A 57,671-nucleotide genomic window follows, 5' to 3' on the forward strand; every position below is an offset into this window, starting at 1 on the left:
TCATGGCGTGGGAGCTTCCGTGGTGAATGCACTGTCTGAGTGGCTGGTTGTTACCATCAAAAGAGATGGCTTTATATATGAACAGCGTTTTGCTAATGGCGGAAAACCAATCACTACTCTTGAAAGAGTTGGCAAAACGAATCAGAGCGGGACGAAAATCCACTTCAAACCAGATCCTTCCATTTTTTCTGTAACTTCTTATAATTACGAAACATTGTCAGAGAGACTTCGTGAGTCTGCCTTTCTATTAAAAGGCATGCAGATTGAGCTGATTGATGAACGCCAGGGACAGCATGAAATATTCCATTATGAAAATGGAATAGAGGCGTTTGTTACTTATTTAAATGAAGAAAAGGATACACTTCATGGAGTGGTCAGTTTTGAAGGGCAGCAAAATGGGATTGAAGTGGATATGGCCTTTCAATTTAATGATGGCTATTCAGAGAATATTCTCAGCTTTGTCAATAATGTGCGGACAAAAGACGGCGGCACTCATGAAGTAGGCGCCAAAACAGCGATGACCCGTTCCTTTAATGACTATGCCAGAAAAGCCGGTCTCCTAAAGGATAAAGATAAGAATCTGGAAGGAACCGATATCCGTGAAGGTCTTTCGGCTATTATTTCAGTAAGAGTTCCGGAAGAACTGCTGCAATTTGAAGGGCAGACGAAGAGCAAGCTTGGAACAAGCGAAGCAAGATCCGCAGTTGATTCCATTGTATCGGAGCATTTAGCTTATTTTTTTGAGGAAGATCCGACAACAAGCACATTGCTTATAAAAAAAGCAATAAAGGCGTTTCAGGCCCGAGAAGCAGCAAGGAAAGCACGGGAAGACGCGCGAAGCGGTAAGAAACGCAAGAAATCAGATACGATCCTGTCAGGAAAACTGACTCCTGCACAATCGAAAAATCCTGATAAAAATGAAATATACCTGGTAGAAGGAGATTCTGCCGGAGGTTCGGCCAAACAGGGAAGGGACAGACGCTTCCAGGCTGTTCTTCCTTTACGGGGAAAAGTTATAAACACAGAAAAAGCTAAGCTGCAGGATATATTCAAAAATGAAGAAATCAACACAATTATCCATGCAATCGGCGCCGGCGTGGGACCGGAATTTAATATTGAAGATACAAACTATGACAAGGTCATCATTATGACGGATGCTGATACGGATGGAGCGCATATCCAAGTCCTCCTGCTCACTTTCTTTTACCGTTATATGAAGCCGCTTATTGAAGCAGGAAAAGTATATATAGCCCTGCCGCCGCTTTATAAAGTCAGCAAAGGCAGCGGAAAGAAAGAGGTCATTGAATATGCCTGGAGCGATGATGAACTGGGGGAAGCAACACAAAAGATTGGCCGGGGATATATTCTTCAGCGCTATAAAGGTCTCGGTGAAATGAACGCAGACCAGCTGTGGGAAACAACGATGAATCCCGAAACAAGAACCTTAATCCGTGTTAAAATCGATGACGCTGCACGTGCAGAGAGAAGGGTTACAACATTGATGGGTGATAAGGTGGAGCCAAGGCGTAAATGGATTGAAACGAATGTAGCTTTTGGCCTGGAAGAAGAATCGAATATTTTAGATAATGAAAATATGTCGATTACAGAGGAGGCCGATGAATAATGACACCAGAAGAAACTTTTCGCGATTTGCCATTAGAAGAGGTCATAGGTGACCGTTTTGGCCGTTACAGTAAATATATTATCCAAGACAGGGCAATCCCGGATGCCAGGGATGGATTAAAACCGGTACAGCGGCGGATTTTATATGCCATGTATGAAGACGGGAATGTGTCTGATAAGCCATTTCGAAAATCCGCAAAAACGGTTGGGAATGTAATTGGCAATTTCCATCCGCATGGGGATACTTCTGTTTATGATGCGATGGTAAGGATGAGCCAAGAATGGAAAGTCCGCAATCCGATGATTCAGATGCACGGGAATAACGGAAGTGTCGATGGCGATCCGCCGGCAGCGATGAGGTACACGGAAGCGAGGCTTTCTTCCATTGCTTCCGAACTGCTAAGAGATATCGATAAGCGGACGGTTGATTTTGTCCCGAATTTTGATGATACATCAGAGGAGCCTGTTGTTTTGCCTGCAATGTTTCCAAATCTGCTCGTGAATGGCTCAACGGGAATTTCAGCAGGCTATGCAACGGATATCCCCCCTCACCAGCTTGGTGAGGTCATTGATGCTGCCATTATAAGGATTGATAATCCGCAGGCAACTGTATCAGAATTAATGACGGCCATTAAAGGCCCTGATTTTCCGACCGGAGGAATTATTCAAGGAATTGAAGGGATCAAGAAAGCTTACGAGACCGGGAAAGGCAAAATTATTATCCGCGGCAAAGTAGATATCGAACCAATCCGCGGGGGAAGAGAGCAAATCGTTATCACGGAAATTCCATATGAGGTGAATAAAGCGAATCTAGTCAAAAAAATGGATGAGCTGCGTTTGGACCGTAAAGTGGAAGGAATTTCAGAAGTCAGAGACGAGACTGACCGGACTGGCATGAGGATTGTTGTGGAATTGAAAAAAGAAGCAGATTCTTCCGGTGTTCTTCACTATTTATACAAGAATACAGATTTGCAGATCACGTACAATTTCAATATGGTTGCCATCTATAAAAAAAGACCGACCACGATGTCTCTTCCTCAATTGCTTGATGCCTATATTGGCCATCGCAAGGAAGTGATTATGAATCGCTCCCGCTATGACCTGCAGAAGGCTAAGGACCGGGCCCATATTGTTGAAGGGCTTATGAAAGCATTATCGATTTTGGATAAGGTTATATCTGTAATCAGAGCTTCGAAAGATAAACGGGACGCAAAAAATAATTTGATTGCTGAGTTCCAGTTTACCGAACCGCAGGCAGAAGCTATTGTTTCCCTGCAGCTCTACCGTTTAACGAATACAGATATAACAGCCTTGGAAAAAGAAGCAACGGAGCTCAGTCAAAGAATCGAAGAACTGACGAAAATTCTTCAAAATGAAAAAGTCCTGCTTCAGGTCATTAAGAAAGAGCTTAGAATGATCAAGAAGGGATTTAATGATACTAGACGTTCCAAAATTGAAGAGCAGATAGAAGAAATTAAAATCAATCTTGAAGTTCTTATTGCCAGTGAAGATGTAATGGTCACCGTAACAGAGGAAGGCTATGTAAAAAGAACGTCTCTCCGTTCTTATGGAGCATCAGGCGGAAATGATTTTGGAATGAAGGATTCTGACAGGCTGTTAGAATGCCTGGAAATGAACACAACGGATGTTCTCCTGCTCTTTACGAATAAAGGGAATTATTTATATTGTCCGGTACATCAGCTACCGGATATTCGCTGGAAGGAAACTGGACAGCATATTGCAAATATCATCCCGATCGATCGTGAAGAACAAATCATAAAAGCCATACCGGTAAAAGACTTCAATCCTGCTGATTTCTTGGTTTTTGTTACCCGTAACGGGATGGTCAAAAAAACAGAACTTCAATCTTATAAAGCTTCTCGGCATTCTAAACCTTTAGTTGCTATCAATCTTAAAGGCGATGATGAACTGGTTGATGTCCACCATACCGACGGAGGACAATCTCTTTTCATTGTGACCAACCAAGGGTATTCATTATGGTTTGATGAGGAAGAAATCAGTAAAATAGGTGTCAGGGCAGCAGGAGTGAAAGGTGTAAATTTAAAAGAAGATGATTTTGTTATTGGCGGCAAAATTTTATCAGAGGGTTCTGCTCTTTCTGTTTTAATTGTCACTCAGCGTGGGGCAGTGAAAAAAATGAAGATAAGTGAGTTTGACAAATCAAGCCGTGCCAAGCGGGGAGTCGTTATTCTTCGAGAATTAAAAGCGCACCCGCACAGAGTGGTTGAATTTGAGACGGTTGACAAAACAGATCTCATAACGGTTCTTTCGGAAAGCGGCCATGAAGAAACGATCAGGGTATCTGATTTAAAATATCACGACAGATATAATAATGGTTCATTTATTATGGATGAATCAGAGAGCGGAAAAGTGAAGCAGGCATGGAAAACTATGATGCCAGGCGAAGAATCACACTGATTCAACTCCTTTTGTATGAAGTTCCTATTGAAACAGTGCCTATATTATTTTTCAAAAGAGTATCGAGAAATCTCGATACTCTTTTGCTATTTCTTCGAAGAAATTCAGGCTGTTCAATCTCGAAATAGTACAGACAAAAAAATTTCGTATCTATATATTTCAAAAAAAACCTCGCCAGAATACAAAAATTTATTCTTAAACAAAGTCACTAAGATAAAAAAGTCATCAAGATTTTAAATAAATATTTTCCAAAACTGAGGGAGATACTACAAACTAAACAATCCTATGAAAAGGTGAGGAGTTATATGGATCATTTACAAATTGCCAGGGCTATGTTTGGAACAAATATGGCTGTACATATTATTTTTGCAACAATTGGAGTAGGCTTGCCAGTTATGATGCTGGCAGCTGAACTAATGTATCAAAAGACAAAGGACCTTCATTATGTCGTTATGGCTAAACGATGGACCAAAACACTAGGAGTGTTACTCGGTGTAGGAATTCCGACAGGTACAATAGCAGGTGTGCAATTATCCCTTTTATGGCCGGGATTTATGGAAGTTATTGGCCGGGTTATGGCCTTGCCTTTTCAAATTGAAATTTATGCTTTTATTGTGGAAGCGCTTTTTATGTCCATTTATGTTTATGCTGCTGAAAGAATCCCTCCATGGGCCAGAATCGTCAGTCTGTCCTTTGTTGCTTTCGGCGCGTTATCCTCAGCTGTTCTTATTTCAAATGTTCACGCTTTTGAAGGTACGCCGGCCGGATTCAGGTTTGAGGATGGACAGATTGTAGATGTGGATCCATGGGCAGCTTTTTTTAATCCCAGTTTCTTGGTTACTGCACTGCATACGGCTTTAACCGCTTTTACAACAGGTGCCTTTGTCGTTGCTTCTGTTGCAGCATACAAAATGCTGAAAAACAGAAAAGAGAGCATGGATTTTAATTTTCACAGAAAGGCATTAAAGATTTCAATTGTCCTTGGTTTGATTTTTTCTTTTTTGACTGCACTGAACGGTCATGCAACAACACAGCATCTTCATCATGAGCAGCCGGAGAAATTAGCAGCTGCAGAAGGTTTATTTGAAACACAGGACCATGCTGGCCTGACGCTTTTGGGTTGGACCGATCGGGAAACTCAAACCGTGAAATATGGGCTTGAATTTCCCGGCCTTTTAAGCATTCTATCTGGGAACAGTTTAGACACAGTGGTCCAGGGTCTAAATGATTTTCCTGAAGAATATTGGCCGCCGCTCTATGTGCATCTCTTATTTAATGTAATGGTCATTATTGGCTCAGGTTTAATTGCTCTGTCCTTGTTTGCCTTCTTATGGGCCAAAATACGTAAAGAAACCGAGTACCCCCGATGGCTGCTGTGGCTTTTCGTCGCTTCTGGGCCATTGGCCGTTCTCTCTATTGAATGCGGCTGGATTTTTGCCTGTACAGGGAGACAGCCATGGACCATCTACAGAATGCTTACAACGGCCGATTCAGTTACTTCACATCAGAACCTTGGTACCTTATTCGGACTGTTTATTGCTGTTTACATTATCTTATGTGCCGCTGTTGTCTTCACGTTGCTTTATTACTTTAAACGGAATGCCGTTGCTGATGATATTTTCAGGGCTGAACAGAAAAATGCCGAGTTATTCGATACCAATTCTTAAGGAGGGGTAAGCATGCCTGATGCGTTAATTGCTATTACGATTGTTTGGGGGTTTGTGTTTCTTTACGCCATTATGGCGACAATGGATTTCGGGGCAGGTTTTTGGTCGATGGTGTATCTGAATCAATCGAACTCAAATGCCACTAAAATAGCCAATAGCTACCTTTCGCCGACTTGGGAGGTAACGAATACATTTATTGTCGGACTCGTTATAGCCATCTATAGCTTATTCCCTGGGGCGGCCTATACGATCGGGACGATTTTAATTGTACCGGCAAGCTTGATTTTACTGCTTTTGTCTATTAGGAGCGCCTTTCTTGTTTTCTCGCACAGTGTTAAGGAATACAGGGTCATTTTAACGTATATTTCTGGGATTACCGGCGTGATTATTCCGGGGCTTTTGATCAGTGTCCTTCCCATCACCCACCTTGGTTTTATCGAGGGGGAGGCAAGGAGTGAATCACTGAATTTGGCTGACTTGTTTTCAAGTCCTAATGAGTACGCCTTTTTCTTTTTCGGGATCTTAAGTACCTTGTTTTTATCTTCTCTCTTGCTTTCAGATTATTCCAAACAGGCAGATGATCTGGATGCTTATAAAATTTACCGAAGAGATGCCATAATTACCGGCCCGCTGGCAGTACTGGCCTCCTTCTGGATTATGGTCACGATGAAACAGGAAGCACGATGGCTCTATGACAGAATGATGGAGGACCGCCTTTTGCTTTGGCTTTCGCTCCTTTTTTTCCTAATTGGCGGTATTGCTTTGTTCCTTCCTTATTTTTCAAAAAAAGAAGTAAAAGGAATGCCCCGGCTCGGAGTAGTAGCCATTGTGATTCAGTATCTGCTGGCAAGCTATGTATACGGGAAGGCCCATCTGCCTTACATTATTTATCCAGATGTGACGATTACGGAAGGCTTTACCGATCCAACCTCTTTTCGCGCTGTATTTGTTACGTACATCATCGGATTTGCCATTCTGGTCCCTGGCTTTTATTATTTCTGGACAATTTTTATGAAAGATCAGCGGAAAAATCAAAGAAGAAATCAGGCTGCCGAGAAAGGGAACTCTTAAAAAGTGAGGGATGATGCATGAATAAGAAAAAAATGCAGGTCATTAAATACGTTGTTTTGGTGTTTTCATTATTTTTATGCTATCAGGCAGTCGAAGCTCATGATAAGGGATTTCCAAATGGACTGTATATATCGAGCAAAGGGGATGTAACAGGGGATAAAAAAACGGATATGATTCAATTGAAAGGAAAGACAGAAGGAGAAGGACGAACGTATAAAAAATTATCTCTTATTATTGAATCGAACCGTCAATCAGTGACTGTTCCTCTGGAAGGGGGCCTGCATCCCTCTATTCAAATGGCGGATTTTAATCATGATAAAGTCAGCGATGTAGTGATTTTGTTTAAGTCTAAACAAGATAAAGAACCGTCTGTAAAATATGTTTATTCATTTCTAAATGGAAAGCCAGAAAAAATTGAGTTGCCTTCATCCGTAGCTGTGATGGCACAATTTAAAGATCATTATATGGCAGAAATCTCGGGTCCGGAGATAGAAACAGCCATGTTTGACATGAGTGCAAGAAAAGAACAGTATGAAAAGCTTGGGCTCTACCAGAAAGGGATTTTAAATGAGCCGGCAGAGCTAATTGTCAGTCCGCCCTCCAAAGTAAAAATCAAACGATTTTGGGGCAGAGGAAAAGGGCTTGCTTTTGAGCAAGTAATCGAAGGAATTTCTAAAAAAGACAAAATTGCCTGTATCACCTCATCATGGATTTTTAAGGACGGAAAATGGAAGATGCTAAAAGCTGAGGTACATCCTTATCAAGTCAAATAATTTTTATGAAAAGGATATCGAGATTGCGAGGGACCAGCCCCCTTCGCATATCTTGATCTCTCTTTTTTTTGATTGAAACCGAATTAAGAAAATATTGACAATTATGTAGTGGGTGATAAAATGATTATACATTTTGTTCTTCACGAAATGAAAGCGGATTCAAAAAGGAGGGCTGCTTACGGAATTAAGAGAACGGATCATCCGCACTTCTCTTGAATTGTTTGAGAGTTCCGGTTTCCATGGCGTGACCGTCAATAAAATTGTAAAAGAAAGCGGAACAAGCAAGGGCGGGTTTTATCACTATTTTCAGTCCAAAGATGAACTTCTTTTTGTCATTCATGATTCTTTTATTTCATATGTTTTGTCAAAAGCCCAGGAAGCTATAGCAACCAATGAACCTCCGTCTGCTAAAATGCAGAAAATTATTAAATCTTTCGTAAAAGTTTTCGACCTCTACAAACCGCACATTTCAGTATTCTACCAAGAAAATATCTACCTTAAACCACATTATAAAGAAGCTGTCAGACAGAAACGAAACTTATATAAAGAAACGATTTTTTCAGTTATCCGCGAGGGGATCGACAAAGGAGAATTCCGTCCTGAACTGCCCGTTGAAATAACCGGGATGTCCATTCTGGGAATGGTTAATTGGTCATATAAGTGGTATCGGCGTGATGGTGAGAAATCAATAGAGGAAATAGGCGATATCTATGTTGATCTTATTCTCCATTCCTTGCTGTGCCTGGAGAACGGAATAAGGACAGAGTATCGGGATTACTTTCTTTCTAACATATCGGAATAAAAAGAAAGCGTTTCCGACCAACTGGTCGGTCTCATATAAAGGAGGGCATTTATGGATTTTGAATTATCAAAAGAACAAAAGATGATTAAAGACATGGTCAGGGAGTTTGCAGAAAAGGAAATTAAACCGATTGCAATTGAACTGGATGCAGAGTCCAAATTTGCAGAGGATGTTTTCAGAAAAATGGGAGATCTGGGTTTGATGGGCATCCCTTTTCCTGAAGAGTACGGAGGTTCTGGCGGTGATACCGTCAGTTATGCCATTGCAGTAGAGGAAATAGGCAAAGCATGCGGGGGAACAGGGTTGAGCTACGCGGCAAACGTTTCCCTTGGAGCCAGTCCGATTTTTTATTTTGGAACTGAAAAGCAGAAACAAAAATATCTTATTCCATTGGCAAAAGGAGAAACACTGGCTTCCTTTGGACTTACTGAACCGAATGCCGGTTCCGACGCAGGAGGCACAAGAACGAAGGCAGTCCTTGAAAATAATGAATATGTAATAAATGGAGAGAAAACCTGGATTACGAATGCAAGCTATGCAAGGACAATAACGGTAACAGCTGTTTCCGGGCAGGACAGCAAAGGGAAAAATATTATATCAGCCTTTATTGTTCCGACAGATACTCCGGGATTAACGATTAACAGCAATTATGAAAAAATGGGTGTCAGAGCATCCAATACATGTGAAATCATTCTTGATAATGTAAGAGTGCCGGCTGAAAATCTGCTTGGCGATGCCAAAGGCGGATTTAAGCAGTTTTTGTTTACTCTTGATGGCGGAAGGATATCGATAGCGGCTCTGGCCGTCGGAATAGCCCAAGCGGCCTTCGAAAGGGCTTTGGCCTTTGCGAAAGAGAGGGTTCAATTTGGCAAAACGATATCTAATTTCCAGGCGATTCAGTTCAAGTTAGCGGATATGGCAATGGAAATCGAATTGGCCCGTAATATGGTCTATAAGGCGGCCTGGCTGAAGGATCAAAAGAAACCGTTTACAAAAGAAGCTGCTTATGCAAAGCTTTATGCCAGTGAAACATCGTTTCGTGCAGCCAATCAGGCGATTCAGATTCATGGCGGTTCAGGATATATGAGGGAGTATGAAGTGGAGCGCTATTTGCGGGATGCAAAACTTCTGGAGATAGGTGAAGGTACTTCAGAGATTCAGAGAATGGTTATCGCCAGGCAGATTGGCTGTTAAAGGAACGACCGGCAGCTAGGTATGACAGAAAGATTCCTCATTTTTGAAATAAAGGAGTGTTTCAATGTCTGAATTGTTGCATGTTACAGTCGGTCAGCTGCTAAAAGATACAGCGCAAAAATATCCAGAAAATGAAGCGGTTGTTTATCATGACCTCGATCTGCGCTATACGTACCAGGAATTCGAGAATGTATGCCGTCAGGCGGCGAAGGGGTTTATGTCCCTCGATATCCAAAAAGGTGATCACATTGCCATCTGGGCAACAAATAGACCTGAATGGCTAATCACTCAGTTTTCAACGGCTAAGATGGGCGGCATATTGGTGACGGTCAATACAAACTATCAAAAGACAGAATTGGAATATTTGATGAGACAGTCGGATTCTTCTACTTTAATTTTAATTGATGGCTATAAGGATCACTCCTATATTGATACTTTATATGAAATCGTCCCAGAACTTGCTGATGCCATACCGGGACAATTAAGATCCGAGAAGATGCCGAAGCTCCGGAATGTGATTGTATTGGGAGAAAAGCGTTATCCTGGTACTTTTTCCTGGCGGGATCTTATACAGGGAGGGAATTCCGTTTCCGAAGATGCACTGGATATTAGGATTTCAAGCTTGGATTATCATGATGTGATTAACATGCAATATACATCTGGGACGACTGGATTCCCTAAAGGGGTCATGCTCACGCATTCGAATCTTGTGAATAACGGCTTGAATGTAGCCGCATGCATGAACCTGACCGAATCGGACCGGCTCTGCATACCTGTGCCCTTCTTTCATTGCTTTGGGTGCGTGCTTGGTACAATGGCGTCCGTTTCTGTCGGAGCTGCCATGGTCCCGCTTGTTGAATTCAATCCAAAGGATGTTTTAAGAGTAGTAGAGTCAGAGAAATGCACAGCCTTGCATGGCGTTCCTACCATGTTTATCTCTGAACTCAATCTTCCGGATTTTGATTCATATGATTTACGTTCACTTCGGACAGGAATTATGGCCGGTTCGAATTGCCCGATTGAAGTCATGCGGAATGTAATGGGGAAAATGGGAGCTTCAGAAATTACAATCACATACGGACAAACAGAATCATCCCCTGGAATTACGATGACAAGAGCAGAGGATCCAATTGAACTGAAAGTTTCTTCCGTTGGCAGGGCTTTGCCGAATGTCGAAGTAAAAATCATCAATCCGCAGACAGGCAGAGAAGTTCCAACAGGGATCCAGGGGGAATTATGCACACGGGGCTATCATGTTATGGCCGGATATTATAAAAACCCAGAAGCGACAAAAGAAGCCATTGATGGAGAGGGATGGCTTCATACCGGAGATTTGGCTGAAATGGATGAAAAGGGGTACTGCAAAATTACCGGCCGGCTCAAGGACATGATCATCAGAGGCGGTGAGAATATTTATCCGCGGGAAATAGAGGAATTCCTGTACGGACATCCTGCCGTAATCGATGTTCAGGTTATAGGCGTTCCGGATGAGAAATATGGAGAAGAAGTCATGGCCTGGGTCATCTTGAAAGATGGCGAAACCATTACAGACCAGGAATTAAAGGAATATTGCAAAGGGAAGATTTCTCGGCACAAGATTCCGAGATACATTCAGTTTACTGAATCTTTTCCGATGACGGCTTCGGGGAAAATTCAAAAATTTAAACTGAGGGAGCAATCAATTGGTATATTGCCAGAATCCACACGTTAGGAGGAATCATATGTTCAACAAAATCCTGATCTCTAATCGAGGCGAAATTGCCAGACGAATTATCCGTACGTGCAAAAGGCTCGGGATTAAAACGGTTGCTGTTTTTTCAGAGGCAGATAAAGATTCTCCTTTTGTTTCAGAAGCTGATGAAGCCTATCTTTTAGGCGGGCCGCGTGTTCAGGAAAGTTATTTGAATGCCGGAAAAATCATAGAAATTGCGAAAAAGAGCGGGGCAGATGCTGTGCATCCTGGATATGGTTTTTTAAGTGAAAATGCAGAATTTGCCCAGAACTGTCAGACTGCCGGTTTAGTTTTCATAGGGCCTGACTCAAAAGTGATTCAGAAAATGGGCGATAAAGTAGAAGCGAGAATAACTATGGAGAAAGCTGGTATCCCTCTTGTTCCCGGGCTTTCAAGATCGCTAAGGGATATCGACGATGCAGCTTCGGCCGCAAAGGAAATCGGTTATCCAGTGATGCTGAAGGCCTCTGCCGGCGGCGGCGGAATCGGAATGCAGGCCCTCCATAACGAACAAGAACTGTTGAAGGCTTATGAGGGGATCCAAAAACGTGCTCAGCAGTTTTTTGGTGACGGCAATTTGTTTATTGAAAAATTGATTGAAAAGCCAAGACATATTGAGATACAGGTTCTAGCCGATCAGTATGGGAATGCCGTTTATTTATGGGAAAGAGAATGCTCTGTACAGAGACGCAATCAGAAAGTAATTGAAGAAGCGCCATCCTTCTTTTTAAAGAATGAAACGAGAGAGAAAATGGGGCAGGCAGCATTGGCAGCGGTCAAGTCCATCGGCTATTTCAATGCCGGTACGATCGAATTTCTTGTTGATGCCCATCAGAACTTTTACTTCTTGGAAATGAATACAAGGCTTCAGGTGGAGCATCCGGTAACGGAACAAATAACAGGCCTTGATCTAGTAGAACAGCAAATCCTTGTGGCAGGGGGGCATCATCTTTCATTTACACAATCAGAAATTCTGCACAGCGGGCATGCGATTGAAGTCAGAATTTATGCGGAAGATCCGAAAACCTTTTATCCGGCTCCGGGAACTATCACCTCTCTGTCAGTACCTGAGGGTGAAGGAATCCGGCATGAATTGGCTGTAACAGGGAACTCTGCAGTTTCTCATTTTTATGATCCAATGATTGCTAAAATGATTGTTTCTGCAAAAACAAGGGATGCAGCAATAGAGAAGCTGGTTTCTGCTTTAGATAATTATAAGGTAGAAGGAATTAAAACGAATATCCCTTTATTGAAAGAAGCGGTCAGTCACGAAGCTTTTAAAAGAGGTGATACCACAACAGATTTTATTGCGAAAAACATTCAAAAGATGGGCGTATAATCATGGACAGCAGCAGTCTAATTTAACATACAGGAGGAATGAATGATGAGTGAAATAAAAGCGAGTATGGCCGGAAGTGTGTGGAAAATTACAGCGGAAACGGGGCAAAAAGTGGAAGAAGGGCAGGAAGTGATAATTTTGGAGTCCATGAAAATGGAAATTCCGATTGCGGCTGAAGAAGCGGGCGTGATTAAAGAATTTAAAGTGAGTGAAGGAGATTTTGTCAATGAAGGAGATATATTAGCAGTCTTGGAAAAATAGATGGAGGCGATTCGATGAAATGGCCCGATAAGGTATTAATCAAGGAAGTAGGTCCCCGTGACGGTCTGCAAAATGAAAAAAATATTCTTCCTACTGACCGAAAAGTAGATTGGATCGACCTGCTTTCTGAAACTGGACTTTCGTATATTGAAGTGACGTCTTTCGTGAATCCCAAATGGATTCCGCAGTTAAGTGATGCTAAGAAGGTGGCTAAAGATATCAAAAGAAATCCATCAGTTGTGTACGGAGCATTGGTTCCAAATCAGCGCGGGTTAGAAGATGCACTTGAGGCTGAGATGGATGAAATATCTGTATTCATGTCCGCAAGTGAGACTCATAACTTAAAAAATATCAATAAAACAATCAAAGAAACATTTCCGGTGCTAAAACATGTAATACAAGACGCTGGTATTCATAATAAAAGCGTCCGCGGTTATGTTTCTACTGTATTTGGCTGTCCCTATGAGGGAATGGTTAAGCCGGATGATGTGTTTTGGATCTGTGATCAGCTGTTCGAATTTGGAATTGATGAATTATCGCTTGGAGATACCATTGGAGTTGCTTCACCTAAGCAGGTAGATGAATTTTTAACTCTCGCTGCAAAAAGATACAGCAAATCAAAACTTGCCCTTCACTTTCATGACACGAGAGGCATGGCCTTGTCCAATATTTTGATTGCTCTTGATCATGGGATTACAACTTTCGACTCGTCTTTAGGCGGTCTAGGCGGCTGTCCCTATGCACCGGGGGCAAGCGGAAATGTTGCAACCGATGACCTCATACACATGTTACACAATATGGGGGTTGAAACGGGCGTAAAGGCTCAGAAAATAGCACAGGCGGGTAAATATTTGCAAGAAGCTCTGAATAAGCAACTGGAAAGTCACCAAATGGCTATCTATAATTCACAAATCAAACAGTAGGAGGAGACCATGGAAGATCTTGTTGAAGTGAAGATGCTTGAAGAAGGAATTGCCCTTCTTACTTTAAACCGGCCAAGTGCAGCCAATGCTTTATCAAGAGAACTTCTTCATGCCTTATCCAGATCTTTAGAAAAAATCAGCGAGGATCACAGTCTGCGTACTGTAATTTTGACCGGTGCCGGCACTAAAGCTTTTTGTGCCGGAGCTGATTTAAAGGAGAGGGCCGGCATGAATGAAACGGACACCGTTAAAACAGTTGCCCTAATTGGCAAAACGATTAGTGCGCTTGAAGAACTCCCTGTACCGGTCATTGCTGCTATAAATGGTGCGGCATTTGGAGGAGGGCTTGAACTGGCCTTAGCATGTGATATTCGTTTGGCTTCTGAAACAGCCAAGTTGGGACTTACCGAAACATCATTGGGGATTATTCCAGGAGCAGGAGGAACCCAAAGACTGCCTAGAATCGCCGGTGTGGCGGTTGCTAAAGAATTGATATATACAGCAAGAAAACTGGATGCACGAACGGCTCAGGAATTAAAGATTGTCAGCGGAGTCTTTTCACCGGAACAGCTTCTCCCGGAAGCCAAACAACTCGCAAGGGAAATGTCCCGGAATGCTCCTCTCGCTTTACGGGCGGCCAAATCGGCCATTAATGAAGGAGTGGATCTCCCCCTTGATCAGGGTCTGGAAGCAGAAAAAAGATGGTACCAGACGACGATTTCTTCCAATGACCGACTGGAGGGTCTGAAGGCCTTCAAGGAAAAACGGAAGCCAATGTTTACCGGAAACTAAAAAAATGGAAAGGGGATGAAAAGATGACATATACAAAGGAAAAGCTCAATGAAACGGTAGACCTTATCAAAAAAGGGGGGGCGGCAAAGTACCACGAAAAAAACGCTAAAGCAGGAAAGATGTTTGTACGTGACAGACTCCGTCTTTTGTTCGATGAGGAACTCGATATTGAAGATGCCTTCTTTGCCAATTGTTTAGTAGAGGGTCTTCCGGCAGACGGCGTTGTAACAGGCATTGGCAAAATAAATGGACAAAAAGTTTGTGTGATGGCGAATGATTCAACAGTCAAAGCGGGCTCATGGGGAGCTAGGACGGTTGAGAAAATAATTCGCATTCAGGAAACCGCGGATAAGCTGAAACTTCCTCTCTTATATTTAGTGGACTCAGCCGGAGCGCGCATCACCGACCAAGTCGAAATGTTCCCAGGAAGGCGGGGGGCCGGAAGAATTTTTTATAATCAGGTGAAACTGTCTGGGAAAGTTCCGCAAATCTGCCTGCTATTTGGACCTTCAGCAGCCGGAGGAGCATACATACCGGCCTTTTGCGATATTGTAGTCATGGTTGAAGGCAATGCTTCTATGTATCTGGGTTCCCCGCGTATGGCTGAAATGGTCATCGGCGAAAAGGTTTCAGAGGAAGAAATGGGCGGTGCAAAAATGCATTGTTCTGTATCAGGGTGCGGGGATGTGATGGTATCTTCTGAAACGGAAGCAATCCAGTTTGTCCGTGAGTATTTAACATACTTTCCAGCCAATTTTGAAGAGAAGCCGAAGAAATACGAAGGAAAAGCTCCGGCAGTTTTTGAAAAAAGCATCGATGAAATTATTCCGGCAAATCAGAATGCTCCTTTTAATATGATCGATCTTATTGAAAGACTGACCGATGAAGGCACCTTTCTGGAAATAAAAAAACTCTTTGCAAAAGAGTTAATTACCGGGCTCGCCCGGATGGATGGCCGAACAATGGGTATCATAGCCAATCAGCCCCGGGTAAAAGGGGGCGTTCTATTCCATGACTCTGCAGATAAAGCGGCAAAATTTATTAATTTATGTGATGCTTTTCATATCCCGCTTCTTTTTCTTGCGGATATTCCGGGTTTCATGATCGGCACAAAAGTAGAACAGGCGGGAATTATCCGCCATGGAGCTAAGATGATATCTGCCATGAGTGAGGCGACTGTTCCTAAGATTTCGGTGATTGTCCGCAAAGCTTACGGTGCCGGATTATATGCGATGGCAGGTCCAGCCTTTGAACCGGATTGCTGCCTGGCCTTGCCTACCGCTTCAATCGCTGTTATGGGACCGGAAGCAGCCGTGAATGCTGTTTATGCAAATAAAATAAATGCTCTTGAACCTTCAGAACGACAGGCTTTTATTGAACAAAAAAGAGAAGAATATAATCAGGATATTGATATTTATAGACTTGCTTCCGAAATGATAGTAGATGCTATTGTACAGCCGAATGATCTCCGCCATGAATTAATAAAACGATTTGATGCATATGAAAGCAAGCAAGTGAATTTCACTGACCGAAAACATGGAGTATACCCAGTCTGAATTCAAGCGTCCTGATTGATTCGGGGCGCTTTTTCTTTATGGAAATGTTTGCAATTTATCTATATTTTATGTATGATAATTAGTAATTAAGCGTTTATTAATTACTTAGGTATAAGTCAGAAAGAGAGTGTAGCTATGGGGAACGTCAAAAAAGTTTATAGGACGCCTGATGGATACACAGCTGACATAGCCGTATTTACCATCACGTCGACAAAAACGAACGAAAAAGCTCCGCCATCCATGCATTTGAAAATCATGCTCATTAAAAGGGCCATGAAAAACAGGGAAGGAGAGCCCAATATTGAAGCGGGAAAATGGGCACTTCCAGGCGGGTTTGTCATGCCTAATGAAACAGCTGGAGCAGCCGCTGCCAGAGAGTTAAAGGAAGAAACGGGTGTATCCGGCTTTTTATTAAAGCATTTCGGGGTTTACGACCAGCCTGGGAGGGATCCAAGAGGCTGGATCATTACCAATGCTTTCTTTGCCATCGTCCAGGAGGAATTCCTTTATGAAAGAAAAGCCGATGATGATGCTGCTGAAGTTGAATTGTTCACACTGGAAGAATTAAGCGGACTGGAGCTTGCCTTTGACCATGATTCAATCATCCATGAAGCGATTGCCGTCTTAAAACAAGAAATGAGCCGTTCAACGATTGCCAAACAATTTTTGCCTAAAGAATTCACACTCTCTGAATTACAGCGGGTTTTGCTTGCAGTTGGTCCTGATCCAAAAATCAGTGCCGATTCTTTATTTTTTTCAAAGGCCCCGCGCCTGCCTTTTTTAGAAAGAATCACAGATGAGAATGGTATGCCTAAAAAAACGAAAAGAAATTCTTTTCGGCCTTCCCAGCTGTATCGATTTAATCAAGAAGCCGTGAAGGATTCAATTTATTATTAAGGAAAGGACTGAAATAATGACAAATAAGGCCTTAATAAATATTGATTATACGTTTGATTTTGTAGCGGATGAAGGGGCACTCACTTGCGGAAAACCCGGTCAGGAAATTGAGCAGAAGCTGACGGCAGTTACAGAACAGTTTATCGCTGATGGGGACTTTACGGTATTTGCGATCGATCTTCATGATGAAGGGGATCAATATCATCCGGAAACGAAGCTGTTCCCGCCGCATAATATTCGCGGTACAAAGGGCAGAGAGCTGTACGGGAAGCTAAAAGATGTCTATGAAACAAATAAAAATCTGCCAAATGTCCACTATATAGATAAAACCAGATATTCAGCCTTTGCCGGAACCGATCTGAATGTAAAACTGCGGGAAAGGGGAATTACAGATATCTACCTTGTTGGGGTCTGTACGGATATATGCATTTTGCATACCGCAGCGGACGCTTACAACCTTGGGTATAATCTATTTGTTTATGAAGAGGCAGTTGCTTCTTTTAATCAAGCAGGACATGAATGGGCTTTAGGACATTTTAAAGATGCACTTGGAGCAGCCGTCGTTTAATTATGAAGATAAAGATATAAAGAGAGAGGATGCCCTGCAGCCTTCTCTTGGGAGGAATATTTTATGAGAACAGAGTATCAGGATGATAGCTTTGCATTACACACCGACCTATATCAAATTAATATGGCACAGACGTATTGGATGGATCAGACCCATGAAAGAAAAGCTGTTTTTGAAGTCTTTTTCCGAAAGCTTCCCTTTGACAGCGGCTATGCAATTTTTGCGGGATTAGAAAAAATAGTCCATTACCTGCAGAACTTAAAATTTTCAAAAAGTGATATTGAATACTTGGAAAAGGAACTCGGCTATGACCCGAAATTCCTTCAATATTTAAGTGAAATGACGTTTACCGGTACGATCCGCTGCATGAAAGAGGGAGAGCTGGTTTTTGCAAATGAGCCCATTTTACGTGTGGAAGCACCTCTTGGAGAAGCTCAGCTTATTGAAACAGCTCTTTTAAATATTGTGAACTACCACACACTTGTAGCGACTAAAGCCTCTAGAATCAAACATGTGATTGGAAATGATTCTGCGCTTGAATTTGGCTCCCGCCGTGCCCAGGAAATGGATGCAGCCATTTGGGGAGCGCGCGCAGCCTATATTGCCGGTTTCGATTCTACAAGCAATGTGAGAGCAGGGAAACTGTTCGGCATTCCGGTATCAGGAACTCATGCCCATTCAATGATCCAGGCATATAACGATGAATACACTGCTTTTCACAAATATGCCAGTACCCACAAGGATTGTGTATTTCTTGTTGATACGTATGATACTTTGCGCTCTGGAGTCCCAAATGCGATTCGGGTTGCAAAGGAGCTAGGGGATCAAATTAATTTTATCGGAATACGCCTTGACAGCGGAGATTTGGCTTATTTGTCCAAAGAAGCCAGAAGAATGCTTGATGAAGCTGGTTTTCCGGATGCAAAGGTCATAGCATCTAATGATTTGGATGAGTATACGATTATTAACTTAAAGCAGCAGGGTGCAAAAATAGATATTTGGGGAATCGGCACTAAGTTAATCACGGCCTTCGATCAGCCTGCACTGGGAGCTGTATATAAAATGGTTTCAATCGAGGATGAAAATGGGAATATGGTAGATACAATCAAGATTTCATCCAATCCTGAAAAAGTTTCTACCCCGGGATTGAAACGGGTATATAGAATCATAAATAAAATTAACCATCATTCAGAAGGAGATTACATAGCGATGGAGGACGAAAATCCTCAGGAAGAGGAAAAGCTCAAGCTGTTCCATCCTGTCCATACGTTCTTAAGCAAATTCGTGACGGACTTCGAAGCAGTAGACCTTCATCAGGATATCTTTATTGATGGCAAATTAGTCTATGAAATGCCGCATATTGATTCAATAAAAAAATATGCGGAAGAAAGCCTCAAAGTATTATGGCCGGAATATCTGCGCGCCTTGAATCCTGAAGAGTATCCAGTTGATTTGAGCCAAAAATGCTGGGACAATAAGATGCGCAATATCGCCGAAGTGAAGAAAAAAGTAGAAAAGATGACCGTCAAATAAATGAAATTGGGAGAGGTGTATGAATAATGCGTACTTTACAAAAGAAAATCATCCAAAAACTTTTAGTACAGCCGCAGATTGATCCGGAAACTGAATTCAGAAGAAGCGTCGACTTCCTAAAAGAATATTTAACAAAGCATTCTTTTTTAAAAAGCCTTGTCTTGGGAATCTCAGGCGGCCAGGATTCTACTTTGGCCGGTTTTATGGCGCAAACAGCTGTAAACGAGCTTAATGAAGAAAAAGGAGCAGACGAATATACATTTATTGCAGTGAGCCTCCCGTATGGTGTACAGGCAGATGAAGCGGACAGGCAAATGGCTCTGGAGTTTATCAAACCGAGCATGTCGGTTACCGTGAATATCAAGGCAGCTGTTGATGCGTCTGTACAGGCAGTAAAAGAGGCAACCGGCAAAGAGCTGAGTAATTTCTTAAAAGGAAATGTCAAGGCACGCGAACGGATGAAAGTTCAATATGATTTAGCCGGTCTTTACAAAGGTGTCGTACTTGGTACGGATCATGCAGCGGAAGCTGTTACCGGATTTTTCACAAAGCATGGTGACGGTGCTGCTGATTTGATCCCTTTATTCCGTTTGAATAAGAGACAGGGAAGAGCCATTTTGAAGCATGTAGGAGCGCCGGAACGTCTATACCTTAAGACGCCAACTGCAGATTTAGAAGACGATAAGCCGCAACTCCCGGATGAGGTTGCATTAGGTGTAACCTATGATGATATAGATAATTATCTGGAAGGCAAGGAAGTTAGCCAGGGTGCAGCGGAAAAAATCGAAAACTGGTATATGAAAACCGAACATAAACGAAATGAAGCCATTAATGTTCTTGATGATTGGTGGAAATAATAAAGTACAAAATGAAAAAGAGGCTGGACATAACTAAAATATTCCTCACTAAATACGAATATTTAGGATGAAGTTCTTCTATAGAAAAAAACCGAACTATTCAACATTCTTATTATCGAATGCTGAATAGTTCGGTTTTTTCTTTGGCTGAAATCCTTTTGTTTCAGCCTCTTTTTGTTGCTTAAGCTGTAGGAGTTCCATTTCCGGGACAACATCCATTTGAGCTGCATCCTTAATAAGACTTTCCTTCGCATCCTTTCTTTCATTCCCCGTCACTTGTACCTTCTGTCTCCGGCAAACAAAGGAGATGGTTGCTCTATTACCCCTTTAAGTAATTCTTCATAAACCTTTTCTGAAACGTCAGTAAGACTTCGACAACTTCATAGGTATACCTGCTGTGCAATACTCCTAGGCCTGTGGGATCAAGAGGCATGCATAGCAAGAATCGATTCAGGAAAAAATGATATTCTTAATGAATTTTTTACATTTTATAAAAATGGCCAAATCATTTACGGAATATAATATAGATAACCTCTTGGAAAGGAGATTTTCTGCTATGCTGAATTCAGAAAAAATATATGAAAAGATTCAGGAGGAACTCCCAGAGATTTTTTTGCCTCAAGCGCAATTGTCTTCATTAACAAAAGATATGTCTGAGTGTTACCAGAAGATTACGGAGAATATAATGGAGCATATAACACTTGGTTCACGCCGCTTTTTTAGCAGTGATCAATATCATATTAAACTTCAGTCTGATCAATCCCTTACCGCAGAGTCCCTGAAAAATAAAATTATTATTCAATTAATAGGTGAAAATGGTTTTATCGTAACCGTTATTAACAAAACAGGATGCGATTTCTATAAAATTACTCATACCATTATCAAAATAGAAGCAGCTAAGCTGCAGCTATACTCTATTCCTTATAAAGCCTCCGCAAAAAAGAAAGCTGTTTCTGAAAGGAATAAGCTGAGCTATGTTCATGAAATGACAAATCCGCAGGCACAGTATAAAACTGATTTCACTCATAATCCAGCCGTATATAAAATGTATGATGATGAAGGCTGTTCAATGGACCAAGAGTTTCCCTCTCTGGAAGAGGTATTCCGTTTTGTAATGGATAACGGAAACATTCAGATGAACAAAAATTAACGAATTGCTTATCAATTTTGCAGTTCTGTGGAATAGTATGAATGTCTTGCCATGTAATTTCTCGTTTGACCGGTATGAAAAAAGGGGTATTTTTACTTCTGAACGCAAATCTTCTTCAGCTGCTCTTTTTACAGAAAAGCACCTAAATCACTTAAAACAGTACATAACATTTCCAAGGAGGCTGACATGAGGATAAAAGGACAGGTACCGGTCGAAAGAACTTTGGACAACAGCATTTTGTTGCTTAAGGAAGGCTATAATTTTATACAGAACCGCTGTGAAGAATATCAAACAGACATTTTTGAAACCAGGCTGCTTGGGAAGAAAGCTATATGTATGAAAGGCGAGGAAGCGGCCCGTATGTTTTATAATACTGATTTATTCCAGCGCAGCGGAATGATTCCCAAGAGAATACAAAAGTCTCTCTTTGGAGAAAATGCGATTCAAACACTTGACGGTTCCCTGCACGAACATCGAAAAGTTTTATTTCTCTCCTTAATGACCCCTCTCAAGATTGAAAAATTATCAAAGATATACAGGGCGTTTTGGCAAAGAAAATTAGAGGGATGGAGAACATCACAACACGTTATTTTGTTTGAAGAGGCCCAGGAAATACTTTGCAGGGCAGTGTGTGAATGGTCAGGTGTTCCTTTACCGGAACAAGATGTAACAAGGAGAGCGGAAGATTTTATTTCGATGGTAGATGCTTTTGGAGCAGTCGGTCCAAGATATCAGAAAGGAAAGAAAGCAAGGGCGCGTGCAGAAGAATGGATTATGGAAATAATCACTGAAATTCGAAACGGAGAAAGAAAAGTGCCTGAAGAAACAGCTATTCATGCAATGGCGTGGCATAGAGATGCTTCTGGAAGCCTTTTGGATGTTCGAATGGCTTCAATCGAACTGATTAATGTGCTGCGACCAGTGGTAGCTAACGCTTATTTCCTTGCTTTCGCACCCCTTGCTCTTCATGATTTTCCAGAGACACAGCAAAAACTGACTGGCCAACGAAAAAATAAGTATGCAGAATGGTTTTGTCAGGAGGTCCGCCGTTTTTATCCATTTGCTCCCTTTTTAGGTGCCGGCGTGCGAAAAGATTTCATGTGGAAAGACTACCATTTTAAAGCAGGGCAAATGGTACTGCTTGATTTGTACGGAACAAATCATGATCCAAGACTATGGACAGATCCAGAAATTTTTAAACCCGAAAGATTTGAAAACTGGAGTGGAGGGCTGTTCGATTTAATCCCACAGGGAGGCGGTGATCCAAGAAAAGGTCATCGCTGTCCGGGAGAAGGGATTACATTAGAAATTATGAAAATTTCTGTAGAGCTTTTGGTGAATGAAATGGAATATGAAGTACCGAATCAGGACTTACACTACAGCCTGGCTAGAATGCCTTCCCTGATCGAAAGCGGTTTTGTTATGACGGATGTACAAAAGAAAAAGACATACCTATGATGAAGGTATAATGATGACAATGACAAAAGATGACAGGAGGAAATCTCTTGAAGTCTTTTGTCATTTTTATGAGGAATCAAATACATCAGGCTAATTAAGGAAGTGCAAAAAAACTGAAAATTTAAATAAAAGGGCAAAAAAATAAGAATTTAATAGTTTTCTTAATAAAAATGTATAAAAACACAGAAAAACGGAGAAATATAGGAAAATTTCCAAATTGAATTCGATAAACATATCACCTATAGTAAGAATAACCGATGGGAATATCACATATTCTTAGGAGGGGAGAAGTATGAATGAATATTGTATAAGCTGCGGTGCACCAGTCACCCTTTGGCCGACAAGGCTATATTGTTCGGTTTGTGAGGCCATAAAAGACGGTTATACGGTTGATTTGTACGGCGAACCTGATGAAAAGGAATATGCCCATTTTGAAGGTTAATGACTGATGATGGAATGACTGACCCTGGCCTAGGAAAACCACCAAAAATTATCGGGAGGTAATACCATATGGCGAAAAAAGCAGGACGCAGAAGAAGAAAAGTAGAGCGATTCCTTCGGCAAGAATTTAAGAAAGTGGATAATGAAACGAGAAGACAATCGCCTGAATTCATTTTAGGAGTTTTGGATGAAGACCAATCAGTCCTGCAGGTTAGTTCACAAGTCAAATAATCATATAGTTTAGATGAATGTTAAAAAAGAGTGCGGGATGACCTGCACTCTTTTTTGCCGGGAAAAATAAAACATAGAGTCATCGAATGAATTCGACACTTTCCCCAGGCTTAACATTCGATGTTTTCCATCCGGCAAAATTCCAAGATCTTGCCTGTGTGTTAAAGCGCTGGTTGGCCCACCATGCCGGATAGTGGTAAGCGGAATGGGGCAGAGGAAAACCGATAATTTCTTCCAGTTCATCAAAAGTAAGTTTCAAGGTAGCGGTTTCATCTTTTTTAAATATTAAGTAGTTATACAATTTTACATATTTTCCGTCATATGGTTTTGTTTCATTTAGTGCTATTGTTTCTTGATCAATTGATAATGTATCACCTTCAAAAAACCAACCGTTTTTCTCAATAAATTCAATCAATCTCTCAATAAATTCTTCGTGTTTTTGTCCGTCTTGCTTTGGGAATATCCGACCTCTAATTTCAATGCCTTTTGGACTGGTCATCTCTTCCATCCTCTCTTAAAATAGCCAGATTTTTGACTTTTTTGTATACTTGCTAATATATAATACATGGCAGGCTATACTTTTTATGTATGCCGTAAATCTGAAAGATAAAATTATTTATTCTATGTTCAACTTTTTAGTAACATAAGGAATATAAAAGATTTTTAAGATTCTTTCAATAGGTAAATAGAAGCGGTTACATTAGGTCTGCGCAATTTCTACTATAAGGGGAGTGCACGCATGGTAAAAGTACTTTCAGTAAAGATAGATGGAGAAGAGATACATATATTTAATAGTTTCCTGTATATTTTTGAATCTCATGGCTTTCATACGTTGGAATTAGATCTTATCGTAAGCGAAGTTGCACAAAGGCGATATAATAAGGAAGAGAATCATATAATTGAACTGGTAACGGAAGGTACAGAAATAAATGCGTTTATGTTTAGTAAAGGACTTCCTGGCGGTTTGCCAAGAATCAATTTATATGCAGAAATAGAAGGATCTGAAGTGTATCCATTTTTACCTGTGTTTCATGAAGGAGACAGAGGATTTCCTGATATTGAAGAAGGACTTACGATTGAAGAAATCAGGAAAGTGGAAATGCCTGAAGAATTTTTCACATGTAAAGTGAAACTTCCGATTGATCAGGTGGAATGGCTGTCGAAGAAAAAGCCGAAGGAATTTAAGGAATTCTTGCAGAAGGCGATTGCTGAACAATGGGAAGAAGAAGGCAAAAGAGAAAATACTTAGTTTCAGCTGATGGGCTGATCTATATATTTGATGGAAATATCCTATAAGAAAGATGGCAGGCAAGTAGTATCACTGTTTATTTGGTATAATAAAAAGACAAAGAAACGGTTGAGCTGTAACATAATGGAGGGTATTAAGATCGATGAAAGCGCGATATGAGTTGAAAGACCTGGCAATAACATTAAGCAACGTTACATTAAAAAATGCAGCAGAGAGTTATGTTTTGCTTAAAGCGACAGATGAGAATGAGAATGAACTTACAATAGAATTTTCTCATGAGCAGGCAAAGCTGTTGGAAGCCCAATTTGCGGAAGTAAATCGGAGACGAAAAAATCATAATTATCAAGCTCAGTATATGAACGATGAACTGGAAGAAGAATACAATTTATTCAATATTGATACGTTCAAAGAAGAATGAGATTAAATGAAAAAAGGGTGCAAGCTCAGCTTTGCACCCTTTTTTCATTTAATCATTATTTAACATAGCCCTGTTTTTATTAATAATTAGTTTATTTTTGATAATTGTTTCTTGATTATTTAGATTTATATTTCCTTGTTCACTGGACTCTCTGCTCATTTTATCTATAAGTAGAACTACAGACATTTCTAAAAGCTCTTTAATAGATGTTTTTGTCTCAGCCGAAAGGTTCTGCAGACTTTGGAATAAATGAGGAGCTAAAAATGTTTCTAAGGCTTGGTCTTCCTTATTAACCATAGTCGTCACTCCTTCTACATGATAGTATTTTCATTATAAAACGAAAAAAATGAAAAACAATAGGATGTAAGTAATATAATTCCAATTTTTTTGTTAAGATATGTTGAATTAGTTTTTTAAAAAATAAAAGTGTAACTGAAAATAGTTGCATATAAACAGAGAGGACAAGAGCGAAGATGCCAGCTGGCAGAATATATTCTTGGTTGCACCTCCAATAGAGAGGAGTGGAGGTGCATGTTAAGGAAGTCTTGATTAAGGCGGCTTATTCTTGGAGTTCTTTCAGTTCGACAATCGTCCTTTCCTCCAGCGGCCCTCTAAGATGGACGGTAACAGTTTTCCCATCTTCATTTAATTGATCAATCCATACAGAGGCTCCGTTATACAGCACCTCAATATCAGCGGGTGAAGAAAGGATTTGTTTTACACGCTGAGTATCCAAAATCATCCCTCCCTTGAAAGTAATACAATTATTGTTTGGAAAACCTGACGATTTATACTGCTCTTTCGGATTGTGAAGAAAGGTCACTTCTTCAGAATGGATAACTGAGAGAAAAATAGACACGGTGAATGGCATGTTGGATTTGATAAAAAAATAGCTAAAAAAACACAAAATCATTACATTTACATAATAGCAGCTTAAAAGTAGTGCTTTAGGCTAAAACTTAGTACAATAGGCTTAATACAAGTATGATGGGGTATATAGGATTATGAGCTTTCATCTTGTTATATGAAGGTGGGATAAGGGATGTTTTTAACGTTACTAACTAAAATTTTCAAAAGAAAAGTAACTAAAAAGAAAAATTTGAACCGAATGGACCAAGAAGTGTTATATGATGAGGATGCTTTATGGGAAGAATAGGTAAAGAATGTACTGAACAGCAACTATTTTGTAGTGCTGCAGCCGAGAAGCAGAAATTTCTTAGAATGGGATAGAAATCTGAAATCAGAAATGGTCCTTTTTAAATGGGGTGAAGCGGGAGGCAGCACTTTGGGAAACACGAGATTATCACGGACCTCCAAGTTCCTGAAACGGAGATCCGGGCGGAATATGCATAAAAGAACAAATTTCTCGTTGAGAAATTTGTTCTTTTATTTTTGTGCTGGCGCCATTTTGATAAAAAGGCGGGATTCGGAGAAGAAGTGAGCGAAGTTTCGGGTGGTTTTTATGTTTGAACACTTTTGAGGTAAGGAATACTAATAAAGGAAAAATTATTATACAGTGAGGGAGTGACAGAATATGAAAAAATGGATAATGACAGCAGGAACGATGATTTTTGCCTTGGGACTTGCAGGCTGTAATGATAATAATACCGATGAGACCCAAGATAGCACTAATGAAAACACAGCCAATCAAGTGGAACAAGATACAACACAACAAAATACAGGAACTAAACCAGATTTGCTGACGACAGACGTGAAGGTGAATTTGGATGAAGCTATAAATAAATTTAAGGACGCTTATCCAAATGCAGATATAACGGGAATTGAAATGGATAATGAGAGGGATACCTGGAAATATGAGATATCCGGAATGGATGATAAAAAAGAATATGAGTATGAAGTAAATGCAGATTCTGGTGTAACAAAAGCAACGGATGAGGAGCAATTGGATGGAGACGAAACCAGCAGCGCTGAACGTGAAGCGGAAAAGCTCGAAACAGATGGTATCATTCAGCCGGATCAGGCCATTGATACTGCGGTAAAAGAGACAGAAGGACAAGTCGAGGGATGGTCATTAGAACGAGAAGGTGCTGATACGTATTATGAAGTGACTATTAGAGATGCAGGCAATAATGAAAAAGAATTTCTTGTGGATGCAAAAACGGGAGATTTAGTGAAATAACAAGAAAAACTGCCGATGCTGGCAGTTTTTCTTGTTTCACTTTATGTTCTAAAGATTTAATAACATTCTTACAATAAGATTTTATTAATGAAAATAATGTTATATAATGGAAATGAAGGAAAAAGATAAAGGAGAAAATATTATTTTTCAAGACATCCCTGATTTTTCAAGAGTGAAAAAGTTTAAGTTAGCTATACATACATTTCTATTATGTGTGATGTTAACGATAATCAATCTTATGTTTACTGATCTTTTTTCATTATTGCTGAATGTAAGAATTCATGCGAACTTGTCGTTATTGCCATGTATGTTGGCTTTTTGGGTCTTATTTGCTATCAAAAAACCCCGTTACCGGAAAAATTAAAAATAGGGAATAACCAGACCTGCTAGAATGCCAATCAATACAATAATCCAGGGAGACAATTTCCAATAAACGAGCATAAAAAACAGAATAGCAGCTAATGAAAAGTCTAGCGATGTTTCAATTGAACTGGTCCAAATAGGATGATAAAGGGCTGATATTAACAGGCCGACTACAGAAGCATTAACACCCAACAAAGCACCTTTCACATTCCTGTTTGTTCGTAAAGCATCCCAAAATGGCAAAGTGCCCAGAATTAGCAGAAAACCAGGCAAGAAAATAGCAAACCAGGCAAATAAACCGCCTTGCCATCCGGTAATAACTGCTCCCACATATGCTGCAAATGTAAACAAAGGGCCTGGTACAGCCTGTGCAGCACCGTATCCAGCTAAAAATTCCTGTTCACTGAGCAAACCTTTTGCAACAAATTCCTGTTCTAATAAAGGCAATACAACATGTCCTCCGCCAAAAACTAATGAGCCGGAACGATAAAAACTATCCATTAAAGCGAGCCATTTATTAGAAATCAGGCTGCTTAATACAGGCAGAAGAAACAGAAGTGCAAAAAATAAAAGCAGACATATTGCGCCCAGACGGCGAGAAACAGGCAAGTGGCTGGAGTTCCCTTCTGGGACATGCTCTTTCCGATAGAGAAAGAATCCAGCGATCCCAGATAGAAGGATAATTCCAATTTGGGTGAATGGAGTTTGCCAAAGCAAGGTAATCACGATAGTCAAAAGCGCGATTGTTTTTCGATGAATATCTGGGGTTTGATTTTTAGCCATCCCTAATACTGCGTGTGCAACAACCGCCACTGCGACAACTTTTAACCCTTTAATCCATCCGGAATTTTCCATTTCAAAAGATTGTAAAGCAGTGGCAAACAGGATGAGCACAATAACAGAAGGAAGAGTAAATCCTAGAAAAGAAATAATTCCTCCCAGAAGCCCTCCTCTGGCAATTCCAATTCCAATTCCGACCTGACTGCTCGAAGGACCGGGTAAGAATTGACTCAATGCGACTAAGTCGGCATAACTTTTTTCGTCCATCCACTTTCTTCTTCTAATATATTCTTCATGAAAGTACCCCAAATGTGCAATAGGCCCGCCGAATGATGTCAGGCCTAATCGTGTAGATACTCTTAGAATTTCAAGCCATATTTTTAATTGGCCACCTATGCTTTTTTTCATAAAAACCCCTTTCTTAGGCAGTGTATTCTAATAGCTTGAAAATAACATCCACATGATTATGAAACAATCATATTTACAAAACAATAAAAAAATTTACAAATGCTTAATGAACCAGAGGGACTATAAAGACAAAAAAAGCCTCAAGTAAGAGGCCAATATTGAAAATTATTATTTTTTAAGTGAGATGACATTATATTTAAATAGCAGAGTCATTCCTGAATTAAGGAAGAAATGGGCAGCAGCCGGTACAAGAATATTGTTTGTCTGAACATATATCCAGCCAAAAATAATGCTGGGAATGGTGATATTCAATAGCATTACTGGCTTTTTAAAGTATTGAACATGTAATGATAAAAATAATAACGTGGTGAATAAGATGGAAAGCCATTCTTGTTCAATAAATAAAGAAAATATATTTTGGATAATCCCTCTAAATAAAAGTTCTTCAAACAATGCACCTAGAAACATGAAAATAAAAATCGTAATAAGTGAATAATTTTGGTAACCAGTATTAGTATTATGGATAAATTTAGAGGGGATATATCTTGTCAAAAGGCAACCGAATACAAGCAAAAATAAAGAAGCGACTCCTATATATATCACCATACTGGCCGGTGCTTCAAAAGATAGGAGATGATCAAATGCCAGCACATCATACATGATCAAAATAAAAATGACGGCCATGCAGACAAATGAAAAAGAAGAAAAAACAAAAATCGCATCTTTCGGATTAAAAGTCTTTTTTTGATGTTTGGGTTGTTCTTTTACAGATCGTTTCATCAATTCTCTCTTTCTATTTTATTTATAAAGTCAGTTTTAACTGAGCCTATGACAGGCTTCATAAACGTATAAGAACATCGCTATTCAATGTAAAAGGAAATTTTAAAAATATCTATCCCAGCCAATTATTTGTATAAGCAATCAAACCTAAAATAGCACCGACCGCAGCTCCTATAAGTATACTGCCTATTGAATGTTTTTCTTTCTTTTTCACTGTGTATATACCTCCTTCTATGTTTTTTACTCTCATTCTAAATAGGATGTTATGTCCGTAATTTTTCAGCTCTTTTTACCTTATTGAAAATTTTAACATGAAAATACATCACATCATCTGGAAAAGTCAGTTTTTTGGGAATTTTATAGAGAAAAGCGTTGAAAAAAATAACCGCAGGGGGAGATTTTCATGTTCGCTTACATGTATGTAATAGGATTATTGGCAGGTCTTGTATGCTACTCTATAACTTATGTATTTGCAAAAGAAACAACCAATTTGAAAAGAGTTTTAGCTCTTTTTATTTTAGGAGTCTGTTGTTTATCAGGTAGTCTGTTCCTTATTGGCGGTTTTGAAGGAATGCCATTCGGAGTATTAAGCCTGGGCATATTCACATCAGCTTTTTTATTATCTTTTTTTGGCAGGAGCTCAATCTGGAAACAGACTGTGTATACAGTTATCATCCTGTTTGCTGTGCTGTTTATTTCGTTTAATTATTTGAATCAAACAGATTATACAGTAGCAAAGCAAAGAAAATAAAATCTACGGATACGGAGGTCGATTCCTATACAGAACAACTTCAAAAAGACACCACAATTCGTGGCTATAAAACTTTTTCAGTTTCAGAAGGAGCAAATGCGATTGTTTTGTCTTTAGGAGAACAAATGGCGGGAAACAATATTGAAGTACTGGATATTAATGAAAAAGGTGATACAACAGTAATGGAAAAACCTTTTATAACCAGTCCAGCGAAAAAAATCCATATATTGTGATAGGAATAGATCGTTTAAAATCAAATATAGTTATACTGGATATCGGATGGAACGATATATGAAGAAGGGTAAAGACCACGTCTGCGGATTAAGAAATCATTGTTAATTAAAATGAAGTTCTGTGGGGATGGCCGTTTTGTGACGCACCCCCGTGGTGAATGGTTTTCGCTTCAAAAGAATCTAGACAGAGGCGATTATTTCTTCCAGTTTCTTCTCCAGTGAATGGACATTCGTAGTAAATAGAATGTAATTCTCTTTTTTTTGTTTCAATCATAATCCTGTCTGTAGTGCCGTAGAGTGTACCGATTCGAATGGCCTGTTTATTTTTACCGGCATATGTATCATCTTTTATTATACGAACAATAGATGACAGCGGTATAATCACCTCTGTTAATTGCCATTTGATTAAAATATTGTCATTTACTTTTTTTATGTCAATTCCAATCATACTGATACCTCCTTTTATTGATTGAATATTAACATATTTTAGAAAAAGTATATAATTAAGTTCATATTTATTATGTTTCTATTCGTTAAACTCAAAAGCCAGGCTGGGAAAAGAAAGAGAGGGCTATTTACATGGTTGAAGTTACAGGAAATAAAATTGTGCTTAGTGAGGCAAGAAAAGAAGATGTTGAAGTATTGTATTTTTGGAAATACGAAGAAAAAGAGCAAGAAGCAAAGAAGTGGAACGGGCCTTATATAACGGAAGAGAAATTAAATGAAGAAGAGTATCAAGAACAAGGGAAACGAAAACTCTTCACAAAATATCCCTGCTTCCTTAGTTATTAAAGCGAATGGCATCTCCATTGGTTATGTTGGTTCTTATTGGGTCGATGAAAATACGAATTGGCTTGAAACCGGAATTGTTATTTACGACAAAAAATATTGGAATGGAGGATTTGGATCAGAAGCCTATAAATTATGGATTGATTTCCTTTTTACATCAACAGATTTACATAGATTAGGTATGTCCACTTGGTCGGGAAATAAAAGAATGATAAAAGTGGCAGAAAGAACGGGGATGAAAATGGAGGCAAAAATCAGAAAGGCTCGTACAGTGAATGGTGTATTTTTTGATGCAATCAAAATGGGGATTTTACGAGAAGAATGGGAAGAAATCAAAGGAGTATCATGCGACTAAATTTGAGTGAAAACTGTATCTGAGGAAGGCTCAGGTTTAGATTGAGGAGGGGTATCTTGAGAAATGTAGTAATTTGCTGCTATAGCGAAGAATGGGCAATTAAATTTAAGGAGGAAGCGAATAAACTTCGTTCCATTTTTGAAAAAGAACTGATAGACATCTATCATATTGGCAGTACATCGGTCCCTGGATTAAAGGCTAAGCCCATTATTGATATATTGCCGGCTGTAAAAGATATCAGGCATGTAGATTGGTATAATGCTGAAATGAAACAAATGGGTTACGAACCATTGGGTGAGAATGGTTTATCCGGACGGCGGTTTTTTCAAAAAGGCTGGGATGCCCGGACTCATCATGTTCACTTCTATCAGGCTGGAAGTGATGAAATCAAAAGACACATAGCTTTTCGAGACTATTTGAAGAGCCATTCGGATGTAAGGGATTCCTATGGCCAGCTAAAGGAAAAATTGGCTCGGCAATTTCCTTATGATATTGATTCATACATGGCCGGTAAGGAGCTGTTTATAAAAGACATCGAAAGGAAAGCGATAAATTGGTTTATGAATCAATAGGTTATAAAAAAACAGCGGTGTTATCCGCTGCCGCCTCCGCCGCTGTATTTATTATCACCCATCAAATAATTGCTTTCTTCTCCTGGTTTAGCATGAGAATGAATGGGCGGAATTTGTGAATGGTGCCCTTTGCGTCTTCGCAAATCGATAAAAAACGGATAAAAGGATGACTCCGCCGATTGGAAAAAGAATCCAGTACATGATATTCCCCCTTTTATTACCTATTATATAAAGATGCAGGAGAAAAGGGAAATGAGGATAAATCTTTTTTGGGGGTCTTTCCTATGAAGAAATCTTGATTTTATAAAAACGTAAAAAGAATAACTGTTTCACATAAAGATAGAATGGGAGTTCATTCATTGAAAAAAACATCGGTCATTTTGCTTATTGTAATCAGTTTAGCCTATATTATTTTTATATCCTTCTCCTTTTTTGCACATGCTGCCCCCCCGGCTCCAGACGTATCGATAGGTGACAAAAATATTCCAACATCCCAAGGCTCTTATTGCTGGGAAGGATTTTTATCAGGAGAATGCGTGGATAAAGTGTATGCATCGCCAATGGAACTGGGAACAGAACATAAAGCAACTGAGGTCTCCCCGCATTCAAGAATTACCATTCATTTTAGCAAAGAACCAATGAAAGAAAATTTTAGAGTAGAACAGTGGTCAGACGAGGAAGATGTTAAAAATATAAAGATAAAAGACAATATGATAACTGTGCCAGATAAAAGCGGCATTTATGTGTACCATATTATCGCTCATTGGAAACAAGGTGATAGCAACTATGCTTTCTCCGTTCAAGTAAAATAAAACGCTTGGATTTTGACTAAGCGTCTTTTTTTGCTGCTTTATTTGAACCATTCCAGTTCATTTATGTATTTTATTCACTCAGCCAATGATTCTAAGAATTCATTGACTTCTTTGCTCATTTCTTTTGAACGGGTCCAATGAAGATAGTGATGACCATTCATCAGGATTATTTTACTGGCGGGTGAATTGGTCAGCTGTGTTTCATAAAAAGCCACATTTTTTTGCCCTTTCTTTGCTTCTTTATCTTTTTCTGCCGCGAAAATTAGAAGCGGCATGTTTTGCGGGAAATGCAGATTCTCTGTTTTGGCAATGGTCTGATTGATTTCATTTGCTTCATCTACTACATTTTTATTATTCCCTTTCCATGCAGTGATTGCTTTTGTCATCTTCAGATTTTCTTCTGAATAAGTTCCTTTTGGGGCAATAGGAAGAAAGTCATCAGGTATGAAATACAAGGCAAGTCTGGCCACACCAGCAGGCGCCGCATAACGCAAATATTCAGGCATTATCGGCACTGCTTCATCAAAGTATGCCGGAGCCTGCGGCAATGTCGGATCAACTCCTATCACGGCTTTCACTTCATCTGGATACAAATTAGCATAATACATGCTATAGATTCCGGAAATGGAATGGGGCATCAATATGTATGGACCTTGTATATTTAATTTTTGAAGGGCTGTTCGGATTTCTTCTGTCATATTTTCTACTGTACGTTCCCTGGAGGTACTGTCGCTCCATCCATATCCAAATGGTTCAACGACGGCTACTTTATTCTGTTTAGCCAGTTCATTAATCAAGGGTTCATAATCGAGAGCCGGTGCTGGGGTCCCTAAACCGCTTAATAAAATGATCGTGTTGTCTCCTTTCCCCTTTGTATAGACATGCATTTTCTTTTCATGCACTTCAACTAATTGACCTATGGGTGCATATTTCTTTTGTTCGTGTGCTTTTATTATGTGATTAAAGCTGACCCAAATGACGGCTAAAACAGCTGCAGCCAATAAACCATTCCGGAATAAAATCCACAATCTCCTTTTCTTTTTATCATTCCTGTCATTCCCCATTTTTCTGCCTTCTCTCTTTTTTATTTTATCTTAGCCCGACCATCCTTTTCTGGTAATGAACCAGAGAAATAATTTAAGCTACGCCTGAAGGCTTAGCTTACTATTCTTTTACTTTCGTTCTAGCAGTATGGACAATATATGATAAAATAAAATTACAACTATTTTCCATATGATCTTAACTTTCTTGTCCAGAGGTGCATTGTGAAAGAGAAACGATTATTTCAGAAAATAACGGAATATATGAAGAGAAACTATAGCTGTCATACATCATTTTATACGGTTCCTATAGCAGAGGGGATTTTACCAATGAAAGTGATATAGATATCATTGGGTTTTCAGATTTACCTTAGGAAAAGCATGATACAGGATTTCTTGAGGGCAAACGATTAGATGCCTGGATCTATCACACAGAAGAAATGACACATCCTGAACATTTTCTGCGAACAAATAAAGGATTGATACTAGTAGATGACAGGGAACTTGCGAAGAAATTTTTGCTAGAGATAGCGGATGTTTATAATAAGGGACCGAAAAAGCTGTCAGATCAAGAAAAGCTCTTTTTGAAAAGCTGGCTGCGAAAAATGTTTGAGCGATCTAATAATCGGGATATTGATGGTGAATACAGGCTTCATTGGATGCTGACGGACAGTTTAGACATTTATTTTCAATTAAGCGGTCTGTGGTACTTATGTCCAAAAAAATCATTTGCATGGCTGAAGGAAAATGACATCCCCGCTTATGCTCTTTTTAAAAAAGCTTTATCAAGAGATGCAGAAAAGACGGACATCGAACGGCTGATTGATTATTTAGATGAAATGTAAATGAAAATGGCAACATTATAGCACCAGAAACCAAAAGAATACGAAGTAAAAATTAACGAATGAAAGGAAGAGCTAATTTTTGATAAAATTAGTAAGGTGCCTGTAAGTAATTTGGATTTCTATTTTTATGATGAGTATCATAATAGGGTGCTCAAATGGGGCAGATATAGATAATGAATCTTCAAAAAAGGTAAATGATAGCGAGGCTAAAAGCCAGATAAAAAAGTATAAGGCCATGCAATATGCTGTAGAGAATCCTAAAAATCTACCATCGGAAAGTGATTATGAGGAAAAAGCTAAAAAATATTTATCAAAAGAATTAATGGAAGAACATCGTAAGAACAGAGTGTTTTCTATAGTGCCAGACACCGCAAAAAGAACAAATTATAGTATGAGCTTAGATAAAATTACTTTTGATAAAAAGACAGAAAATGCTGATGGTTTAGTTGATTACCGTTATACTATGAGCATTTTATTCAGCGATGAAACCACATCAAAAGGTGTGAAGAAATCTGGAGAATTAACCATTAAGAAAAATGAAGACGGACGCTTAGTGATTACGCGTGATTTTGAGAGGCGTGACAGTAAGATTGATGATGAAATGTTTTGACAGGACGGCTTTCTCAAAAGATATAACCAAGGGTTTAATAAATAGGAGATTTATAGTGCTTTTTAAGTTCTGAATACTAAGATATTAATGCGAGTCAGTTTGAATTGTAAGATTACTCTAACAGAGACTTTAGGATCGGACAAAAGGAGAGTGTGTTTCTGTGATATGGATCATTACACAAGATAAACAAAGTTTAATGCATGTAAGAGAAGTTACAGTAAACGGAAAAAAAATAGAAGGAAGTATTGGGAGCGGGGCTGTAGATGAATGGGGTAAAGTTTTAGGTAAATATGATTCAAATGATCGGGCATTAGAAGTTCTTAATGAAATCTTCCTGAAAATTGAAGCTAGCAGTCATACAAATGTGACCTTCACTATGCCGCAAAAGTAAATAAAAAATGAGCACATATTCAATAACAGTCAGGGATTCTTAATTTTAAATGCGCGATGTAATACTCAAAGGGAATTGTGGCCCGTCTTTGAAAATTTCGATTTTTACGAACAAATATAAGAAAGGAGTGCAAATATGTTTACAAGAATTATTGCGATTGCATCCATAATTATTTGGAGTACGGTATCTCTAGAGTTTGTAAAACCTTCAAAAGAAAACAATAGAGGTAGAATCATAACTTTAATGTCCGTAGGTTCCTTATTAACCATTATTCTGACCATTTCACTTTTTCGAAATACCCAGTTTTAAAAATTAAAGCATGAACCAGGAAAGAGTTAAATATTTAGTGATTTCTATTAAGCTGGGTACTATAGTAATAGCTTGTGTGACAGCTAAATAAGAAAGAAAAACTCCCTAGGTTTTTGAACTGACCCGTGTATGTGAGACTTAGAAAAAACACCTATGCTGCCTGTCCTCTGTATTCTATTGGGGATAGGTAGTTTAATTTTGCCTGAATACATATATGATTGTATCGGTACATGTATTGATTTACCAGTTCTTCTACTTTTGAATTAGGTATAGATGCTCTTCTTTGAGTGTTGAGTCCTTCCGACTTTAGCGAAGAATGAAAGGATTCAATGACGGCATTATCATGGCAGTTCCCCTTACGGGACATGCTTGTGGTAATGCCGTTTTCTTTGGCCAAATTCTGATAGGCATAAGAAGTATAGACAGATCCCTGATCACTGTGAAGAGTCAATCCTGCAGGCTTTCGTAATTCCACAGCTGTCCTTAACGTATCTAGTACTAGTTGTATATCTTGACGCGCACTGATCTTATAAGCCACTATCTCATTGTTATACAAGTCCATGATGGTTGATACATACATCATTGTTAAACCATAAGGCAAGTAGGTAATATCCGTTACCCATTTCTCATTTGGTCGAGTTGCTTTAAAGTTACGCTTGAGAATATTTGGCACGACAATATGGCTCTCACCCTTAATGTACTTTTGCCGTTTTGGTTTAACCCTGCATTGGATTTTGTGTTTCTGCATAATTTTTTGAATAGTTTTACGGTTAACCTTTATTCCATAATTTTTGTTTAAGATAGATTTAATTTTGCGATGGCCATAGTGATAAAAATTCTCTTCACATAGTCTAATTACTAGTCCCTCTAAAGGTGTATACTCCATGACTTTATATTTCTTTTTCCAACGATAATAGGTTGCTTTAGGAATGTCAAATACGCCTAGAATGTCTATTACTTTAAACTTGGATGAAAGATACTTTACTACTTCTACAATGACTTTTGACTCCATCTCCTTTCGATCTCCTGGTACTTTTTTAAGATTTCCAACTGTGTTTCTAACTGTCTATTCTTCAGCTCTAATTCCTCCAGCTCACTCCATTTCTCGTTCCCTTTCCCGTAGGAATATTGTTTCCCTACCTGTTGCGAAAACCGATAAGTTTGTCCAGTTCTGTACCATTTCATCCATGTCTTAATTTGTGTCTTATTTTTAATGCCTAGCTGCTCCATAATTTCTCTGTTCGTCTTTCCTGCTTCCTTCAATTTAATTACTTCCCCACTTTACTTCTTCTGGATAATGAACTCTTGTTCCCATAGAAAAACACACCCTTCTAAGAATCATATTGTATTAATACGACTCAGGGGGTGTTTTTTCCTTGTCTCATTTATCTGGGTCTCTCCACTCCATTTCTTATGGGATCTTTTTGTTGAGCAAAAAGTATTGTATGATGGACACATTTTTAACAATTTGAACATGTGGTTTACTACTTTTATAGAGTGCAATACTTAATAATGCAGAAAGCCTTTTATTTTGCATCAGGCCTGAATTTGTCCATACTTATAATCCTTTTTTGCATAAACTGGTAAATATATAATTCGAAGGAGGAATATACTTGAGAAAGAAACTCTTAACCACGAGCTCGGAGGGGTTGATGGAAGATTCATATCCATACCAATTGTATCAAAAGGCAAAAAAGTTTGGCATTTGGAATCCCCAAGATATCAATTTTTCACAGGATCAAGAAGACTGGAAAACTCTATCTGTTAAAGAAAAAGGCTGGATGCTGAAACTTCTCGCGCAATTTCAAGGAGGGGAAGAGGCGGTTACTCTTGACTTACTCCCTTTGCTTAGGGTGATTGCAAGTGAAGGAAGATTGGAAGAAGAGATGTTCCTTACAACCTTTTTATGTGATGAAGCTAAACACTAAACATACTGAATTCTTTCGACGGGTGTTAAATGCTATTGGTGAAAAAGGCGATCTTTCCCACTTGCATTCTGAATCCTATCGTAAGTTATTTTATGAAATTCTCCCCGAAACAATGGAACGGCTATGGCATGGACAAACCCCTGAGGTAATAGCTGACGCAGCTACAGTGTACAATATGTTTGCAGAAGGAGTGTTGGCGGAAACTGGATATAAATCATTTTACGATGGACTGAAAAAGATGGGTAAAATGCCCGGACTTTTAGAGGGCATTGACCACTTAAAGAGAGATGAATCAAGGCATATTGCATATGGAACATTTCTTCTTCAGCGCTTGATTTGTGAACATCCTCATCTTTTTGATAGGGTGGTTAAGAAGCTTGAGGAATTGGCACCAATTTCTATCGCCTTAAATGCAGAGGGCGTTATTGGAAATGGGGAAAAAGTAAAGGAATACCATTCTGATATTAAAAAATACTCAGAAAAACAGTTAATGGTAAGAATTGAAATCCTTGCACGGGCGAAGAGACAGACAATCGAAGAAATTTATCGATCTACTGGAGGAAACTCAAAACTAAAAAAAGGATTAGAATGACAGATTTAGAAATCACCAGTGAATATGATTGTGTTTTTTTTAATGGAATTTTTAAAAAAATGAAAAAAAACATAAACATTATTTTTTTGGTATAATTTGTGTTTTTTTTAATTAAAGTTTGAAAGGGAAATGGACAAACGTGTTAATCGTTTTTATTAACTGTTATTAGTAGGAGTGTTCACGTTTAGTATTAATATTTCCTATGCAGAAGAAACAGATTGGGATTGAGAGGAGTTTGAGAGATTAAAATTATTAGATACCATTGAATTTTATGGATTAATTGAAGGAGAAGCCGCCTTCGAAAAAGGTACAACAAGTAATGTTATATATAACCCCATGTATGAAGATGGAACAACTTTGGCTGTAAAATAGTTGACAACTAAGGACTAAAACTCTAATCATGTTCAGGTTCATTATGCTAAGAGTTATGATTCTAATATTAGCAATCAATATTGATACTTCATCAAAAAACCATAGAGTTGTAATTAACAAAACTACTAAATAAACTAGGTGTACCCAATATCCTTATTCTTTAAAAAGCAGGAGTGAAGAAAAAAATAAAAAAATGCCAAAAATTCTTACAGTTGACTTACTCAATCTTAAATCATCCCGGTGATTCATTTGGCAGCTTTTAATTATTTGATTATCCTGAAATTAAAAGTAAAAATGCAAATGAAAATAAAAGTGGCAGCGGGAGATCCCACTGCCTCTTTATTATTGTTGTTTAGAAAACCCCTGGCTATGCCGGGGGTTCCAGAAAGCTTATAGCGTGGTAACAAAAAAACCTCACTTCATGGTAGGATAAAGTTGGTTTCCCGACCACTTTATCTCACCACGAAGGAGGTATGCCCTGATGAAGGACATGAACAGTTTTGCACACACAACATGGAATTGTAAGTATCACATAGTCTTTGCACCAAAATACAGAAGGCAAATGATCTATGGAAAATACAGAAAGAGTATTGGACAGATCATAAGAGACCTATGTGAAAGAAAAGGCGTAATCATACATGAAGCAAATGCTTGTCCAGATCACATCCATATGTTGGTGAGTATTCCACCGAAATTAAGTGTATCTCAGTTCATGGGGTACCTAAAAGGAAAAAGTAGCCTGATGATATTTGATCGACATGCGAATTTAAAATATCGTTATGGAAATCGGAAATTCTGGTGTCGAGGTTTCTACGTTGATACCGTGGGAAGAAATAAGAAGCAAATACAAGAATATATAAGAAATCAGTTAAAAGAAGAATACGTGGCTGATCAGTTAACGTTGTTCGAAGAATTTGATCCATTCACAGGAGAAAAAAATCGGAAGAAATAAAGAAATTCTTTAGAATTAGTGAGTGAATGTGGTGCAGAAGGGAAACCCTTTCAGTGGGCCTTTAAGGCCGAGGCCGGAAAGAGAGGCTTTCAGCCGCAGAGCAAACCACCAGTTCACACTGGTGGTTTTGATTTTTGTATTAATTTGCTCTTTGCACTTTTTGAGTGGTTTTATTAGATTCTTTTGATACTCTAAAAATCCCCGTTCCTGCATGAACAAGAAGTGCAATAATGTACATCATGACGGTGTCAGATGTCAGATGTCAGATGAACAGAAAGAACTGTTTGAACTTCAAAAGAGAAATAAGCAATTGGAAATGGAGAATGATATTTTAAAGCAAGCCGCGCTGATACTAGGACGAAAGTAAATGTGATCAAGAATAACCAGCACAAATACTCGATATCAGCAATGTGCAAAGTCCTGCAGATCCCAAGGAGCACTTATTACTACGAATCGAAAGAAAGGCCTTCGGAAGACGACATTACGTCTCACATCATTAGAATTTTCCAAAACAGCCGTCAGAATTACGGTACCCGTAAAATCAAAGTGGAATTAGAAAAGAGCGGACATCAGGTTTCCAGGCGGCGCATCGGAAGAATTATGGCTGAACAAGGGCTAGTCTCATCCTACACATTCGCACAGTTTAAGCCGTATGCCAAAAGCTGTAACGAATCGGAAACTAAGAACGAACTAAACCGGGAATTTAACCAGGAAGAAGAATTAACAGTGGTAGTAAGCGATTTATCGTATGTAAGAGTCAATCAAAAATGGCATTACCTATGTGTCTTTATTGATCTCTTTAATAGGGAAATCGTCGGCTCGAGCACGGGGCCAAATAAGGACGCTGCCTTGGTTTATAAGGCTTTCTCCTCTATACAGCAGGATCTTCGTACCATCCAGTATTTCCACACTGATAGAGGCAGTGAGTTTAAGAACAGCATCATTGATGAAGCGCTCAAGGCCTTCAACATCAAAAGATCATTAAGTATGAAGGGCTGCCCTTATGATAATGCAGTAGCAGAGGCGACGTTTAAAATCATCAAAACAGAATTCGTCAGAGCGAGACAGTTTGCCAGTTTAGAAGAGTTGACAAGGGAATTTCAGGACTACGTTCATTGGTTTAACAACATTCGAATTCATGGAACGTTAGGCTATGTGAGTCCCGTTACGTACAAACTTGAACACCTTAAGAAAACTGTCTAGTTTTGTGTAGACAATCCAAAATATAATCACCGAACAGTGAGAATAACGACTCATATCACTTTCTTTTTATCTATATTGTCTATTTCTTCTCGTAAAGTATCATCAAAAATCAAGGCATATCGTTGGGTTATTTGCGGATCGTTATGGCCTAATTGAGATTGAAGAGCAAATACATCATGATTCATGGCCCAATGGACCGTAGCAAAAGAGTGTCTCAAATTATGTACAGAAATCCGCTTTCCATACCAAGTAGTGTATTTTAACACCGTTTCTTGAGCAGCTCTCTTTGTCCAACGTCCGGTTTTCTTATTTGGACCGGTGGGAAGGGAAAGGAAAGGAACATTGCTTTTTCCTTGCTGCTCACACGGTATCGCTCTTCCCTGACTTTTAGATATTCTTGTAACATACAGGGAATCATTTTAATAACCCTCAGTTAAATACTTCCAAAATAGTTCACCATGCTAAAATAAATACAAAAATCACCTTAAGGAGTAATTGATTTATCATGTAAGATATAAAGAGCTTTTGAGGAAAAGAAGAGGAACTTAATTTAAGACACTAATTTTAATTCAAATCATACAGAACAAAAAAGCAAAGGATTTTACTCCTTTGCTCAGATTGTCGACAAAAGGCCTTCGGAAGGAATCCCTTCCGAAGGCCTTTCTCTTATTTTTCCTATTTAATCGTTGTATTTTTAATTTTGAGGGCTCATCGAGCCCCATAATTAGCCGGTTTGAGGATTGACCCAAGTCCAATTTGCCATCTTCTTTAAATTCATGGCACCAAAAGTAAGCAACGCCTGCATGGACAATTTTTTTAGACCTCTTAACGTTGTCCAACGCATGCCATGCTTTTCTTTTGCATCCGCAAAGACTCGCTCAATGGTTTCTTTACGTTTGGCATAGATATCTTTTATGGTTTGATGGTGTCGGAGATGATCTGCTTCTTCTACGTACCCTTCCCATATATGTCTCTGAATGAGCTTTTGGTGGTTCTTACTTTGGGTACAATTCATGATCACTGGACAATCTTTACATATTTTAGGATCAGACTTATACTGACGATACCCCTCCTTAGTAGTCGTTGAGTAGTTCAACACATTGCCCTGCGGGCATAAATAGCAATCATGGTACTCATCGTAAACATAGTCATGTTTCCGAAAATATCCCTCTTTTGTACGCGGACGTGTATAAGGTAAAACGGGCGTGATGTCATTTTCTATTAGATAATTTGTAATTACTGGTGTCTTATAGGCTGCATCAGCAGCAACAGCTTCAGGCTTCCCAACTTCTTCCATTACTTTCTCAACCAAAGGCTCAAGTATCTGACTATCATGCGTATTACCAGGAGTTACGATGGTCCCTAATACAAATCCATTCCTATCTGAAGCAGCGTGAAAAGAATAAGCAAACTGCTTCGTTCTTTCATCTTTTACATAATATCCACTCTCAGGATCTGTCGTACTTTCTTTGATTTCTTTCGTTTCATTTTTTTCGAATTTATCTGGAGGGAAGGGATTCTTATCATGGTCCTCTCGGTCCTGATTGATTTCTTCTTGAAGACGTTGTTCATATGCTTTTGTTTCTTTACGGACAACTTTCTTTTGAAACTTTCGTTTATTCGCACTAGCTTTAACGTGTGTAGAGTCAATAAAAATATGTTCGGCACTGATTAACTTCTTCTTAGCAGCTTCGCTTATAATATGATAGAAAATCTGTTCAAACAAATCCGTATCTTTGAATCTGCGTTCGTAGTTTTTACCGAAGGTAGAAAAATGGGGGATTTTATCATGAAATCCGAATCCTAAAAACCATCGATAAGCCATATTGGTCTGGATTTCTTCAATCGTTTTGCGCATGGAGCGGATACCAAATATGTACTGAATAAATGTCATTTTAATAAGAATTACCGGGTCAATACTTGGACGACCTACATCTGAATACATATCCTCTACTAACGAATAAATAAATGAAAAATCGATCGCTTTTTCTAGTTTGCGAACCAAATGGTTCGCAGGAACAAGTTCATCCAGCGCAATCATTTCAATTTGATTTCTTTGAGTAGAAGAATATTTGGAAAGCATATTGGTCACCTCAAGTAAATTTGTTACCTCCATTTTAATATAAAAAAGGCTGTAGATAAACTCGATTTTCACGAGTTTGTCTACAGCCTGAGCAAAGGATTTTACTCCTTTGCTTTTTCTATTTAAGGACCCAATCATGGTTTTCATACCATTTTCACAATACTTATATAGACTGCAGCATTAAAAATCCTTTTTTATTCAGATCCCTTATTGCTGATCCTCTCAACAATCTGCATTAAATCATCCGGTTTATAGAATTCAATGGGGGAGACCCCTTTTTCGAAAGTGATGTCTTCCGCTTCAAGCAGCAAGACATACTTGCCGTTGATTTTCCCTAAATGAATGTTTTCCCCGAAATCGGCAAGCAGGCCTTTGACAGAGGTGTTCCCGATCTTCACTCGAAGTTCTGCTTCAGGGGTGTGCTCCACAATCTGTGCAGCTGCTTCCACGACTTGATGCGTCTCCAGTCTTTCTTGAAGCGGACGCTGCTCACTTGCTTTCCAAATTTCCATTTCCTTTTCAAATTGGATCAGCTCCTCACTCTGGTCCTCAAACATTTCGGTAACTTGCTCCTGAACCATATGGATGACCTGTGATTTTAAGATTTCCGGCATTGATTCTCCGTACTCTACAAATTTCAGGAAATCCTCGAAGTAGCGGGCATGGGAGGCTTGATGGATTTTCAGTTCGCCTTCTTCGACCATTCCTTCTTCCGGCATGTAGGGATATTGGATGGACTTCATATTCTTGGTTGTAATGGCCATTTCAACATGGCGGATAAGTGTATTTTCGTCTGAAATCGAAGCAACTTTAGGCTCAAAATCACATTTTAATAGAAAGACAAAAGGTTCATCAAAATATTTACTGAGCTTCGCTGAAGCGACGATCAGAACCCCGCCTCTGACAGCACTTGTGTCCAAGTAGGAAGTAATAAACTGTTCGTTTTCTTCCCGGAACGTTTCTTTCGTATCCGCCAAGCGTACACGGTTAAATAGATTATAGTTAGGATTGGAATCTAGATCATGTCCTTCCTCGACGATGAAGCGGCCGATTTTTGTCGGCACTTGATCGGTTTTTGGATGGCGGTCTACTTTTCGTTTTGAGATTTTCATTAATTCGCCGTCTAAGAAATCTTTTAAAGGGCTATTTTCGTAGTCTTCCTGATTTAAGGTCTGGAAATGTTTATACCGTTTGTCTGCCTGTTCGCCATTGCCTTCTACTTGTATTAAATAAAATGATAAATAAGTAATTGAAAAGTCCAAAATGTTCACCTTTCTAAACAGTTATAACTTCATCTCAGTATAGAGACAGCTGGAATGTTCGTCAATGGACAATTGGTATAGGCAGTAAGGAATGGAACAGCAGAAAGGTAAAAATTATAAGGAAACAGTCGATAAACAAGAGAGAAGTGAATTTAAAGTTGAGGAGTTAAACTTATGAAGGTTTTTTGGAGTAAGAAAGAACATGAAATTGAGGAAAATGAATATGAAAAATATCTGAAGGAAATAAAAATCAATGTCAAAGGATTCCCTGAAATTAAGACACAAATGGATATGATTCATTTAACAAAAAAAGATTTGGCCATCATCCGTTCTTTAAAACCTGAAATGGAACAGCGTATCCCCGAAATTGTAAAAGCGTTTTATGATAATCTGGAAAAAGAGCAGAGCTTAATCAAAATTATAAAAAACAACAGTACCCTGGACAGACTTAAAAAGACGTTAATCCATCATATTACTGAAATGTTTGAGGGAAAAATTGATGAGGATTATATTAAACAGCGCTATACAATTGCCCATGTGCATGTAAGAATTGGCCTTCAGCCTAAATGGTATATGAGTGCCTTCCAGGATTTGCTGCAATCCTTTATTCAATCCATCAAGCACAGGATGAGTGGGATTGATCAATATGAGGAAACGATACTTGCCGTAACAAAAATTATTAATCTGGAGCAGCAGATTGTTCTGGAAGCTTATGAATTGGAAAATGAGCGGATTCAAAAGGCTGCGATAGCAGAAAAGAGGAAGATCCTTACGGAAGTAAACCGCAATGCAGAAGAATTATCAGCAGTCAGCCAGGAAACGGCCTCAGCTGCAGAACAGGTTGGGAGAAAAGTGTCAGGTATTCAAAATGTGACTGACAAAGGAATTCAGTTGGCTGAGAATACGGAAGAAAAATCAATCGAGGGTGCCAAAAGACTGGATCATCTTGAGGGCATTCTGTTAAAGGTTCAAGATCAGATGGACAAAATCCTGGCAGATATGAATCAGCTGACCGCAACATCTGCAGAGATCGGCAGGGTGGTAACCATTATTACAGGAATTGCTGATCAAACGAACCTGCTGGCCCTGAATGCTTCTATCGAAGCGGCAAGAGCAGGGGAAGAAGGCAAAGGGTTTGCAGTTGTCGCAGAAGAAGTAAGAAAGCTTGCAGAAAACACAAAGAATTCGGTTTCTGAAGTATCCAAATTAATTGATGGAATCGAACAATATACAGAAGTTATGAATGTCTCTGTCGGCATAGCCTCAGATGAAGTAAAGAAAGGTGCGAATGAAGGAAAAGAAACATCCGTCTTTTTCCAGGAAATTGTTTCGGCAATGAAAGGGATGAAAGAGCATAATATTTTAATTTCCGATGATATTAGAGCTTTAAATGAAATTTTTGAGGGGATTAAGGATGCCTTTGAACAAGTTGCTTTTTCTTCAGACGAATTAACCGGAATGACCGGAGAGTTAGAAAAATAATGAAAGTCAAGAAGCCCGTTCGTTGAATAGGGCTTCTTTTATTTGAACAACATTTGATAAGCTTGATATCCAAAGTAAAGACCGAATGCAATAAGAGAGAGTCCGGAGATCAAAGAAATGGCTTTTAAAACATGTGAGGTCAGAAGACGGCGAAAACTGCTGGAAACAAGAGCCATTGAAAAATCCCAGAAAAAAATACCGACAAAAATAGAACCGCTGTAAAATAATAAATGCTGCAAATCAAAGGTGGCTGCTGCTTTGGCCAGTATGGAGCCATAAATCCCGAGCCAGAATAAAATAGTCAGCGGATTGGAAATCGACATAATAAATCCTGTCAAAAAAGAAGAAAGCAAACGATCCTGTTTCTTCCGTTCAAATGAGGTTACTTTTACAGCACTTAACATACATTCAATGCCAGTATATGTAAGAACGAAAAAACCAAAGAGCCAAAGAAAAGTTTTTATAAACGGCGTTTCTAAAAAATGGACGACCCCAAAATAGACAAGCGCCATATATATGGCGTCCGCCAAGGCAGCACCTAACCCTAAAATCCATGCATGCCAAAATCCATTTTTAATTCCCTTGTCCAGCTGTGCTGCGTTAATAGGTCCAATTGGAGCAGCCAACGAAAGGCCGAGCAGAAAATAACTGAGAAAAGCTCCCATTCTTTTATCACCTCGCATTCTCATAGCTCGTACCATCATATTCAAGAGAAACAGTAAATATCCGCAAAGAATTTTGTATTCCAAGAATAACCTCGTTAGAATATAAAAACCTAAAACAAAAAGCAGCTAAAGCAAAACAGCATTGCAAAAATAAAGGGAACATGCTATATTTACAAAGCGATGAGCTAATTTGAGTAAGACGCAGGATATGCTTATGCTAAACGCCGGGATGTGGCCTGGCGGTCCGCGCCTCAAACGCATCAAAGGCACCCTCTGTAAAGATGGGTGCCTTTTACTTACTTTGAATCTTTTTTTGCCAGTTTCATTTTATTTTGGATTTCTTCTTTTATTTCAGCAGAGACTCCTTTTGCAGCATTTTTAAATTCACGAAGAGAGGTGCCGACAGCTTTGCCTATTATCGGCGGCTTACTAGGGCCAAAAAATATTAAAGCCAGAAGAATAATAATAATTAGTCCTGGAATCCAAACATTAGAAAACATTGTACACAACACCTTAATTGCAGCATGGTTCTTATTATATACATAGTGTAGAAAAGAAAAGTTAATAATCCACAATAGGGTCCAACTGATCAAGTAACAAAACGCTTGCTAAAACGAAGGAAATTATGTATGATAAGTACATAGCTGCTTTGTACGTAATGATAATTAAGTTTTAACCTTTAAGCTGTAATAGGGAGTTTTATATCAAAACAGGAATGTTATGCCTCGTCATTGACTTGGACAACAGGATTGTTTTTGCAAACACCCACTTTGAGGAGTGGTGGTTTAAAACTTTCTTACTTGAATACGGCATAGCGGCTTCTCACTTTAGACTTCAAACCAATCCGCAGGGATTGGTTTTTTTGTTTTTGAATTTGAGTATTTATTGTTAGTCATTTGACATAATTTATACATATTTTCGAGAAAAGAAGCATTTGTGAGTGAACAGCAAAAGAAATTCCTAAACAATTAGTGGTATAATGTAGGCAAATGCTGATCACATCTTATGAGGGGAGGCATCTCACTTTGAAAAAGATCTTAAAACATCTTATTTTTTGGTTTAGTATGCTTGGAACAGCCGCTGCTGTCCTTTATTTTTTTATAGCGGATATTCCTTTATATATTAAAATCATTTGCGGAGCATTGCTGCTTTTTATGATTTATGAAGTAATTTCTGACCGAAAACGTGAAAAGAAAGAAGAAATGGAGTCACACTCATAATAAGAACACTTTTCCGTATTCCTCCTTATCATATATTGGGGGAATTTTTTTATGATGATATTTATTGGGGAATGTTTATTCTCTGAAATTAAGATTGCTGGTTTTATGATTACACTATAATAATTATTGAAAAACTGGGATAGAATAACAAATTTACTCTTGAAAATGTAAGCGTTTTCAAATATAATGTAAATAGGTTGGATAGCAAATGTGGCTATCATGGTATGAGGCGCAGGCGGAGCCTCTGCCGATTCTTCTGTACAGCAATCATTGAAAGATATATGGATAGAATGAAAGGTTTATAGATAAATTATTTCGGTTAAATAATAAGAAAGGAGGGATTCACATGAAAAAGGAAAATAAAGTATCATTAAAGGACTTCATAAAGGAAGATAAGTTTGAACTAAATTCTTATCTTACATATTTAATGAGCCAAGTCCGTTATCTCCCGTATCAAGTAAGTAAAAGGTGATATAGTCAGAAGGGAAAGTTAAAAAATGAATAAACAAAATATATAGGCAATCCGTTTATCATGAAACTGTAAATGGATTGCCTATACTATGCCTGTAAAACCTCAATCTTCTAATAATGGCTCCGCATCTCTAACATTCTTCTCTGCTACTATAATCTATTCATGTTCCTTTTTATAAAAAGGGATCTTCACATTTTTCAAACATTTTTCCACTGCAAAAGTCTGAATTTAGCCTTTTAATACGATACATCTCACGGTATGATTGAATTGGATAACTTTGTAAGCCAAATCTCTTGTTGCGTAAAAATGTGAAAGACTGCACGTATTTGAAATGAAACGAGGTGTTAGAACCAATTCCAAAGACTTATTTCATAAAAGACGTGAAATTTAAGGCCTGAAACAATACCTGAAAATATATAAATAAAGGGGGGGGCTTGAATGAAAGTAATCATAGGGTCTGTTTTAGTCATTTTGTTAATTTGTATCGGGATTTGGCTGATTTTATCTCCTTCCTTTAAAAAAGTGGGAGAAAAAGCATTTGAGTTAAAACAGAAATTTGAGGAGGAAACAGATGAAGAAGGAAAAAACAGCAAGCAGCAGAAGTAAAAAGGTACTTGGAGGATTTATAATCGGTCTTGCTTTGCTGCTTGGTATAGGGATATTAGCCCTTTTTATTGAGAAAATCCCTAATGGCTATGTGGGAGTTGTTTACAGTCCAAATGGCGGCGTTCAGAGTGAAACACTTCCGCAAGGATGGCATCTTGTCGGCATTTTCGATAAAGTAACTGAATATCCGGTTAGGATGCAGACGGTTAATTACAGTGATATTCAGGTAGCAACTTCTGATGGGAAAAATATAACGATTGATTTTGCTTACAATTACAGTATTCAGCCTGATAAAGTTGTGGATGTCTTTAATAAATTTGGTCCAGTCGAAGTCAAACAAATAGAGGAAACCTATTTACGGACCAGGCTGTGGGATGCTGGACGGAAAGCCATTGCAAAGTATTCAGTTATTGATACATACGGGGAAAAATCATCTGATGCAGCTGTAAATGTACAGAAAATATTCTCTGATGATATTGCAGACCTAGGCTTTACGGTTGACAATCTGACCCTTGGTGTGCCAAAACCGGATAAATCGACCCAGGCCGCCATTGATAAAAGGGTTGAAGCCGCTCAAGAATTGGAAAGAACACAAATTGAATTGAAAATCGCGGAAGCAGAAGCAAAAAAGAAGAAAATTGAAGCAGAAGCGATCGCTGATTATAACGACATTATCAAGAAATCCATTTCAAAAGAAGTCATACAGAACAAATGGATTGAAAAATGGGATGGTAAGACGCCTAAAGCTACCGGATCCAATCAAATGATTCAGATTCCTCTTGAAGATGAACAAGATACGGAAAATAATTAAACTGCCAAACTGCCTGTTTACTAAAAATAGGCAGTTTTCTTATGCTAAAATGTGTTTAAAAGATTTAATTTATTTTTTCGCAAGGTTTAAAATTTTTATCACACCTATTAATTTGCTTTAAGGTACGGAATAATTGAAGCTTGAAAGGGAGAGTTTATTGAATTATAAGATACCGGTCATAATGTTAACAGTTATAGGATTAGCGACTCATTTTTATTTTATAGGCAGGTATCTTTTGCTATCTGTAGCCGGGACAGAGAAAATTTGTGTTGTTGGGTCTTATGTTTTGATTATAGGGCCGGCGTTTATTTTATTTTACAAAACGCTTATGACAAAAGGAAAAAATGACAAGAAGTTTGAAACAAGATTTTTTTCGCTTTTTCAAAATAGTCATTCTTTAATATTTGTTTTGAATGAAGAGGGACTGATCAAGCAAGTGAATCCTAAAGTTTCCTCAGATTTAAATTATACAGAACAAGATTTAATGGGTATTCCTTTTTATTCATTATTTTTTGATAAGGACGAGCAGTATGGAATTCAAGATCTCTTAGATCTGGCAAATGACGGCATTGTCAGAACGTCCTCAGGAAAAGTTACAAACAAAGAGGGAAATGAGTATCAATTAAAGTTTACATTAGTGCCTAACTTGGAAAGGAATATGAAAATATCGAGTTATCTAGTGCTTGCAAAAGATATTAATGAATTAATCGAATACAAAGGAAGAATTGTAAAAACCCAAATTGAATTAAAAGAAACAGTCCATAGGCATCAAGGTTTGATTTTTAAATTTATTAAAGTCGGCGATTCCTATATTCATACTTTAGCTGATGGACAGCTTATGGAAAAAATGAATTTAAAGAAAAAGCAGATTATTGGAAAGAAATTCAGTTTTGAAACTGAAAATAATGTCATTCAATTCATACTTCCGCACTATGATGCAGCCTGGAAAGGAGATTTTATGACATTTGAAGGAGAAGCGAGAGGAATACATTTCCTTTGCTCGCTTTCCCCAATCATTAAGAATGGAATGATTACAGAGGTAATTGGTTCTGCGGTAGATATTACAGACCGAAAGACAGTCGAGGTAAAATTAAAGGAAAAGGAAAATCTATATCGGACGGTTCTCAGTACGATGTTTGAAGGGATTTCTATTGTCCATCCTTCCGGGTGCTTAACAAACCTAAATGAGAATGTGGAGAAGCTGCTTGGCTTACCATCAGGTTTTTTTAATGAAGAAGAATTGGCAAATCGGGGAATAGAATTTGTTGATGAAGATTTAGCAGTGGTTACGTATGATGAATTGCCAGGTATACAGACAATTAATAAAGGAATAGCTGTAAATAATGCTATTCTGGGAGTGAAAACTCATGGACTCTTGAAGAGATGGATTAAAATTAATTCCATGCCGCTTTTCCTATCAAATGAGCAGGCTGCATTGGTCTCCTTTTCTGATATATCAGAACAGAAAGAACAGGAAAGCATGGCGGAGGAAGCCTATACTTTAAATCAGGAGTTAATCGACAACTTGGAAACAGGCATTGCTGTCACCGACAATGACGGAAGAACACTGTTAACAAATGCATCTTTGAAACGAATGTTAAAGATTAATCCGCTAGAAAATTTTATTGGGAAAAAGGCCTCAGAATTTAAACATGGATTTTCTAAAAATGCTGAATTAAGCAGTGAATTGATTGAAATTAGAAAGGCAGGCAGAACAAGAACAGAACTAGTCAGCTCAGATGAGGGGCGTACATTTAGGATGCACTATACCATGCTGGCTATACCTAAGAAAGACAATGTGCATTTATGGACATTTGAAGATTTGACAGAATTAATCAATCTTCAATTATCCTCACAAATGGCAAAAGAAGAAGCAGAGAAAGCGAATATGGCAAAATCAGAGTTTCTGTCAAAAATGAGTCATGAACTGAGGACTCCCTTAAACGGGATACTGGGCTTTGCACAGCTCTTGGAACTGGATCATACGTTAGATATCCGTCAGCAGAAATTCGTGACAGAAATTCGCAAAAGCGGAGGTCATTTATTAAGTCTGATCAATGAAGTACTAGATCTGTCCAGAATTGAAACCGGTCGTCTGAAAATTGCATTTGAAAACATAGATATTGTAAAAATAATCACTGAATGTGTTGCCATGGTTTTGCCATTGGCAAATAACCATAAACTTAGGATAGTCAATCAAGCAGCAGGGAAAGACAGTGTATATATAAAAGCTGACCCAACCCGTATAAAGCAGGTGATTTTAAACTTATTGGATAATGCTATTAAATATAATGTGAAAGAAGGGAGAATAGAAATTTCATATAAAGAAACAGATAAAGGTATTAAAATTTTCATCAAGGATAGTGGGATCGGTGTACATCCAGACGAGATAGAGGCAATCTTTGAACCTTTTTACCGGATTAAAGGAACCAATGTTGAAGGAACCGGCATCGGTCTTTCATTAACAAAACAGTTAATCCAAATGATGGGCGGAACAATTGAGGTAAAAAGTACAAAAGGGAAAGGGAGCATTTTTCAAATCAGCCTTCTGTCTAATACAGATTCCGAAACTCATAAAAGAATGGAGAACAGATCAACAGTTTTATTAGAAACAAAAGAAGAGAACTCTGCACATCTATTATATATTGAAGACAATCAATCAAATATTGAATTAATAAATGAAATCATAAACACATGGACTGACCATCGATTGCTATGGGCAAAAACAGGAAAGAACGGAATAGATAAAGCGTTAAATGAGAAAATCAGTTTAATTTTACTTGATCTCAGCCTGCCAGACATGAATGGCTATCAAGTATTTGATGAATTGCAAAAGTATAGTCATACCAAGCATATTCCAATCATTGCTGTCAGTGCCAATGCAATGAAGAGAGACATTGAAATGACTTTGAAAAAAGGATTTCGGGATTTTGTGACAAAACCAGTAAATATAGAAGAATTATTGACGAAAATAAATAAATACCTTACGTAAGTATGGCGGCCTTGGTAACCGGGGCCGCTTCTTTATTTAATCAATCGGGTCTTTTGTTGTATTGAGATGTCCTATTTTAGCTGCAAAAGAAGGGTAATCTTGTTTGAAAAACTACAAAATCTGTCTTGCATGCTTCAAATTAGTTGGACAATTACCGATTCATGAGAATATATTCTATTTAGAAAGTAAAGTTTGTGAGATTCATGTAAGCAACCGCCGTCACTAATATGAGTGCAGCTTGAGGAAGAGCTTCAACTTAAACCTGCACAGCAGCGTTCGATTGTAAAATGTTTTCTATTTTAGAAGTTGAAGAAATGAGATGTTTCGGTATAAGGACCTATTCCTGTGATTTTTTTCTTTAATACACTATAAAAATGTTTAATCTGTTACATAAGAACTATATAAATGTGTTGTGAAGTAGTATAATAACCAAGTTATTATTTATATAAAGGAGAATGCCATGTTTACTTTTGAAATCCAGCCATCTCATGAAGATGGAGCCGTCATAGTCCAGCTTTACGGTGATCTGGACATTGATGCAACAGAAATCATGTATGACAGTATTTTGCCTAGCTTAGACCGATTTCAAAAGATTACTATAGTAATGGCTAATGTTCCGTTCGTTGACTCAACAGGTATCGGATTGCTGATTAGTTTAATTGATTCAATGAAAACGAAGGAACCCCCTGCCGATATTTCAATCTCATGTGTGGATCAGCAGGTTAAACAAATTTTTGAAATAATGCAGTTTTCTGAAATAGTGGGAGAAGATATTTTTAAAAATTCCATAAAGTGATCTGTTTTTTCTAAAGTCACTGATAAAAAATTCCGATATGTATATATATAGGGAATTTTTTTAGAATAGAGGGAGCCTAATGGGGAAATTTAAAATTGCAATTTCAGATGATGATCAAACATCCAGAACGCTTTTGAGACACTATATTGAATTGTTTCCGGATTTTATGGTAATTGGAGAGGCTGCATCTGGAGAGGAATTAATTCAATTAGTGATGAATGATTCTCCTGACATTATATTAGTGGATATTAATATGCCGGGGATGAGCGGAATAGAAACCGTTAAAGTATGTAAACAATTCAAGCCTTCTATACAAGTTATTTTTACCACTGGGTTTGATGAATACGCAGTTGAAGCTTTTAATTTGTCAGCTTTGGATTATCTGATTAAACCAATAGAAATATCCAGATTCAGCACCTCTTTAGACAAGGCAGCGAAAACAATTGCATTATTAAAATCTGCCGAATTAAAATTTATTCAACAGGTAAAAAAGCTGACTTTGAAAACAAATAATTCTTATTTATACTTGCCGGTAGATGATATTCTTTTCCTCGAAAGAGAAAGCAGAAAAACGATCATACATACTTTGGATAAACAGTATGAGACAAATGAGGCATTGCAATCTTTTGAAGACAAATTAAACGGCGACTTTTGTAAAACTCACCGATCATTTTTAGTGAACTTGAAAAAGATCGTGCATATTCAGCCAATAGGAGAATCTTACACTGCTCATTTTTCGAATTATCCCAAAAAAGCCAATATTTCGAAACTTAAATTTAATGAGGTTCAGGAAACGCTTTCTGAATTAATCTAATGATACTGGGTAAGAAATATGCATTCCAATGAAAAAAGCCGAATTAATTCAACTTTTACATGTAGAAGGTTGAATTAATTCGGCTTTTTCTATTAAAGAGGGCTGATTCATTACAGAATGTTCTTCTTTATTAATGATGGCCCTGTCTTATCTTTCGACTAGAAATGTCATCCTAATTATATACATAAGTGAGAAAAAAGACTCATTAACTTGAATGCGTTATTATGAGCAAAAAGTCTCAATATGTGCCTTTTTTTGTCTGAAAACTAAAAATAAACGATTGAAAAGACCTACTTAGCCTCTGAAATGCCCTAAATGGATTGGACGGAACAATCAGAAAAAAGATATAGTTCTTACAGTATAAGAAAACAAAGTCAAACCATTAAACCTCAGGTGGTTACAAAGACCTTTTGTGCAGGGGTAAATTTGCTCAGTTGAGTGAATATCATTTGATAACTTCTCTTTCAAAAGTCAAGTGTCCCCTTGTATGCCAAAAATAAGGAACTTTATAAGGTCAAATTTAAAATATTCAGGAGTGTTGTTATATGTTACAGGCTAATTCAAATGTTTTGCATCCAATAGAAGAAGTATTAAAAGAAAATGACAAGATTGAAGAAAGTGTTTCTGCCATTTTAACTGCATTAGGAGAGGACGTTTCACGTGAAGGGCTTTTAGATACTCCTAAACGAGTTGCTAAAATGTATCGCGAAGTTTTCTCTGGTATCGGAGTGGATCCCAAAGAGGCACTTACTACCACATTTGCTGAAGACTATGACGGGATCGTAACGGTTAAGGATATTACGTATTATACATTTTGCGAGCATCATCTGATTCCTTTCTTCGGAAAAGCTCATATAGGATATATACCAAATGGCCGTGTGGTAGGCTTGAGCAAATTTGCCAGATTGGTAGAGCTGTCATCTAAACGTCCTCAAGTTCAGGAGCGTATGACAAATGAGATTGCAAATGCCATTCATACGGTTCTTCAGCCGAAGGGTGTGATTGTAACGGTTGAAGGGAGTCACCTATGCATGTGTGCCCGCGGGGTGAAAAAACCTGGTGCTTCAACAGTAACCACGATAAAGAAAGGCTCATTTGCTGAAAATACAGCCCTGTGTGAAGAGTTTGAACGGGCTGTTTCCAGAGTTTAAGAAATAGAAGGGACAGACCTATATGCATTATTTATCTAGACGGGAAGAATTCTCAGCCGCACATTTTTATCATGTACCGGAGTGGTCAGAAGAAAAAAATGAATCAGCTTTCGGTAAGTGCCATCGACAGAACGGCCATGGACATGATTATCAATTAGAAGTGATGGTCAGAGGAAACTTTAATAGGAAGACTGGCATTGTTGTAAATACAACAGATATAAAGCACATAGTGAATACATTTATAGCCAAGGAACTGGATGGGAAATTCCTGAATAAAGAGCTGCCATTTTTCAAAAGAAATCTTCCTACAACAGAGAACCTTGTCAACTATATCTGGAATGCCTTGCATGATAAATTTGAAGGCTGTGAACTGTACAGGCTTCGATTAAATGAAAACCATTACCTATCCGCTGAAAGGAAGCTAAACGGGATGACCTATTTAACTAGAAAATATCATTTCTGTGCAGCGCACCGGCTGCACAGCATCCATTTATCTGATGAAGAGAATAAACGAATATTCGGCAAGTGCAATAATCCTCATGGACACGGTCATAATTATTATGTTGATGTACAAGTTCACGGTGAGCCCCATCATCAAACCGGTATGATTATCGATCTAGCTCAATTAGATGAGATAGTCGAAAAGGTCATTCTGGATAAATTCGACCATAAACATTTGAATTTGGATACAGAAGAGTTTGCAGAATTAAATCCAACATCTGAAGCAGTTGCAATGGTGATTTATGAGCTGCTGGCCCCTCATATTCCTCAGCTTTATAAAATTGGACTGTGGGAAACGGAAAAGAACTATTTCGAATATTTCGGCGAGAGGGAAAAATAATGATTGACAAAAAAAGGATAAAAGGTAAAAACATAGCCATAACAGGTGCCACCAAAGGAATCGGCAGAGCTGCAGCCTTGCTCCTGAGTGAGCTTGGGGCCAATCTGTTAATTGGTTCAAGAACGTTGCAACATTCAGTGAATACTTCCGCAGAACTAAATACCAAAAAAGTAGAAGCTAATCTTGATGTTACAGATGAAGCATCTATTAAGAACTTTTTAATTAGTGGGTTGGATGAACTGGGCTCGATCGATGCATTAATTAATTGCGCGGGCTACGGGAATTTTGAATCGGCTTTTGAATTAAGTACTGAGGACTTTGACCGGATGATTTCAGTGAATTTAAGAGGGACTTTTCTGACTTGTAAACATTTTGGGAATCATATGATAGAAAGTAAGTCAGGCAAGATCTTAAATATCATTTCGATCGCCGGCAGTAATGCTTTAGCAGGATGCGCAGGCTACTCTGCTTCGAAATTCGGAGCATTAGGCTTATCGAGGGTGCTGCAAATGGAAATGAGAGGGACTGGCGTACAACTGACCTCTGTTTTACCAGGTGCGGTGAACACAGAATTTTGGGACCATATGAATCAAGTGCCTGATCGTTCAAAAATGATTCCTCCTGAAACAATTGCTGAACATCTGGTTTATCTGCTATGTCAGCCGGATGGTGCAACAGTAGATGAAGTAACAATCATGCCGCCAATGGGGGTACTGTAACAAGGAGGTCGACAAGCGATGAAGCCGCTGCTCAGCAGGATCCTGGGAACAAAAAAATTACAGGAAAGTGCAGCAATGCCGGTGCCTTTAACTATAAACTCATTACAAGAACATCAAAGAGGGGCTGTAGTCGGCTGGATTGCAAATAAGCTTGGTCAATTGGTGCAGATCGAGGGCTGTGATAAAGGGATCTTGATTTATTCATCCTTTCATAAAACGATAAAAAAAGCAGATACAGAAAATATAGAAGATTATCTTCTCTTTCTGGCGTATTCCCTCGTTTCATGGATGGAGACCAATGAAGATGTATATATAAAAATAAAAGAAATGCACTTACTGGACACGTACCATAAATGCCTTCTGGAAGTTTATGAGATGCTGAAAACGGATGACAGTCTGTATTTTAATAAAAGGCCGCCTGCAGAAGCCCAAATTAGTGAGGACGTAAAAATTTGGGAAGTGTATAGAGATGTACTTCATGCTTCAACTCAAAGGAAGTTCCTTCTTATAAAAGATGAAGAAGTTCAATCTTTTAAGGGCGGCGAAGTCCTATGCCAT

Annotated in this window: 56 protein-coding genes, 1 other RNA gene and 6 pseudogenes (2 of these 63 cut by a window edge); 49 read left to right on the forward strand and 14 right to left on the reverse strand. The window is 38.5% G+C overall.

Going from position 1 to position 57,671, the window contains the following annotated elements; all coding sequences use genetic code 11:
• The 17 genes from parE to nadE form a co-directional block, all read left to right on the forward strand.
• Window positions 1-1,624, forward strand: partial view of a DNA topoisomerase IV subunit B gene (gene parE / locus BQ4305_RS20440; protein WP_110929552.1) — the 3' portion only. Its footprint begins 353 nt before the window's first position; the window shows 1,624 of its 1,977 coding nt (coding positions 354-1,977); its start codon lies off the left edge, out of view; its stop codon occupies window positions 1,622-1,624.
• Window positions 1,624-4,062: a DNA topoisomerase IV subunit A gene (parC, locus tag BQ4305_RS20445; protein WP_110929553.1), complete on the forward strand. Its 2,439-nt coding sequence runs from the start codon at window positions 1,624-1,626 to the stop codon at window positions 4,060-4,062. The genes parE and parC overlap by 1 nt, the downstream gene beginning before the upstream one ends.
• Before the next feature lie 305 nt (window positions 4,063-4,367).
• Window positions 4,368-5,729: a cytochrome ubiquinol oxidase subunit I gene (locus BQ4305_RS20450; protein WP_110929554.1), complete on the forward strand. Its 1,362-nt coding sequence runs from the start codon at window positions 4,368-4,370 to the stop codon at window positions 5,727-5,729.
• A gap of 12 nt (window positions 5,730-5,741) precedes the next feature.
• Window positions 5,742-6,800, forward strand: coding sequence for a cytochrome d ubiquinol oxidase subunit II (locus BQ4305_RS20455; RefSeq protein ID WP_110929555.1), 1,059 nt, complete (start codon window positions 5,742-5,744; stop codon window positions 6,798-6,800).
• A 17-nt stretch (window positions 6,801-6,817) separates the two neighbouring features.
• On the forward strand, window positions 6,818-7,573 hold the full coding sequence (locus tag BQ4305_RS20460) for a hypothetical protein (protein ID WP_110929556.1): 756 nt from the start codon (window positions 6,818-6,820) through the stop codon (window positions 7,571-7,573).
• A 172-nt stretch (window positions 7,574-7,745) separates the two neighbouring features.
• Window positions 7,746-8,375, forward strand: a complete 630-nt coding sequence (locus BQ4305_RS20465) for a TetR/AcrR family transcriptional regulator (protein ID WP_110929557.1) — start codon at window positions 7,746-7,748, stop codon at window positions 8,373-8,375.
• Between the two features lie 51 nt (window positions 8,376-8,426).
• Window positions 8,427-9,569 carry an acyl-CoA dehydrogenase family protein gene (locus tag BQ4305_RS20470; RefSeq protein ID WP_110929558.1) on the forward strand — a complete coding sequence of 381 codons (1,143 nt, stop codon included), beginning with the start codon at window positions 8,427-8,429 and terminating at the stop codon, window positions 9,567-9,569.
• Between the two features lie 73 nt (window positions 9,570-9,642).
• The gene (locus BQ4305_RS20475) at window positions 9,643-11,280 is read left to right on the forward strand and encodes an AMP-binding protein (protein WP_110929717.1); all 1,638 of its coding nucleotides are present in this window, start codon (window positions 9,643-9,645) and stop codon (window positions 11,278-11,280) included.
• A 10-nt stretch (window positions 11,281-11,290) separates the two neighbouring features.
• Window positions 11,291-12,640 carry an acetyl-CoA carboxylase biotin carboxylase subunit gene (locus BQ4305_RS20480; RefSeq protein WP_110929559.1) on the forward strand — a complete coding sequence of 450 codons (1,350 nt, stop codon included), beginning with the start codon at window positions 11,291-11,293 and terminating at the stop codon, window positions 12,638-12,640.
• A 45-nt stretch (window positions 12,641-12,685) separates the two neighbouring features.
• Entirely contained in the window at window positions 12,686-12,901 is a 216-nt protein-coding gene (locus BQ4305_RS20485; RefSeq protein WP_110929560.1) for an acetyl-CoA carboxylase biotin carboxyl carrier protein subunit, read from the forward strand.
• A 14-nt stretch (window positions 12,902-12,915) separates the two neighbouring features.
• A complete protein-coding gene (locus BQ4305_RS20490; protein ID WP_110929561.1) occupies window positions 12,916-13,824 on the forward strand; it encodes a hydroxymethylglutaryl-CoA lyase in 909 nt (302 codons plus the stop codon).
• Between the two features lie 9 nt (window positions 13,825-13,833).
• On the forward strand, window positions 13,834-14,616 hold the full coding sequence (locus BQ4305_RS20495) for an enoyl-CoA hydratase-related protein (RefSeq protein WP_110929562.1): 783 nt from the start codon (window positions 13,834-13,836) through the stop codon (window positions 14,614-14,616).
• Between the two features lie 23 nt (window positions 14,617-14,639).
• Window positions 14,640-16,172 carry an acyl-CoA carboxylase subunit beta gene (locus BQ4305_RS20500; RefSeq protein WP_110929563.1) on the forward strand — a complete coding sequence of 511 codons (1,533 nt, stop codon included), beginning with the start codon at window positions 14,640-14,642 and terminating at the stop codon, window positions 16,170-16,172.
• 135 nt (window positions 16,173-16,307) lie between these two features.
• The gene (locus tag BQ4305_RS20505) at window positions 16,308-17,069 is read left to right on the forward strand and encodes an NUDIX domain-containing protein (RefSeq protein WP_110929564.1); all 762 of its coding nucleotides are present in this window, start codon (window positions 16,308-16,310) and stop codon (window positions 17,067-17,069) included.
• Between the two features lie 16 nt (window positions 17,070-17,085).
• Entirely contained in the window at window positions 17,086-17,637 is a 552-nt protein-coding gene (locus BQ4305_RS20510) for a cysteine hydrolase family protein (RefSeq protein WP_110929565.1), read from the forward strand.
• Window positions 17,638-17,700: 63 nt separating this feature from the next.
• Window positions 17,701-19,170, forward strand: a complete 1,470-nt coding sequence (locus tag BQ4305_RS20515; RefSeq protein WP_110929566.1) for a nicotinate phosphoribosyltransferase — start codon at window positions 17,701-17,703, stop codon at window positions 19,168-19,170.
• 26 nt (window positions 19,171-19,196) lie between these two features.
• Window positions 19,197-20,027 carry an ammonia-dependent NAD(+) synthetase gene (gene nadE, locus BQ4305_RS20520; RefSeq protein ID WP_110929567.1) on the forward strand — a complete coding sequence of 277 codons (831 nt, stop codon included), beginning with the start codon at window positions 19,197-19,199 and terminating at the stop codon, window positions 20,025-20,027.
• Between the two features lie 96 nt (window positions 20,028-20,123).
• On the opposite strand, the gene BQ4305_RS20525 is transcribed toward nadE, so the two are convergent.
• Entirely contained in the window at window positions 20,124-20,303 is a 180-nt protein-coding gene (locus BQ4305_RS20525) for a hypothetical protein (protein WP_110929568.1), read from the reverse strand.
• Window positions 20,304-20,712: 409 nt separating this feature from the next.
• On the opposite strand from BQ4305_RS20525, the gene BQ4305_RS20530 reads away from it, so the two are divergent.
• From BQ4305_RS20530 to BQ4305_RS21735, 4 genes are all read left to right on the forward strand, one after another.
• Window positions 20,713-21,177, forward strand: a complete 465-nt coding sequence (locus tag BQ4305_RS20530; protein WP_199880778.1) for a hypothetical protein — start codon at window positions 20,713-20,715, stop codon at window positions 21,175-21,177.
• A 192-nt stretch (window positions 21,178-21,369) separates the two neighbouring features.
• Window positions 21,370-22,635: a CYP152 family fatty-acid peroxygenase CypC gene (locus BQ4305_RS20535; RefSeq protein ID WP_110929718.1), complete on the forward strand. Its 1,266-nt coding sequence runs from the start codon at window positions 21,370-21,372 to the stop codon at window positions 22,633-22,635.
• A gap of 292 nt (window positions 22,636-22,927) precedes the next feature.
• Window positions 22,928-23,077, forward strand: coding sequence for a hypothetical protein (locus tag BQ4305_RS21730; protein ID WP_199880779.1), 150 nt, complete (start codon window positions 22,928-22,930; stop codon window positions 23,075-23,077).
• 68 nt (window positions 23,078-23,145) lie between these two features.
• The gene (locus tag BQ4305_RS21735) at window positions 23,146-23,307 is read left to right on the forward strand and encodes a hypothetical protein (protein WP_199880780.1); all 162 of its coding nucleotides are present in this window, start codon (window positions 23,146-23,148) and stop codon (window positions 23,305-23,307) included.
• Between the two features lie 79 nt (window positions 23,308-23,386).
• Here BQ4305_RS21735 and BQ4305_RS20540 read toward each other — a convergent pair whose 3' ends face one another.
• On the reverse strand, window positions 23,387-23,806 hold the full coding sequence (locus BQ4305_RS20540) for a DUF7662 domain-containing protein (protein ID WP_110929570.1): 420 nt from the start codon (window positions 23,804-23,806) through the stop codon (window positions 23,387-23,389).
• A 240-nt stretch (window positions 23,807-24,046) separates the two neighbouring features.
• Here BQ4305_RS20540 and BQ4305_RS20545 point away from each other — a divergent pair, with 240 nt between their 5' ends.
• A complete protein-coding gene (locus tag BQ4305_RS20545; protein WP_110929571.1) occupies window positions 24,047-24,556 on the forward strand; it encodes a hypothetical protein in 510 nt (169 codons plus the stop codon).
• Window positions 24,557-24,698: 142 nt separating this feature from the next.
• Window positions 24,699-24,974, forward strand: a complete 276-nt coding sequence (locus BQ4305_RS20550) for a hypothetical protein (RefSeq protein WP_110929572.1) — start codon at window positions 24,699-24,701, stop codon at window positions 24,972-24,974.
• 48 nt (window positions 24,975-25,022) lie between these two features.
• On the opposite strand, the gene BQ4305_RS20555 is transcribed toward BQ4305_RS20550, so the two are convergent.
• The gene (locus tag BQ4305_RS20555) at window positions 25,023-25,271 is read right to left on the reverse strand and encodes a hypothetical protein (protein WP_110929573.1); all 249 of its coding nucleotides are present in this window, start codon (window positions 25,269-25,271) and stop codon (window positions 25,023-25,025) included.
• Between the two features lie 262 nt (window positions 25,272-25,533).
• Complete coding sequence (locus tag BQ4305_RS20560) at window positions 25,534-25,710, reverse strand: H-type small acid-soluble spore protein (RefSeq protein WP_110929574.1); 177 nt, start codon at window positions 25,708-25,710, stop codon at window positions 25,534-25,536.
• A gap of 798 nt (window positions 25,711-26,508) precedes the next feature.
• Here BQ4305_RS20560 and BQ4305_RS20565 point away from each other — a divergent pair.
• Window positions 26,509-27,114 carry a PepSY domain-containing protein gene (locus BQ4305_RS20565; protein ID WP_110929575.1) on the forward strand — a complete coding sequence of 202 codons (606 nt, stop codon included), beginning with the start codon at window positions 26,509-26,511 and terminating at the stop codon, window positions 27,112-27,114.
• A gap of 360 nt (window positions 27,115-27,474) precedes the next feature.
• On the opposite strand, the gene chrA is transcribed toward BQ4305_RS20565, so the two are convergent.
• A complete protein-coding gene (gene chrA, locus BQ4305_RS20575; RefSeq protein ID WP_110929577.1) occupies window positions 27,475-28,665 on the reverse strand; it encodes a chromate efflux transporter in 1,191 nt (396 codons plus the stop codon).
• A 168-nt stretch (window positions 28,666-28,833) separates the two neighbouring features.
• On the reverse strand, window positions 28,834-29,445 hold the full coding sequence (locus BQ4305_RS20580) for a CPBP family intramembrane glutamic endopeptidase (RefSeq protein ID WP_110929578.1): 612 nt from the start codon (window positions 29,443-29,445) through the stop codon (window positions 28,834-28,836).
• Between the two features lie 403 nt (window positions 29,446-29,848).
• Here BQ4305_RS20580 and BQ4305_RS20585 point away from each other — a divergent pair, with 403 nt between their 5' ends.
• Window positions 29,849-30,196, forward strand: coding sequence for a hypothetical protein (locus BQ4305_RS20585; protein WP_110929579.1), 348 nt, complete (start codon window positions 29,849-29,851; stop codon window positions 30,194-30,196).
• Window positions 30,197-30,609: 413 nt separating this feature from the next.
• Here BQ4305_RS20585 and BQ4305_RS20590 read toward each other — a convergent pair.
• A pseudogene (locus tag BQ4305_RS20590) lies at window positions 30,610-30,877 on the reverse strand (SunI/YnzG family protein).
• 131 nt (window positions 30,878-31,008) lie between these two features.
• Here BQ4305_RS20590 and BQ4305_RS20595 point away from each other — a divergent pair.
• The 3 genes and pseudogenes from BQ4305_RS20595 to BQ4305_RS20610 all read left to right on the forward strand — a co-directional run bounded on the left by BQ4305_RS20595 (window position 31,009) and on the right by BQ4305_RS20610 (window position 32,957).
• Window positions 31,009-31,573 (forward strand): annotated as a pseudogene (locus BQ4305_RS20595) (GNAT family N-acetyltransferase).
• A 56-nt stretch (window positions 31,574-31,629) separates the two neighbouring features.
• Window positions 31,630-32,145, forward strand: a complete 516-nt coding sequence (locus tag BQ4305_RS20600) for a GrpB family protein (RefSeq protein ID WP_110929580.1) — start codon at window positions 31,630-31,632, stop codon at window positions 32,143-32,145.
• A 359-nt stretch (window positions 32,146-32,504) separates the two neighbouring features.
• Window positions 32,505-32,957, forward strand: coding sequence for a hypothetical protein (locus tag BQ4305_RS20610; protein WP_110929581.1), 453 nt, complete (start codon window positions 32,505-32,507; stop codon window positions 32,955-32,957).
• Window positions 32,958-33,031: 74 nt separating this feature from the next.
• On the opposite strand, the gene BQ4305_RS20615 is transcribed toward BQ4305_RS20610, so the two are convergent.
• Window positions 33,032-34,021, reverse strand: coding sequence for an alpha/beta fold hydrolase (locus BQ4305_RS20615; protein WP_110929582.1), 990 nt, complete (start codon window positions 34,019-34,021; stop codon window positions 33,032-33,034).
• 269 nt (window positions 34,022-34,290) lie between these two features.
• Here BQ4305_RS20615 and BQ4305_RS22335 point away from each other — a divergent pair, with 269 nt between their 5' ends.
• The 4 genes from BQ4305_RS22335 (at window position 34,291) to BQ4305_RS20635 (ending at window position 35,843) form a co-directional block, all read left to right on the forward strand.
• Window positions 34,291-34,371: a nucleotidyltransferase domain-containing protein gene (locus BQ4305_RS22335; RefSeq protein ID WP_407640177.1), complete on the forward strand. Its 81-nt coding sequence runs from the start codon at window positions 34,291-34,293 to the stop codon at window positions 34,369-34,371.
• Window positions 34,372-34,437: 66 nt separating this feature from the next.
• Window positions 34,438-34,842 carry a hypothetical protein gene (locus BQ4305_RS20625; protein WP_110929583.1) on the forward strand — a complete coding sequence of 135 codons (405 nt, stop codon included), beginning with the start codon at window positions 34,438-34,440 and terminating at the stop codon, window positions 34,840-34,842.
• 127 nt (window positions 34,843-34,969) lie between these two features.
• Window positions 34,970-35,452 carry a hypothetical protein gene (locus BQ4305_RS20630; protein WP_110929584.1) on the forward strand — a complete coding sequence of 161 codons (483 nt, stop codon included), beginning with the start codon at window positions 34,970-34,972 and terminating at the stop codon, window positions 35,450-35,452.
• A gap of 160 nt (window positions 35,453-35,612) precedes the next feature.
• Complete coding sequence (locus BQ4305_RS20635; protein ID WP_110929585.1) at window positions 35,613-35,843, forward strand: hypothetical protein; 231 nt, start codon at window positions 35,613-35,615, stop codon at window positions 35,841-35,843.
• A gap of 460 nt (window positions 35,844-36,303) precedes the next feature.
• Here BQ4305_RS20635 and BQ4305_RS20640 read toward each other — a convergent pair.
• Window positions 36,304-37,467, reverse strand: a pseudogene (locus BQ4305_RS20640) (IS3 family transposase).
• Window positions 37,468-37,765: 298 nt separating this feature from the next.
• Between BQ4305_RS20640 and BQ4305_RS22120 the strand changes: the two are divergent.
• The 4 genes and pseudogenes from BQ4305_RS22120 to BQ4305_RS20655 all read left to right on the forward strand — a co-directional run.
• Entirely contained in the window at window positions 37,766-38,080 is a 315-nt protein-coding gene (locus tag BQ4305_RS22120) for a ferritin family protein (RefSeq protein WP_324611616.1), read from the forward strand.
• A complete protein-coding gene (locus BQ4305_RS20645) occupies window positions 38,016-38,672 on the forward strand; it encodes a ferritin family protein (RefSeq protein ID WP_324611617.1) in 657 nt (218 codons plus the stop codon). The genes BQ4305_RS22120 and BQ4305_RS20645 overlap by 65 nt, the downstream gene beginning before the upstream one ends.
• An 853-nt stretch (window positions 38,673-39,525) precedes the next feature.
• Window positions 39,526-39,996, forward strand: coding sequence for an IS200/IS605 family transposase (tnpA, locus tag BQ4305_RS20650; RefSeq protein WP_110929586.1), 471 nt, complete (start codon window positions 39,526-39,528; stop codon window positions 39,994-39,996).
• A gap of 268 nt (window positions 39,997-40,264) precedes the next feature.
• Window positions 40,265-41,199, forward strand: a pseudogene (locus tag BQ4305_RS20655) (IS3 family transposase); the annotation flags it as partial.
• A gap of 50 nt (window positions 41,200-41,249) precedes the next feature.
• On the opposite strand, the gene BQ4305_RS22340 reads toward BQ4305_RS20655, so the two are convergent.
• The 3 genes from BQ4305_RS22340 to BQ4305_RS20670 all read right to left on the reverse strand — a co-directional run bounded on the left by BQ4305_RS22340 (window position 41,250) and on the right by BQ4305_RS20670 (window position 44,544).
• Entirely contained in the window at window positions 41,250-41,609 is a 360-nt protein-coding gene (locus BQ4305_RS22340) for a tyrosine-type recombinase/integrase (RefSeq protein WP_110929588.1), read from the reverse strand.
• Window positions 41,610-41,923: 314 nt separating this feature from the next.
• The gene (locus BQ4305_RS20665; protein WP_110927520.1) at window positions 41,924-43,282 is read right to left on the reverse strand and encodes an IS1182 family transposase; all 1,359 of its coding nucleotides are present in this window, start codon (window positions 43,280-43,282) and stop codon (window positions 41,924-41,926) included.
• Between the two features lie 194 nt (window positions 43,283-43,476).
• Window positions 43,477-44,544: a DUF3900 domain-containing protein gene (locus BQ4305_RS20670; protein WP_110929589.1), complete on the reverse strand. Its 1,068-nt coding sequence runs from the start codon at window positions 44,542-44,544 to the stop codon at window positions 43,477-43,479.
• Between the two features lie 174 nt (window positions 44,545-44,718).
• Here BQ4305_RS20670 and BQ4305_RS22345 point away from each other — a divergent pair.
• Window positions 44,719-45,261: pseudogene (locus tag BQ4305_RS22345) on the forward strand (protoglobin domain-containing protein); the annotation flags it as partial.
• A gap of 312 nt (window positions 45,262-45,573) precedes the next feature.
• Window positions 45,574-46,026 (forward strand): annotated as a pseudogene (locus tag BQ4305_RS22350) (methyl-accepting chemotaxis protein); the annotation flags it as partial.
• Window positions 46,027-46,064: 38 nt separating this feature from the next.
• Here the strand turns inward: BQ4305_RS22350 and BQ4305_RS20680 are convergent.
• Both BQ4305_RS20680 and BQ4305_RS20685 read right to left on the reverse strand, forming a co-directional pair.
• A complete protein-coding gene (locus BQ4305_RS20680; protein ID WP_110929591.1) occupies window positions 46,065-46,691 on the reverse strand; it encodes a LysE family transporter in 627 nt (208 codons plus the stop codon).
• A gap of 296 nt (window positions 46,692-46,987) precedes the next feature.
• Window positions 46,988-47,191, reverse strand: coding sequence for a twin-arginine translocase TatA/TatE family subunit (locus BQ4305_RS20685; protein ID WP_110929592.1), 204 nt, complete (start codon window positions 47,189-47,191; stop codon window positions 46,988-46,990).
• 138 nt (window positions 47,192-47,329) lie between these two features.
• On the opposite strand from BQ4305_RS20685, the gene ssrS reads away from it, so the two are divergent.
• The 11 genes from ssrS to BQ4305_RS20735 all read left to right on the forward strand — a co-directional run.
• Window positions 47,330-47,516: non-coding RNA, 6S RNA (ssrS, locus tag BQ4305_RS20690), on the forward strand.
• A 200-nt stretch (window positions 47,517-47,716) separates the two neighbouring features.
• The gene (locus BQ4305_RS20695) at window positions 47,717-47,911 is read left to right on the forward strand and encodes a hypothetical protein (RefSeq protein WP_110929593.1); all 195 of its coding nucleotides are present in this window, start codon (window positions 47,717-47,719) and stop codon (window positions 47,909-47,911) included.
• A gap of 910 nt (window positions 47,912-48,821) precedes the next feature.
• Window positions 48,822-48,989, forward strand: a complete 168-nt coding sequence (locus BQ4305_RS21740) for a hypothetical protein (RefSeq protein WP_199880781.1) — start codon at window positions 48,822-48,824, stop codon at window positions 48,987-48,989.
• A complete protein-coding gene (locus BQ4305_RS20700; protein WP_110929594.1) occupies window positions 48,955-49,800 on the forward strand; it encodes a prohibitin family protein in 846 nt (281 codons plus the stop codon). Before BQ4305_RS21740 ends, BQ4305_RS20700 begins: the two co-directional genes overlap by 35 nt.
• Window positions 49,801-49,957: 157 nt before the next feature.
• Window positions 49,958-52,792 (forward strand): hybrid sensor histidine kinase/response regulator, encoded by a 2,835-nt coding sequence (locus BQ4305_RS20705; RefSeq protein ID WP_110929595.1) that lies wholly within the window; start codon window positions 49,958-49,960, stop codon window positions 52,790-52,792.
• A gap of 460 nt (window positions 52,793-53,252) precedes the next feature.
• Window positions 53,253-53,588 (forward strand): STAS domain-containing protein, encoded by a 336-nt coding sequence (locus BQ4305_RS20710; RefSeq protein WP_110929596.1) that lies wholly within the window; start codon window positions 53,253-53,255, stop codon window positions 53,586-53,588.
• Between the two features lie 79 nt (window positions 53,589-53,667).
• Window positions 53,668-54,402 (forward strand): LytR/AlgR family response regulator transcription factor, encoded by a 735-nt coding sequence (locus BQ4305_RS20715; protein WP_110929597.1) that lies wholly within the window; start codon window positions 53,668-53,670, stop codon window positions 54,400-54,402.
• Window positions 54,403-54,947: 545 nt separating this feature from the next.
• Window positions 54,948-55,553 (forward strand): GTP cyclohydrolase I FolE, encoded by a 606-nt coding sequence (folE, locus tag BQ4305_RS20720; protein ID WP_110929598.1) that lies wholly within the window; start codon window positions 54,948-54,950, stop codon window positions 55,551-55,553.
• Between the two features lie 22 nt (window positions 55,554-55,575).
• A complete protein-coding gene (locus tag BQ4305_RS20725) occupies window positions 55,576-56,394 on the forward strand; it encodes a 6-carboxytetrahydropterin synthase (RefSeq protein ID WP_110929599.1) in 819 nt (272 codons plus the stop codon).
• A complete protein-coding gene (locus BQ4305_RS20730) occupies window positions 56,394-57,113 on the forward strand; it encodes an SDR family oxidoreductase (protein ID WP_110929600.1) in 720 nt (239 codons plus the stop codon). The genes BQ4305_RS20725 and BQ4305_RS20730 overlap by 1 nt, the downstream gene beginning before the upstream one ends.
• 18 nt (window positions 57,114-57,131) lie before the next feature.
• On the forward strand, window positions 57,132-57,671 hold the 5' portion of the coding sequence (locus tag BQ4305_RS20735) for an ATP-binding protein (protein WP_110929601.1). 378 nt of this gene lie beyond the right edge of the window; 540 of the gene's 918 nt are visible here — the first part of the coding sequence; the start codon lies at window positions 57,132-57,134; the stop codon falls past the right edge of the window.

It is taken from the genome of Bacillus massiliglaciei (genome assembly GCF_900098925.1).
GTDB lineage: Bacteria > Bacillota > Bacilli > Bacillales > DSM-1321 > Peribacillus > Peribacillus massiliglaciei.

Coding starts and splice junctions, on each gene's coding strand:
- BQ4305_RS20500 (WP_110929563.1), top strand. CDS start 14,640: ATGACATATACAAAGGAAAAGCTCAATGAAACGGTAGACCTTATCAAA.
- BQ4305_RS20625 (WP_110929583.1), top strand. CDS start 34,438: ATGACACATCCTGAACATTTTCTGCGAACAAATAAAGGATTGATACTA.
- BQ4305_RS20480 (WP_110929559.1), top strand. CDS start 11,291: ATGTTCAACAAAATCCTGATCTCTAATCGAGGCGAAATTGCCAGACGA.
- parC (WP_110929553.1), top strand. CDS start 1,624: ATGACACCAGAAGAAACTTTTCGCGATTTGCCATTAGAAGAGGTCATA.
- BQ4305_RS20725 (WP_110929599.1), top strand. CDS start 55,576: ATGCATTATTTATCTAGACGGGAAGAATTCTCAGCCGCACATTTTTAT.
- BQ4305_RS21730 (WP_199880779.1), top strand. CDS start 22,928: ATGAATGAATATTGTATAAGCTGCGGTGCACCAGTCACCCTTTGGCCG.
- BQ4305_RS20490 (WP_110929561.1), top strand. CDS start 12,916: ATGAAATGGCCCGATAAGGTATTAATCAAGGAAGTAGGTCCCCGTGAC.
- nadE (WP_110929567.1), top strand. CDS start 19,197: ATGCGTACTTTACAAAAGAAAATCATCCAAAAACTTTTAGTACAGCCG.
- BQ4305_RS20470 (WP_110929558.1), top strand. CDS start 8,427: ATGGATTTTGAATTATCAAAAGAACAAAAGATGATTAAAGACATGGTC.
- BQ4305_RS20460 (WP_110929556.1), top strand. CDS start 6,818: ATGAATAAGAAAAAAATGCAGGTCATTAAATACGTTGTTTTGGTGTTT.
- BQ4305_RS20555 (WP_110929573.1), bottom strand. CDS start 25,271: ATGGTTAATAAGGAAGACCAAGCCTTAGAAACATTTTTAGCTCCTCAT.
- chrA (WP_110929577.1), bottom strand. CDS start 28,665: ATGAAAAAAAGCATAGGTGGCCAATTAAAAATATGGCTTGAAATTCTA.
- BQ4305_RS20730 (WP_110929600.1), top strand. CDS start 56,394: ATGATTGACAAAAAAAGGATAAAAGGTAAAAACATAGCCATAACAGGT.
- BQ4305_RS20710 (WP_110929596.1), top strand. CDS start 53,253: ATGTTTACTTTTGAAATCCAGCCATCTCATGAAGATGGAGCCGTCATA.
- folE (WP_110929598.1), top strand. CDS start 54,948: ATGTTACAGGCTAATTCAAATGTTTTGCATCCAATAGAAGAAGTATTA.
- BQ4305_RS20515 (WP_110929566.1), top strand. CDS start 17,701: ATGAGAACAGAGTATCAGGATGATAGCTTTGCATTACACACCGACCTA.
- BQ4305_RS20700 (WP_110929594.1), top strand. CDS start 48,955: ATGAAGAAGGAAAAAACAGCAAGCAGCAGAAGTAAAAAGGTACTTGGA.
- BQ4305_RS20585 (WP_110929579.1), top strand. CDS start 29,849: ATGTTCGCTTACATGTATGTAATAGGATTATTGGCAGGTCTTGTATGC.
- BQ4305_RS20530 (WP_199880778.1), top strand. CDS start 20,713: ATGGAGCATATAACACTTGGTTCACGCCGCTTTTTTAGCAGTGATCAA.
- BQ4305_RS21735 (WP_199880780.1), top strand. CDS start 23,146: ATGGCGAAAAAAGCAGGACGCAGAAGAAGAAAAGTAGAGCGATTCCTT.
- BQ4305_RS20505 (WP_110929564.1), top strand. CDS start 16,308: ATGGGGAACGTCAAAAAAGTTTATAGGACGCCTGATGGATACACAGCT.
- BQ4305_RS20680 (WP_110929591.1), bottom strand. CDS start 46,691: ATGGGAGCTTTTCTCAGTTATTTTCTGCTCGGCCTTTCGTTGGCTGCT.
- BQ4305_RS20685 (WP_110929592.1), bottom strand. CDS start 47,191: ATGTTTTCTAATGTTTGGATTCCAGGACTAATTATTATTATTCTTCTG.
- BQ4305_RS20510 (WP_110929565.1), top strand. CDS start 17,086: ATGACAAATAAGGCCTTAATAAATATTGATTATACGTTTGATTTTGTA.
- BQ4305_RS20665 (WP_110927520.1), bottom strand. CDS start 43,282: ATGCTTTCCAAATATTCTTCTACTCAAAGAAATCAAATTGAAATGATT.
- BQ4305_RS20550 (WP_110929572.1), top strand. CDS start 24,699: ATGAAAGCGCGATATGAGTTGAAAGACCTGGCAATAACATTAAGCAAC.
- BQ4305_RS20485 (WP_110929560.1), top strand. CDS start 12,686: ATGAGTGAAATAAAAGCGAGTATGGCCGGAAGTGTGTGGAAAATTACA.
- tnpA (WP_110929586.1), top strand. CDS start 39,526: ATGAAGGACATGAACAGTTTTGCACACACAACATGGAATTGTAAGTAT.
- BQ4305_RS20455 (WP_110929555.1), top strand. CDS start 5,742: ATGCCTGATGCGTTAATTGCTATTACGATTGTTTGGGGGTTTGTGTTT.
- BQ4305_RS20565 (WP_110929575.1), top strand. CDS start 26,509: ATGAAAAAATGGATAATGACAGCAGGAACGATGATTTTTGCCTTGGGA.
- BQ4305_RS20450 (WP_110929554.1), top strand. CDS start 4,368: ATGGATCATTTACAAATTGCCAGGGCTATGTTTGGAACAAATATGGCT.
- BQ4305_RS21740 (WP_199880781.1), top strand. CDS start 48,822: ATGAAAGTAATCATAGGGTCTGTTTTAGTCATTTTGTTAATTTGTATC.
- BQ4305_RS20540 (WP_110929570.1), bottom strand. CDS start 23,806: ATGACCAGTCCAAAAGGCATTGAAATTAGAGGTCGGATATTCCCAAAG.
- BQ4305_RS20715 (WP_110929597.1), top strand. CDS start 53,668: ATGGGGAAATTTAAAATTGCAATTTCAGATGATGATCAAACATCCAGA.
- BQ4305_RS20495 (WP_110929562.1), top strand. CDS start 13,834: ATGGAAGATCTTGTTGAAGTGAAGATGCTTGAAGAAGGAATTGCCCTT.
- BQ4305_RS20545 (WP_110929571.1), top strand. CDS start 24,047: ATGGTAAAAGTACTTTCAGTAAAGATAGATGGAGAAGAGATACATATA.
- BQ4305_RS20615 (WP_110929582.1), bottom strand. CDS start 34,021: ATGGGGAATGACAGGAATGATAAAAAGAAAAGGAGATTGTGGATTTTA.
- BQ4305_RS20580 (WP_110929578.1), bottom strand. CDS start 29,445: ATGAAACGATCTGTAAAAGAACAACCCAAACATCAAAAAAAGACTTTT.
- BQ4305_RS20630 (WP_110929584.1), top strand. CDS start 34,970: ATGATGAGTATCATAATAGGGTGCTCAAATGGGGCAGATATAGATAAT.